The organism is Mesorhizobium sp. B2-5-13 (assembly GCF_006440535.1).
Lineage (GTDB): Bacteria > Pseudomonadota > Alphaproteobacteria > Rhizobiales > Rhizobiaceae > Mesorhizobium > Mesorhizobium salmacidum.
The window spans coordinates 1-49,122 of sequence record NZ_VFUI01000026.1; the positions used below are offsets into that span (position 1 = coordinate 1).

At 64.2% G+C, this 49,122-nt stretch carries 54 protein-coding genes; 16 read left to right on the forward strand and 38 right to left on the reverse strand.

Translation table 11 applies throughout. The annotated features are described in order from the left end of the window. Positions 1-205 precede the first annotated feature (205 nt). The 7 genes from FJ434_RS26450 to FJ434_RS26480 all read right to left on the reverse strand — a co-directional run bounded on the left by FJ434_RS26450 (position 206) and on the right by FJ434_RS26480 (position 5,447). Complete coding sequence (locus FJ434_RS26450) at positions 206-835, reverse strand: DUF480 domain-containing protein (protein ID WP_140752485.1); 630 nt, start codon at positions 833-835, stop codon at positions 206-208. 62 nt (positions 836-897) lie between these two features. Then, entirely contained in the window at positions 898-1,677 is a 780-nt protein-coding gene (locus FJ434_RS26455) for a succinate dehydrogenase iron-sulfur subunit (RefSeq protein WP_140752487.1), read from the reverse strand. Beyond that, positions 1,677-2,111, reverse strand: coding sequence for a DUF3052 domain-containing protein (locus tag FJ434_RS26460; RefSeq protein ID WP_140752489.1), 435 nt, complete (start codon positions 2,109-2,111; stop codon positions 1,677-1,679). The genes FJ434_RS26455 and FJ434_RS26460 overlap by 1 nt, the downstream gene beginning before the upstream one ends. Positions 2,112-2,113: 2 nt before the next feature. Next, entirely contained in the window at positions 2,114-3,949 is a 1,836-nt protein-coding gene (gene sdhA / locus FJ434_RS26465; RefSeq protein WP_140718267.1) for a succinate dehydrogenase flavoprotein subunit, read from the reverse strand. 4 nt (positions 3,950-3,953) lie between these two features. Continuing rightward, positions 3,954-4,349, reverse strand: coding sequence for a succinate dehydrogenase, hydrophobic membrane anchor protein (sdhD, locus tag FJ434_RS26470; RefSeq protein ID WP_140752491.1), 396 nt, complete (start codon positions 4,347-4,349; stop codon positions 3,954-3,956). Further along, positions 4,349-4,765: a succinate dehydrogenase, cytochrome b556 subunit gene (sdhC, locus tag FJ434_RS26475; protein WP_027145532.1), complete on the reverse strand. Its 417-nt coding sequence runs from the start codon at positions 4,763-4,765 to the stop codon at positions 4,349-4,351. The genes sdhD and sdhC overlap by 1 nt, the downstream gene beginning before the upstream one ends. 256 nt (positions 4,766-5,021) lie before the next feature. Continuing rightward, the gene (locus FJ434_RS26480) at positions 5,022-5,447 is read right to left on the reverse strand and encodes a hypothetical protein (RefSeq protein WP_140718271.1); all 426 of its coding nucleotides are present in this window, start codon (positions 5,445-5,447) and stop codon (positions 5,022-5,024) included. Between the two features lie 253 nt (positions 5,448-5,700). On the opposite strand from FJ434_RS26480, the gene FJ434_RS26485 reads away from it, so the two are divergent. Next, the gene (locus FJ434_RS26485) at positions 5,701-6,075 is read left to right on the forward strand and encodes a hypothetical protein (protein ID WP_140752533.1); all 375 of its coding nucleotides are present in this window, start codon (positions 5,701-5,703) and stop codon (positions 6,073-6,075) included. Here the strand turns inward: FJ434_RS26485 and FJ434_RS26490 are convergent. Beyond that, complete coding sequence (locus tag FJ434_RS26490; protein WP_140752493.1) at positions 6,059-7,276, reverse strand: GGDEF domain-containing protein; 1,218 nt, start codon at positions 7,274-7,276, stop codon at positions 6,059-6,061. The genes FJ434_RS26485 and FJ434_RS26490 overlap by 17 nt on opposite strands. 75 nt (positions 7,277-7,351) lie before the next feature. Next, complete coding sequence (locus FJ434_RS26495) at positions 7,352-8,548, reverse strand: GGDEF domain-containing protein (protein WP_140752495.1); 1,197 nt, start codon at positions 8,546-8,548, stop codon at positions 7,352-7,354. A 148-nt stretch (positions 8,549-8,696) separates the two neighbouring features. Between FJ434_RS26495 and FJ434_RS26500 the strand changes: the two genes are divergently transcribed. Continuing rightward, entirely contained in the window at positions 8,697-9,014 is a 318-nt protein-coding gene (locus tag FJ434_RS26500; protein WP_027145537.1) for a hypothetical protein, read from the forward strand. Positions 9,015-9,053: 39 nt separating this feature from the next. On the opposite strand, the gene leuC is transcribed toward FJ434_RS26500, so the two are convergent. From leuC to rplS, 8 genes are all read right to left on the reverse strand, one after another. Next, positions 9,054-10,463, reverse strand: a complete 1,410-nt coding sequence (gene leuC, locus FJ434_RS26505; protein WP_140510293.1) for a 3-isopropylmalate dehydratase large subunit — start codon at positions 10,461-10,463, stop codon at positions 9,054-9,056. A 69-nt stretch (positions 10,464-10,532) separates the two neighbouring features. Beyond that, on the reverse strand, positions 10,533-10,685 hold the full coding sequence (locus FJ434_RS26510; protein WP_181166128.1) for a hypothetical protein: 153 nt from the start codon (positions 10,683-10,685) through the stop codon (positions 10,533-10,535). A gap of 20 nt (positions 10,686-10,705) precedes the next feature. Then, a complete protein-coding gene (locus FJ434_RS26515) occupies positions 10,706-11,341 on the reverse strand; it encodes a class I SAM-dependent methyltransferase (RefSeq protein WP_140752497.1) in 636 nt (211 codons plus the stop codon). A 56-nt stretch (positions 11,342-11,397) separates the two neighbouring features. Continuing rightward, positions 11,398-12,207 (reverse strand): amino acid ABC transporter permease, encoded by an 810-nt coding sequence (locus tag FJ434_RS26520; RefSeq protein WP_140752499.1) that lies wholly within the window; start codon positions 12,205-12,207, stop codon positions 11,398-11,400. Between the two features lie 87 nt (positions 12,208-12,294). Continuing rightward, positions 12,295-13,092, reverse strand: a complete 798-nt coding sequence (locus FJ434_RS26525; RefSeq protein WP_140752501.1) for a transporter substrate-binding domain-containing protein — start codon at positions 13,090-13,092, stop codon at positions 12,295-12,297. Positions 13,093-13,288: 196 nt separating this feature from the next. Next, positions 13,289-13,825 (reverse strand): MarR family winged helix-turn-helix transcriptional regulator, encoded by a 537-nt coding sequence (locus FJ434_RS26530; RefSeq protein WP_140752503.1) that lies wholly within the window; start codon positions 13,823-13,825, stop codon positions 13,289-13,291. Next, positions 13,822-14,235 (reverse strand): organic hydroperoxide resistance protein, encoded by a 414-nt coding sequence (locus FJ434_RS26535; RefSeq protein WP_140752505.1) that lies wholly within the window; start codon positions 14,233-14,235, stop codon positions 13,822-13,824. The genes FJ434_RS26530 and FJ434_RS26535 overlap by 4 nt, the downstream gene beginning before the upstream one ends. Before the next feature lie 155 nt (positions 14,236-14,390). Next, positions 14,391-14,936 carry a 50S ribosomal protein L19 gene (gene rplS, locus FJ434_RS26540; RefSeq protein WP_027055127.1) on the reverse strand — a complete coding sequence of 182 codons (546 nt, stop codon included), beginning with the start codon at positions 14,934-14,936 and terminating at the stop codon, positions 14,391-14,393. Positions 14,937-15,275: 339 nt separating this feature from the next. On the opposite strand from rplS, the gene FJ434_RS26550 reads away from it, so the two are divergent. Further along, complete coding sequence (locus FJ434_RS26550) at positions 15,276-16,028, forward strand: sulfite exporter TauE/SafE family protein (protein ID WP_140718287.1); 753 nt, start codon at positions 15,276-15,278, stop codon at positions 16,026-16,028. On the opposite strand, the gene trmD is transcribed toward FJ434_RS26550, so the two are convergent. Further along, a complete protein-coding gene (trmD, locus tag FJ434_RS26555; RefSeq protein WP_140510306.1) occupies positions 16,010-16,708 on the reverse strand; it encodes a tRNA (guanosine(37)-N1)-methyltransferase TrmD in 699 nt (232 codons plus the stop codon). The genes FJ434_RS26550 and trmD overlap by 19 nt on opposite strands. Then, positions 16,705-17,304 (reverse strand): ribosome maturation factor RimM, encoded by a 600-nt coding sequence (gene rimM / locus FJ434_RS26560; RefSeq protein ID WP_140510308.1) that lies wholly within the window; start codon positions 17,302-17,304, stop codon positions 16,705-16,707. Before rimM ends, trmD begins: the two co-directional genes overlap by 4 nt. Positions 17,305-17,403: 99 nt before the next feature. Here rimM and FJ434_RS26565 point away from each other — a divergent pair, with 99 nt between their 5' ends. Both FJ434_RS26565 and FJ434_RS26570 read left to right on the forward strand, forming a co-directional pair. Continuing rightward, the gene (locus tag FJ434_RS26565; RefSeq protein ID WP_140718289.1) at positions 17,404-18,342 is read left to right on the forward strand and encodes a tyrosine recombinase XerC; all 939 of its coding nucleotides are present in this window, start codon (positions 17,404-17,406) and stop codon (positions 18,340-18,342) included. A gap of 62 nt (positions 18,343-18,404) precedes the next feature. Beyond that, a complete protein-coding gene (locus FJ434_RS26570; protein WP_140752507.1) occupies positions 18,405-19,472 on the forward strand; it encodes a TraB/GumN family protein in 1,068 nt (355 codons plus the stop codon). A 751-nt stretch (positions 19,473-20,223) separates the two neighbouring features. Here the strand turns inward: FJ434_RS26570 and lpdA are convergent. The 10 genes from lpdA to mdh all read right to left on the reverse strand — a co-directional run bounded on the left by lpdA (position 20,224) and on the right by mdh (position 31,387). After that, on the reverse strand, positions 20,224-21,630 hold the full coding sequence (gene lpdA / locus FJ434_RS26580) for a dihydrolipoyl dehydrogenase (RefSeq protein WP_140752509.1): 1,407 nt from the start codon (positions 21,628-21,630) through the stop codon (positions 20,224-20,226). A 24-nt stretch (positions 21,631-21,654) separates the two neighbouring features. Further along, the gene (locus FJ434_RS26585) at positions 21,655-22,410 is read right to left on the reverse strand and encodes an SDR family oxidoreductase (RefSeq protein ID WP_140752511.1); all 756 of its coding nucleotides are present in this window, start codon (positions 22,408-22,410) and stop codon (positions 21,655-21,657) included. Further along, the gene (locus FJ434_RS26590; RefSeq protein ID WP_140752512.1) at positions 22,407-22,916 is read right to left on the reverse strand and encodes a hypothetical protein; all 510 of its coding nucleotides are present in this window, start codon (positions 22,914-22,916) and stop codon (positions 22,407-22,409) included. Before FJ434_RS26590 ends, FJ434_RS26585 begins: the two co-directional genes overlap by 4 nt. 35 nt (positions 22,917-22,951) lie before the next feature. After that, the gene (gene odhB, locus FJ434_RS26595; protein WP_140752514.1) at positions 22,952-24,229 is read right to left on the reverse strand and encodes a 2-oxoglutarate dehydrogenase complex dihydrolipoyllysine-residue succinyltransferase; all 1,278 of its coding nucleotides are present in this window, start codon (positions 24,227-24,229) and stop codon (positions 22,952-22,954) included. Between the two features lie 46 nt (positions 24,230-24,275). After that, entirely contained in the window at positions 24,276-27,260 is a 2,985-nt protein-coding gene (locus tag FJ434_RS26600) for a 2-oxoglutarate dehydrogenase E1 component (RefSeq protein ID WP_140510324.1), read from the reverse strand. A 126-nt stretch (positions 27,261-27,386) separates the two neighbouring features. Continuing rightward, positions 27,387-28,289 carry a succinate--CoA ligase subunit alpha gene (gene sucD, locus FJ434_RS26605; RefSeq protein ID WP_027145554.1) on the reverse strand — a complete coding sequence of 301 codons (903 nt, stop codon included), beginning with the start codon at positions 28,287-28,289 and terminating at the stop codon, positions 27,387-27,389. A gap of 12 nt (positions 28,290-28,301) precedes the next feature. Continuing rightward, positions 28,302-28,799, reverse strand: a complete 498-nt coding sequence (locus tag FJ434_RS26610; protein ID WP_140752516.1) for a DUF1579 family protein — start codon at positions 28,797-28,799, stop codon at positions 28,302-28,304. 3 nt (positions 28,800-28,802) lie between these two features. Then, positions 28,803-29,174 (reverse strand): cupin domain-containing protein, encoded by a 372-nt coding sequence (locus FJ434_RS26615; RefSeq protein WP_140510328.1) that lies wholly within the window; start codon positions 29,172-29,174, stop codon positions 28,803-28,805. A gap of 4 nt (positions 29,175-29,178) precedes the next feature. Continuing rightward, entirely contained in the window at positions 29,179-30,372 is a 1,194-nt protein-coding gene (gene sucC / locus FJ434_RS26620; RefSeq protein WP_140510330.1) for an ADP-forming succinate--CoA ligase subunit beta, read from the reverse strand. Between the two features lie 46 nt (positions 30,373-30,418). After that, positions 30,419-31,387, reverse strand: coding sequence for a malate dehydrogenase (gene mdh, locus FJ434_RS26625; protein WP_140510332.1), 969 nt, complete (start codon positions 31,385-31,387; stop codon positions 30,419-30,421). A gap of 213 nt (positions 31,388-31,600) precedes the next feature. Between mdh and FJ434_RS26630 the strand changes: the two genes are divergently transcribed. Next, positions 31,601-32,029 carry a GNAT family N-acetyltransferase gene (locus tag FJ434_RS26630; RefSeq protein ID WP_140510334.1) on the forward strand — a complete coding sequence of 143 codons (429 nt, stop codon included), beginning with the start codon at positions 31,601-31,603 and terminating at the stop codon, positions 32,027-32,029. A 41-nt stretch (positions 32,030-32,070) separates the two neighbouring features. Here FJ434_RS26630 and zapE read toward each other — a convergent pair whose 3' ends face one another. The 3 genes from zapE to FJ434_RS26645 form a co-directional block, all read right to left on the reverse strand. After that, the gene (gene zapE, locus FJ434_RS26635; protein WP_140752518.1) at positions 32,071-33,270 is read right to left on the reverse strand and encodes a cell division protein ZapE; all 1,200 of its coding nucleotides are present in this window, start codon (positions 33,268-33,270) and stop codon (positions 32,071-32,073) included. Positions 33,271-33,392: 122 nt separating this feature from the next. Continuing rightward, the gene (locus FJ434_RS26640; RefSeq protein WP_140510339.1) at positions 33,393-33,932 is read right to left on the reverse strand and encodes a protease inhibitor Inh/omp19 family protein; all 540 of its coding nucleotides are present in this window, start codon (positions 33,930-33,932) and stop codon (positions 33,393-33,395) included. A gap of 138 nt (positions 33,933-34,070) precedes the next feature. Next, positions 34,071-34,502, reverse strand: coding sequence for a hypothetical protein (locus tag FJ434_RS26645; protein ID WP_140752520.1), 432 nt, complete (start codon positions 34,500-34,502; stop codon positions 34,071-34,073). 206 nt (positions 34,503-34,708) lie between these two features. On the opposite strand from FJ434_RS26645, the gene FJ434_RS26650 reads away from it, so the two are divergent. The 8 genes from FJ434_RS26650 (at position 34,709) to FJ434_RS26685 (ending at position 42,104) form a co-directional block, all read left to right on the forward strand. Beyond that, the gene (locus FJ434_RS26650) at positions 34,709-35,719 is read left to right on the forward strand and encodes an MBL fold metallo-hydrolase (RefSeq protein ID WP_140752522.1); all 1,011 of its coding nucleotides are present in this window, start codon (positions 34,709-34,711) and stop codon (positions 35,717-35,719) included. A 74-nt stretch (positions 35,720-35,793) separates the two neighbouring features. Continuing rightward, a complete protein-coding gene (locus FJ434_RS26655) occupies positions 35,794-35,955 on the forward strand; it encodes a DUF1328 family protein (RefSeq protein WP_013892243.1) in 162 nt (53 codons plus the stop codon). A 134-nt stretch (positions 35,956-36,089) separates the two neighbouring features. After that, positions 36,090-36,974 (forward strand): diaminopimelate epimerase, encoded by an 885-nt coding sequence (gene dapF, locus FJ434_RS26660; protein WP_140510345.1) that lies wholly within the window; start codon positions 36,090-36,092, stop codon positions 36,972-36,974. Continuing rightward, the gene (gene mtaB / locus FJ434_RS26665; protein WP_140510347.1) at positions 36,974-38,299 is read left to right on the forward strand and encodes a tRNA (N(6)-L-threonylcarbamoyladenosine(37)-C(2))-methylthiotransferase MtaB; all 1,326 of its coding nucleotides are present in this window, start codon (positions 36,974-36,976) and stop codon (positions 38,297-38,299) included. The genes dapF and mtaB overlap by 1 nt, the downstream gene beginning before the upstream one ends. A gap of 12 nt (positions 38,300-38,311) precedes the next feature. Further along, the gene (gene ftsY, locus FJ434_RS26670; protein ID WP_140752523.1) at positions 38,312-40,162 is read left to right on the forward strand and encodes a signal recognition particle-docking protein FtsY; all 1,851 of its coding nucleotides are present in this window, start codon (positions 38,312-38,314) and stop codon (positions 40,160-40,162) included. Between the two features lie 57 nt (positions 40,163-40,219). Further along, positions 40,220-40,894 (forward strand): septation protein A, encoded by a 675-nt coding sequence (locus tag FJ434_RS26675; protein ID WP_140510351.1) that lies wholly within the window; start codon positions 40,220-40,222, stop codon positions 40,892-40,894. A 23-nt stretch (positions 40,895-40,917) separates the two neighbouring features. After that, a complete protein-coding gene (locus tag FJ434_RS26680) occupies positions 40,918-41,538 on the forward strand; it encodes a pyridoxamine 5'-phosphate oxidase family protein (protein ID WP_140752525.1) in 621 nt (206 codons plus the stop codon). Positions 41,539-41,573: 35 nt separating this feature from the next. Further along, a complete protein-coding gene (locus FJ434_RS26685; protein ID WP_140752527.1) occupies positions 41,574-42,104 on the forward strand; it encodes an NADPH-dependent FMN reductase in 531 nt (176 codons plus the stop codon). Positions 42,105-42,127: 23 nt separating this feature from the next. Here FJ434_RS26685 and FJ434_RS26690 read toward each other — a convergent pair whose 3' ends face one another. Both FJ434_RS26690 and FJ434_RS26695 read right to left on the reverse strand, forming a co-directional pair. Continuing rightward, the gene (locus tag FJ434_RS26690; RefSeq protein WP_140510357.1) at positions 42,128-42,337 is read right to left on the reverse strand and encodes a 4-oxalocrotonate tautomerase family protein; all 210 of its coding nucleotides are present in this window, start codon (positions 42,335-42,337) and stop codon (positions 42,128-42,130) included. Between the two features lie 23 nt (positions 42,338-42,360). Further along, positions 42,361-43,281 carry an SMP-30/gluconolactonase/LRE family protein gene (locus FJ434_RS26695; protein WP_140752529.1) on the reverse strand — a complete coding sequence of 307 codons (921 nt, stop codon included), beginning with the start codon at positions 43,279-43,281 and terminating at the stop codon, positions 42,361-42,363. Between the two features lie 251 nt (positions 43,282-43,532). On the opposite strand from FJ434_RS26695, the gene FJ434_RS26700 reads away from it, so the two are divergent. Beyond that, positions 43,533-43,700 carry a hypothetical protein gene (locus FJ434_RS26700; RefSeq protein ID WP_023774506.1) on the forward strand — a complete coding sequence of 56 codons (168 nt, stop codon included), beginning with the start codon at positions 43,533-43,535 and terminating at the stop codon, positions 43,698-43,700. A gap of 144 nt (positions 43,701-43,844) precedes the next feature. On the opposite strand, the gene FJ434_RS26705 is transcribed toward FJ434_RS26700, so the two are convergent. The 4 genes from FJ434_RS26705 to ccmA all read right to left on the reverse strand — a co-directional run bounded on the left by FJ434_RS26705 (position 43,845) and on the right by ccmA (position 46,070). Then, a complete protein-coding gene (locus FJ434_RS26705) occupies positions 43,845-44,432 on the reverse strand; it encodes a DsbE family thiol:disulfide interchange protein (RefSeq protein ID WP_140752531.1) in 588 nt (195 codons plus the stop codon). Beyond that, the gene (ccmD, locus tag FJ434_RS26710) at positions 44,429-44,602 is read right to left on the reverse strand and encodes a heme exporter protein CcmD (RefSeq protein ID WP_140510363.1); all 174 of its coding nucleotides are present in this window, start codon (positions 44,600-44,602) and stop codon (positions 44,429-44,431) included. The genes FJ434_RS26705 and ccmD overlap by 4 nt, the downstream gene beginning before the upstream one ends. A gap of 132 nt (positions 44,603-44,734) precedes the next feature. Beyond that, on the reverse strand, positions 44,735-45,400 hold the full coding sequence (gene ccmB / locus FJ434_RS26715; protein WP_140510365.1) for a heme exporter protein CcmB: 666 nt from the start codon (positions 45,398-45,400) through the stop codon (positions 44,735-44,737). A 61-nt stretch (positions 45,401-45,461) separates the two neighbouring features. Continuing rightward, the gene (ccmA, locus tag FJ434_RS26720) at positions 45,462-46,070 is read right to left on the reverse strand and encodes a heme ABC exporter ATP-binding protein CcmA (RefSeq protein WP_140510367.1); all 609 of its coding nucleotides are present in this window, start codon (positions 46,068-46,070) and stop codon (positions 45,462-45,464) included. Positions 46,071-46,355: 285 nt separating this feature from the next. On the opposite strand from ccmA, the gene acnA reads away from it, so the two are divergent. Then, entirely contained in the window at positions 46,356-49,046 is a 2,691-nt protein-coding gene (gene acnA / locus FJ434_RS26725; RefSeq protein ID WP_140510369.1) for an aconitate hydratase AcnA, read from the forward strand. Positions 49,047-49,122: the final 76 nt, after the last annotated feature.

A 49,122-nucleotide genomic window follows, 5' to 3' on the forward strand; every position in this document is an offset into this window, starting at 1 on the left:
GTATCCCCGACGAGCCAACCGCCTTGTTCCCAAGGAACGCCTCGACAAAGCTCATCTGTCCCGTCCGCTTCACCGCCTCGCAAATCCCTCCGAGCAATAATCGAAGTGAATCACAATGCCAGAATTGCGCAACAGGCCCTCGTGGGGGAGATGTCCGGCAGGACAAAGAGGGGCGCTGTCCCGCCGACGTTTCGGATTGGCGGCCTCAACCGCCCAGCGCGTCAAGCCGCGCACGAAGGGCTGCGACTTCCTGCTCCAGCCCTTCCACCCTCGCCTCCAGGTCGGAGACGGGGATAGTCGGCGCACTCCGGTGCGCCGATAGAGCGGCAACATCGACGGGGCCAGCGAGGAGATGCACGTAGCGGTCCTCGCGCTGGCCCGGCCCGCGCGGGATTTCCTGGACCAGCGGTGGCCTGCGGCCGATCAGCATGTCGAGTTCACTGCGCAGGTCTTCGATCGACGAAAACCGCGCCATGCGCTCAGCGCGCGCCAGCAGCTCATGCGCCGTCTGTGGTCCGCGCAGCAGGAGCAGGCCGAGCAGCGCCGTTTGCGGCGTGGTCAGCGAGAAGCGCTGCGCCATCTGATGCTCATAACGCTCCACGCGCGAGCCGAACATCTGCCGCACGAGTCCTTTCTGCTCAAGCAGCTTCAGGGCCCGGTGCACCTCTGTCTGTTCCAGGGCCATGACAGGCTCGCGTGCCGTCTTCTGGTTGGCTGCGGCAAGTGCCGCGTTGAGCGTCAGCGGATAGACGTCCGGCGTCAGCTCCTTCTTCTCGATCAGGCAGCCGAGCACGCGCACTTCGACGGGAGAGAGAACAGGAAGGTCGTCGCTCATTGAGATCGCTATCCTTTCGAAAGCCGGAGGGACAACGCGAAGGATCGCGGCCTACCGCCGGACTAAACCCTTCTCTCCACCATCATCTTCTTGATCTCGGCGATCGCCTTCGCGGGATTCAGCCCCTTCGGACAGGTCTGCGCGCAGTTCATGATGGTGTGGCAGCGATAGAGCCGGAACGGGTCTTCGAGATTGTCGAGCCGTTCGCCCTTGGCCTCGTCACGGCTGTCGATCAGCCAGCGATAGGCCTGCAGCAGCGTCGCCGGGCCGAGATAGCGGTCGCCGTTCCACCAGTAGCTCGGGCACGAGGTGGAGCAGCATGCGCACAGGATGCACTCGTAAAGCCCGTCGAGCTTTTCGCGGTCCCCATGGCTCTGCAGCCATTCCTTGGCCGGCGTTGGCGACACCGTCTTCAGCCATGGCTCGATCGAGGCGTGCTGGGCGTAGAAATTGGTAAGGTCGGGCACCAGGTCCTTGATCACGGGCATATGCGGCAGCGGATAGACCTTGATCGCGCCTGAAACGTCGTCGCAGCCCTTGGTACAGGCAAGCGTGTTCGAACCGTCGATGTTCATGGCGCAAGAGCCGCAAATGCCCTCGCGGCAGGAGCGGCGCAGCGTCAGCGTCGGGTCGATCTTGTTCTTGATCCACAGCAGCGCGTCGAGCACCATCGGCCCGCAATCGTCCATATCGACGAAATAGGTGTCCATGCGCGGGTTCTCGTCATCGTCCGGCGACCAGCGATAGATGCGATATTCGCGCAGATTGGTGGCACCCTCCGGCTTCGGCCAGGTCTTGCCCTGTTGTATCTTCGAGTTCTTCGGGAGGGTGAGTTCGACCATTACCTCAGGTCCTTTCGGATGACGAGCTTCAGCCCGGACCAGATTTCATTCACGGCGGCGACCTTGACGTCGACAAGGTCGAGCTTCAGCGCTTCAGCGCGGACAACGCCTTCGGTGACATCGGTGTCCACTTTCGACGCCTTCTTCGGCCAGGAGACCCAGATCATGCCGTCGCGTTTGATCGCCGCTTCGACATAGCCGAGGCGACCCTCGATCTCGGCGCGCTGCCGGGTGAAGGCGTGGACGGCGTCGTATTTCAGGGTTGCGCCCGAAATGCCGGACCATTCGGCCAGCCGGTCGACCTCGGCAAAATCGACGGCCTCAGTGAGGCTCTCGAGTTCGGTTGGCAGCGCGATAAAGGCGGCAATCATGCCGTCCTTCAGGCCGAGCTTGGCCGGAAGGGGCGTGCCGGAATATCCCGCCGCCGTCGCCACTGTCAGTACACCCTGGCCTTCGGCGCGATCTTGGCGAGACTGATGCCGCCGTCTTTCTCCGCCACCAGTGGCTCGGTGTGCACCGGCCGGTAGGTCAGCGTCACCGCACCGTCCTCGCCGAGACGGGCGAGCGTGTGCTTGCGCCAGTTGGCGTCGTCGCGGGCGGAAAAATCTTCCCGCGCGTGCGCGCCACGGCTCTCCTTGCGCGCCTCGGCGCCATGGACGGTGGTGATGGCGTTGGCCATCAGGTTTTCCAGCTCCAGCGTCTCGACCAGGTCCGAATTCCAGATCATCGAGCGGTCGAACACCTTTATGTCCTTGAGCTCGGTCCAGATTTGCGAAATGCGCCTGCAGCCGTTTTCGAGCGATTCCTGCGTACGGAACACGGCTGCGTCCTCCTGCATCGCCTTCTGCATCTTTTCGCGCAGAACCGCCGTCGGCGTCGAACCGTTGGCATGGCGCAGCCGGTCGAAGCGGTCCATGATCTTGTCGACCGAAGCCTGGTTGGGCGACGGAATCGCCGCCTTGCGGTCGATGACTTGGCCGGCGCGGATCGCCGCGGCGCGGCCGAACACCACCAGATCGATCAGCGAGTTCGAGCCCAGCCGGTTGGCGCCGTGCACGGAAGCGCAGCCCGCCTCGCCCACCGCCATCAGGCCGGGCGAGACCCGGTCGGGGTTTTCGGCGGTCGGGTTGAGCACCTCGCCCCAGTAATTGGTCGGCACGCCGCCCATATTGTAATGCACCGTCGGCAGCACCGGGATCGGCTCCTTGGTCAGGTCGACACCGGCGAAGATTTTTGCCGACTCCGAAATGCCCGGAAGCCGTTCGTGCAGAACCGCCGGATCGAGATGATCGAGGTGCAGGAAGATGTGGTCCTTGTTCTTGCCGACGCCGCGGCCCTCGCGGATTTCCAGCGTCATGCATCGCGAGACGACGTCGCGCGAGGCGAGGTCCTTGGCCGACGGTGCGTAGCGCTCCATGAAGCGCTCGCCCTCGGAGTTGACGAGGTAGCCGCCCTCGCCGCGCGCGCCCTCGGTGATCAGGCATCCGGCGCCGTAAATGCCGGTCGGATGGAACTGCACGAACTCCATGTCCTGCAGGGGAAGCCCGGCCCGTGCGGCCATGCCGCCGCCGTCCCCGGTGCAGGTGTGCGCCGAGGTGGCGGAGAAATAAGCGCGCCCATAACCGCCGGTCGCCAGCACCACCATCTTGGCCGAGAAGCGGTGAATGGTGCCGTCATCGAGATTCCACGCCACGACGCCGGTGCAGGTGCCGTCCGGCTCCATGATCAGGTCGAGCGCGAAATACTCGATGAAGAACTGCGCGTTGTTCTTCAGCGACTGGCCGTAGAGCGTATGCAGGATGGCGTGGCCGGTGCGGTCGGCCGCGGCGCAGGTGCGCTGCACGGGCGGGCCGTCGCCATAGTTCATCATGTGGCCGCCGAACGGTCGCTGGTAGATCTTGCCTTCTTCGGTGCGCGAGAAAGGCACGCCGTAATGTTCGAGCTCGTAGACCGCGGCCGGCGCCTCGCGCACCATGTATTCCATGGCATCGACATCGCCCAGCCAGTCCGACCCCTTGACGGTGTCGTACATGTGCCACTGCCAGGAATCCGGCCCCATATTGGAGAGCGAGGCGGCGATGCCGCCTTGCGCGGCGACCGTATGCGAGCGCGTCGGGAACACTTTGGTGATGCAGGCGGTGCGCAGGCCCTGTTCGGCCATGCCGAGCGTGGCGCGCAGGCCAGCGCCCCCGGCGCCGACGATCACCACGTCGAACTTGTGGTCGACAAAGGTATAGCCTGCCGCGTTGGCTGATTTCGTGTCCTGGGCCAAGACTTCAGCCTCCGAATGCCAGTTTCAGCAGGGCGAAGAGCGAAGCGACGCCGACCGCTATGGTGAAGAATGTGTTGAGGGCGATCAGCGCCAGCTTCATGCCTTCGCCATGCACATAGTCCTCGATGATCACCTGCATGCCGATCCGCATATGGTAGAGCGGCGAGATGAGCACCAGGGCCATGACCAACGCCACGAACGGGTTGGCGAGCGCTGCCCGCACCTGCGCATAACCGGCACCGTTGAGCGCGATCAGGAACCCGGTGAAAAACAGGATCAGCGGGATGTTGGCGATCGCCGTCAGCCGCTGGCGCCAGAAATGCCCGGTGCCTTCGCGGGCCGAGCCCAAGCCGCGCACCTTGGCGAGCGGAGTGCGCATGTCGATTTTTTTCGCACTCATCACAAAGCTCCCCGCGCCATATAGCCGGCGATCCAGATCAAGAGTGTGAGCAGGACCGAGCCGGCAAGCGTCGCCCAGGCGATCTTCGAGGCCGTGTGTTTTTCAAGTCCGGCGCCGGTATCCCAGATCAGATGGCGGACACCGCCCAGCATGTGATGCATGAGAGCCCAGGTGTAGCCGAACAGGATGAGCCGGCCGAGCCACGTGCCGAACGCCCAGTTCACCCAGTCGAAAGCACCCTGCGAACTTGCCGCCGCCATCAGCCAGACGGCGACCAGCAGCGTGCCGAAATAGAGCGCCCCCCCGGTGATGCGATGGATGATCGACATCGTCATGGTGATCGGCGGCCGGTAGACCGTCAGGTGCGGCGAAAGCGGCCTTTCGCGTCTGGCTTGGGTGGCTGGTGATTTGCTCATGGCTGCCCCAGTTCGGCGTCTCCCGCCTCAGGTGGAAATGCGGCATTGCCGCTTCCGGTTGCGACTTCGGACAGCCGGTTTCTAATGCTCTTTTTGCACCGCGTCAAAGCCAGAAAACCGTTTCGAAAACGTAATTTAGTCTGACTAAAAGGCCGGATACGGCTTCAATCGATTAGCGGCTGAGCACCCGAAGCCAGCTCGATATCGTTGCAGTGCAGCATGTCTGGCCCGAGGCGCTGCCGTGCCGGGATTTGCATCAGCGGGTGCAGGTCTGCGGCGTCGACCCCCTCTTCATCACCAGCGCCTCGCGCCCGTCGATCACGATTGCGTCATGCGTCACCGCCTGGTAGCGGCTGCTCTGGTTTGCCGGCGATGCCGCGAACTCCTCGGTGGCGCCTTCCTGCCCGACCACGCGCAGCGACGTGCCGAGATTTTGGATGGTGATCATGCCGCCATTGCCGCACCTATAGGTGGCCATGCCCGTGGTGAGGCGTGGCGCGGTGAGGTCCGTGGTGATCTTGGTTGCCGGTGGCGCGGGCTGTTGCTGGGCGGGAGCGGCAGGCGGCACCACGGGTGTAACCCTGCTCGCGGCCTTGGGCGCGCCGTCTTCCGGCACACAGGCACCGGCCGCGAAAAGCAGCGGAATAATGAAAGACACCCGAACCGTTCGGCCAAACATCATGTGCTGCCCCCTCATGCCCCGAGGCACGCTAGCCACGCGGCGCGGCAAGATCAAGTTCGCCCGGCCGGTCATGTCGACCGGTTGGGGACATCGGCGGCGAACTGCAAAAATTAACCATGTTCATTAAGAAACGGCCATTGAGCCGCTCCTCCCCTTAACAAAGGTTAAGAAAGAGTTAATTTCCGATTCGGATCAGATCGGGGCGCGATCTCTCTCGCGCCGACAAAGGGAGAGCGACATGCATTCCAACTCAGTGCGGGCCAAATCGGTGCGGGCCAAACTGGTCCGGACAAGCCTCGCGGTCACGCTGGCCGCACTTGCCGTTGCGGTGGCCGCGCCGGCGGAGGCCGGCTTGCGCCATCACGACCGCGTCTACGCCGATTCGTTCGGCAATCTCGTCATCGACAGCGCCGCCGGCTACAAGCGCATCATCGTCGGCGAAGGCAAGCTGGCCAAACAACTGTCCGACTACACCAGCGCCGGCCAGCCCAAGATAATCTACCAGAATGAATCCGACGACATATCGGGCGACGGCGACTGCTATCGCCCGCCGGTGTTCGTCAAGGGCCGCTCCTATATGTACGGCCTTTCCGACGGCGAGATGCCGGAGCTCAGCCCCTGCCGCTGATACGGGCCTGGCCGATTCTTACCACGGCCAGCCCATCGGCTGGCCCGGTGGAGACACGCACGCAGTCGCGCCCGGCATTCTTTGCCAGGTAGAGCGCTTCATCCGCACGCCGCATCAGGTCTGAGAAACCCTCGCCCATGTGAAGCTCGGCAATGCCGAAGCTCGACGTGCAGCGCGTGTCGGGCGGCAACCCGTTGACGGGCGAAGCGCCGAATGCATGGCGGATGCCTTCCGCGAACAGCCGGGCGGCTGCAAGGTTGGCTCCTGTCAGGATAATAGCGAACTCCTCGCCACCGATGCGGCCAACCACGTGATGACCCTCGGCCGCCTCTCGCAGCAGGCCGGCGAAGGTCTCGATCACCCGATCGCCGGAGGCATGGCCGAAACTGTCGTTGACGCTCTTGAAATGATCGAGATCGGCAATGACCATTGCCACCGGCGCGCCCAGGCGCGTGGCGTCGTGCACGGCCAGCTCCGCGTGACGCGTGAAACCGCCACGGTTGAGCAGGCCCGACAGCGTGTCCACCTCCGACTTCGACGTCACTTCGGCAAGCACATCGTGAACGAGAATGGCCAGCATCAGCAGAGCCAGCGCCAGCGCAAAGACAGTGCCCAGCGACTGCGACACCAGCGCGTAACTGCTTTGCAGATAAGCCTGCGGATTGGCGCCCCAGCCGCCGAGCGCATGCGCGAGGAACGGCTTTGAGGCAAACTGCAGGCCGCTGGCGGCAAGCAACGCCATCAAGATCAGATCGAGCCGACCGCGGCCTTGCCTCGACTGCCAGACGATGCCGAGGCCGGTGAACTGCATGGCTGCGTAGGGAAGCTGGTAGACCATCATGCGGGTGAGCGACTGGCGCGGCAGATCCTGCACGAAATAGACCGCGATGGTGGTGACGGCCAGAAAGAACAGCATCGGCGTCCATGGCGGCGCCACGCCATATTTGCGGGCAAGTCCGCCATTAAAGGCAATGGTGGCGCCAAGGAAAACGGCAAAGGCGGTAACCACCGGAAGCCGCGCGTCGCTGAAGACGGGAATGCTGAATTCGATCGCCGAATAGGCCATGCCCAGGACATAACCTGACGCCAGCCAGCGCGCCGGCGCGCGGCCGGCATCGTGGAACGAGACAGCCATGAAGGATGCCGCCAGCAGGCCGGCGACCGCCAGGTTGATCAACAGGATGAAGTTGGCGCCGCTCATGGATTCTCAAACCCCTGCCGACAGCTAAACATCGCCGGGCGAAAAAGACGTTAACGCCGAGCGCGGATGCGGCGGTCAGCTGGCCCTGAGCGGCTCCGGCACGAACACCGTCTCCGGCCGCTCGTAGGAGACGCGCACGCCGTCGCGGCCATTTTTCTTGGCCTTGTAAAGCGCCTCGTCGGCCCGGCGCAACAAGGGCTCCAGCGTCTCGTCGCCGCTGCGGGCCGCCACGCCGAAGCTGGCGGTGACCTTCGTGCCGGCGGGAAGCCCGTCGACGCCGCCGGCCGAATAGAGTGTGCGCACCGCCTCGGCGAACAGCCGGGCGGCGGCGAGATCGGTCAGCGGCAGGAGCACGGCGAATTCCTCGCCGCCGATGCGCCCCGCGGCACCTCGTGCTCCCGTGGCCGAGAGCAGCTTGGCGGCAAAGTCCGCAATCGCGCGGTCACCGGCGGCATGCCCGTGCACGTCGTTGAGGGCCTTGAAATGGTCGAGGTCGGCCAGCACCAGCGCCACCGGGAATTTGGCCATGGCGCAATGCTGCAGCAGCATGGCGGCGCGCTCCTCGAAACCTCGGCGGTTGAGCAGCCCCGAAAGCGGGTCGGTATGGGTTTCCGTCTTCAGCGCCTTCATCACGTCGAGCGCGGCCGCGGTGAAGAGGCAAAGCGCGATCAGCAGCGACAGCAGTGCGTGCGACAACAACGCCGTCGTCCAGTAGGACGAGCCGTAGAAGCCGTCATAGCTGGCGAAGGGCCCGTGCGCGATGACCACCACCAGGGTGCGCACGAAGAAATTGACGCTGGACAGCAGCGACAGCACGAACAGGATCTTTTCTGTCGGGCCATTGTTGCGCACCGGGCGCAATTCGGCGGCGACGAGCAGGCTGAGGCCGCCGAAACCGAAATTCATCGCCAGGATGCGCCAGGTGAGATCCGGGGTGACGAAGAGAAACCACGCGAACGCCGCAAGGCCGCCGCCCGCCAGCACGGCGATTCCCACGCCGGGCACCTTCCTGCCGTAGCGGGCGATGATGGCGCCCGACAGGCAGCAGGCGGCGATGGTGAAGCAGATGTTCGACACCAGCTTGGTCAGCACCACGCCGATCGGCAAGGTGAAATACTGGAACAGGAAGCCGGGCGCCGAGGCGCAGTAGCTGAGCGCCAGCACCGCCAGATAGGGACGATGGCGCTGGTAGAACCACAGCACGAGAAACGCCGCGCCGAGCGCCAGCGCGATCGTCGGATTGAGCAACGCTATGAACAGGCCAGTGTCCAAAGGACCGTGACTTCTCTCGCTTGACGTCACGGAAGACCTTAGGGGGCAAGCCCAAACAAGCCGTTAAGCCAGGGTGTTGGCGCGATATGTCGGCGGGGAACCCGCTGCTGTCGGCAGCGTTCCTCAATTCACAATCCAGGAGCAGGCCATGGCCGACACGATCACATTGACCGACCACGATGCAATCCGTTCATGGGCTGCCGGGCGCGCCGGCTTTCCGGCAATCGTCGACATATCGCCCGAGGCTGGGACGCAGCCCATGCTGAGGCTGGTCTTCGGCCAGAACGCCTATCAGGACCAGGACCAGCCGGAACGGCCCGTCAATGCCGGCGGCTATGAGCTTGTCGAATGGGACGAATGGTTCAAGCTCTTCGAAGAGCAGCAGCTGGCGCTCGTGGTCGCGGCGGACGAACCTGGTCGCCGCGAGGAATTCCACGAGCTCATACGGCGTGACGGCAAGGCCTGACCCGGGCCGCGCCAGGCTCGGGTCAATGCCGAGCCTGGCTTATTTCCAGTCGCGGATGTCGACGAAGTGGCCGGCGATCGCCGCCGCCGCCGCCATCGCCGGCGACACCAGATGGGTGCGGCCCTTGAAGCCTTGCCGGCCCTCGAAATTGCGGTTCGAGGTCGAGGCGCAGCGTTCATGCGGCTTCAGCCGGTCGTCGTTCATGGCCAGGCACATCGAGCAGCCCGGCTCGCGCCAGTCGAAACCGGCGGCGAGAAAGATCTTGTCCAGCCCCTCGGCTTCCGCTTGCTCCTTCACCAGGCCGGAGCCCGGCACGATCATGGCATCGACATGCGGGCTGACCGTCTTGCCTTCGACCACCTTGGCGACGGCGCGCAGATCCTCGATGCGGCCATTGGTGCAGGAGCCGATGAAGACGCGGTCGAGCGTGATGTCGGTGATCTTGGTCCCCGGCGTCAGGCCCATATAGTCGAGCGCGCGCAGCTTGGAGGTGCGCTTGTTCTCGTCGGTGATGTCATCCGGGTTAGGCACGATGCCTTGCACTGAGACGACGTCCTCGGGCGAAGAGCCCCAGGAGACGATCGGCGGCAGTTTCGCCGCGTCGAGCACGATCACCTTGTCGAAATGCGCGCCTTCGTCGGTCCGCAGCGTCTTCCAGTATTCGAGCGCCGCGTCCCAGGCAGCGCCCTTGGGCGCGCGCGGCTTGTCCTTGACATAGGCGAAGGTGGTCTCGTCCGCCGCGATCAGGCCGGCGCGCGCGCCGCCTTCGATCGACATGTTGCAGATCGTCATGCGGCCTTCCATCGACAGCGCACGGATCGCCTCGCCGGCATATTCGATGACATAGCCGGTGCCGCCGGCGGTGCCGATCTCGCCGATGATGGCGAGGATGATGTCCTTGGCGGTGACGCCTTCCGGCAGCACGCCATCGACGCGGACCAGCATGTTCTTGGCCTTGCGCTGGATCAGCGTCTGCGTCGCCAGCACATGCTCGACTTCCGACGTGCCGATGCCATGCGCCAGCGCGCCGAAAGCACCATGGGTGGAGGTGTGGCTGTCGCCGCAGACGATGGTCATGCCCGGCAGCGTAAAGCCCTGCTCAGGTCCGATGATGTGGACGATGCCCTGGCGGATATCGTTCTCGGAATAATACTCGACGCCGAAATCCCTGGCGTTCTTGGCCAGCGCCTCGACCTGGATGCGGCTTTCCTCGTTCTTGATGCCGAACTTGCGCTCGGGCGAGGTCGAGACATTGTGATCGACAACGGCCAGCGTCTTTTCCGGGTGACGGACTTTTCTGCCGCTCATGCGCAGGCCCTCAAAGGCCTGCGGGCTGGTCACTTCATGAACGAGGTGGCGGTCGATATAGAGCAGGCAGGTGCCGTCGTCCTGGCGGTCGACGACATGGTCGTCGAAAATCTTGTCGTAGAGGGTGCGCGGTGCGCTCATGTGCGTAAATCCGTCGATATGAGAATGGGAAAGAACTGATGCCGCAAGCCTGCAGCTGGCCGTCAGGGATCAGCGAAGTCGGCTGGTCAGGGCGCCGGACATGCGCGCGGAGAAGCGCGACGGCAGGCGTTTTCTGTCCTGCAGCACGAATCCCTTGTAGGCCGGATCGCCAAAAAGCTCTTCCATGGCCGGGTAGATAGCAATGTTTTGGGTTTTCGGCAATTGCGGCGTGTCGCCAGCGCTCAGATCACCTCGAACACAAAGGTCCTCACCAGCGCGTCCGGCTCGGCGATCGCATAGCAGCGAAACCACGGGCTTGCCTCAACCGTCCGCCACTTTCCTCCCTGCTCCAATTCATCGAACACCACCTGGAACCCGCCGCTCTCGAAAACCTGGTCGCGCACGGTGAAGATGGCGTGGCCGCCCTTCTTCGTGATGCGCACCAGCTCGTGCAGGCCAGACGCCGGCGCGTGGCTGATGGTGAACACACCGGCGGAGAAGAAGGCGCGAAAATGGCCGTCCGGCCACGGCAGCGGGCCGCCAAGCATCGCCTGCTTCAGCTCGCTGTAGGCATTGCGACTGCCGGCGATCTTGAGCATGTCGTCCGAGAGATCCAGCCCGGCAATGTCACTGTAACCGAGCGCTTTCAAGGAAGGTCCCGACAGGCCGGTGCCGCAGCCGGCGTCGAGCAGCGGCCCCTCGCCCGCCGGCACGTGGCGCGCCACCCAGGCGGTGATCAGGAACGGCAGGAGATAACCGAGCGAGGCGGTCTCGCTGTCATAGGTCGCGGCCCATGCGGCATAGGCCTGCGCCAGCGTTTCGGGCGTATCGGCCGTGTAGACCGAATCCAGCGCCGCGTTGGCCTTGTCTATGTTCATGGGGCATGCTCCTCCTCCGGTAAGCGCCCGAGCCTAACGCTGTCCTGGCCGAAAAACTATTCCTCGTGCTGGCGGCGCAAACGCCGCTCCAGCGCCCTGAGCGACAGCGACAGGCCGACGGTGAGGATGAGATAGATATAGGCTGTTATCGAATAGGTCTCGAAGAAGCGGAACGAGCCGGCCGCATACACCTTGCCCATCTGCGTGATGTCGGCGACGCCGAGCACCGAGACCAGCGAGGAATCCTTGACCAGGGCGACGAAATCATTGCCGAGCGGCGGCAGGATGGTGCGGATCGCCTGCGGGAACACGACCAGCCGGAAGCGCTGCGCGCGGCTCAGCCCCAAGGCCTTGGCCGCCTCGATCTGGCCTTTCTCGACCGACTGGATGCCGGCCCGGAAAACCTCCGAGATGAAGGCCGAATAGCCGATTGTCAGCGCCATGATGGCGCGCCACAGCAACGACACGTCGCGCACCAGCAGCTCGCCGAGAATGCCGGCGCTCTGCAACGGCGCGGTCAGCGCGTTCCAGGCCGCGACGAAGGCCGGCGCGCCGGCAAACGCAATCCAGAACAGCAGCACTAGGATCGGCACGCCACGGATGATCTCGACATAGAAGCGCGCGATCTGCCGCAGCCAGGTCGAACCCGACAGGCCCATGAGCGCAATGCCGAGGCCGATGATCGACGCCATGGCGAAAGCAACCACGGTGACGAAGACGGTGATGCCGATGCCCTTTGCGACAGTGGCGAAGACCTGCGCGTAGAGATCGCTGGCCGCGATGGCGAGTGCGGCCGCCAACGCAAGGACGCCGGCAACGGCGAGCCACCAGGGAAAGTCGGGTTTGGAGATGGAGGGGGCTGCCATCAGGTGGCGTAAGAACTGAGAGAGGGACGCGGGCGCAGCCTCAGCGCAACTCCCTGCCCCTCAGACGACTCCTTCAACAAGATTGGCTCACTGCCCCATCTTGTAATCAAGGAACCATTTCTTGTTGAGCGCATCGAGCGTGCCATCCGCCTTGAGCGCCGCGATCGCCGCGTTGACCGGCTTCACCAGGTCCGAGCCCTTGGGGAAGATGAAGCCGAAATCTTCGGTGCCGAGCGGGCCGCCGATCAGCTTCAGCTTGCCCTCCGAGGCATCGACATAGCCCTTGCCCGCGGTGCCGTCGGTCAGCACGACATCGACATCGCCGGATTTCAGCGCCTGCACCGTGGCGCCAAATGTTTCGAACAGTTTGATGCGCGGGTTCTGCTCATTGCCGTCCAGCACGCTGTAGACGGCGGTATAGAATGGCGTGGTGCCCGCCTGCGCGCCGACCAGCCCGTCCTTGAAGGCGCCGAAGGTCTTGGCATCGGTGAAGCGGCTTTCATCGCCGCGCACCAGCATGAACTGTTCCGAGCGCATATAGGGGTCGGAGAAATCCACCTTCTGCTTGCGGTCGTCCTTGATGGTGATTCCGGTCATGCCGATGTTGTACTGGTTATCCGAAACCGCCTGGATCATCGCGTCCCAGGAGGTGTTCTGGTACTCGACCTTGAAATTGAGCCGCTTGGCGATCTCGTTCATCGCGTCATATTCCCAGCCGATCTGTTTGCCGGTCTTGGCATCGATGAATTGCAGCGGCGGATAGGCATTCTCCGTCACCACCACCACCTTTTTGCCGCCGAGATCGGGCAGCGCCTGCGCGAAGGCGGCAATGGGCGCCAGGACGAGAGCCAGCAGGCCGGCCAGCAGCAATTTTGATTTGGTCATGACAACACTCCCGGAAATTGAAAGCGCCCGGATATCGACCGGGCTTGCAAGAAAATCCGGCGCCGACTTTAGCTTTCCGCAAGCGCCATGCAAGACGGCACGCTGCGTTGGGATAGCCCAAAACGGATTTGAATGCCTTCAATCCGGAGATTTCCGGAACGATCCGTGCCACGGCAATGGACGGCTGCGTTGGCGGCTAGGATTTTCCCGTGTCGGGGACCGACGCGTCCGTCGACCGGTCGTCGGCCACAGCGCTACGCAGGCCCGCGACAAGATGGGTGAGTGTGCCGTGCAGGGCCTTCGCTTCGCCTGGTCCGAGCGGGACGCTGCAGGCAAGTGCGGCCGAGACATCCTTCATGCGGGCGCGCAGGGCCTGGCCCTTGGCTGTCGGCTCGACCAGCACCCGGCGCTCGTCCGCGGCATCGCGCCGGCGGGTGACCAGGCCGCCCGCCTCCATCCGCTTGAGCAGCGGCGTCAGCGTCGCTGAATCCAGGCCCAGCGCTTCGCCAAGGTCACCCACCGTGCTCGGCGCACGTTCCCACAGCGCCAGCATCGCCAGGTATTGCGGATAGGTCAGGCCGAGCGGATCGAGCAATGGCCGGTAAAGCTTGGTCATCAGCCCGCTCGCCGAATAGAGCGCGAAGCAGAGCTGCTGATCGAGCCGTGGCACCGGGATCGCCCCGGCGGCCTCCGCCGGGGCCTCGCTGTCTTTCGTTTCGACCTTTGTCGTCATGCCGCCTTTACCGAAAGCGCCACCTCGACATTGCCCCTGATGGCGTTCGAATAGGGGCAAACCTGATGCGCCGCCGATACAAGCGCTTCCGCCGCCGTCTGATCAAGGCCTTTTGTCTCCGCCGCGAGCGCAACGCCGAGCCTGAAGCCCTCGCCGTTGGGAAGCAGGCTGACAGTGGCGGTTACCGCGGCATCTTCGAGCGGCAGTTTCTGCTTGCGCGCGACGAAGCGGATGGCGCTTTCGAAGCAGGCGGCATAGCCGATGGCGAAAAGCTGTTCGGGATTGGTGGCGCCGCCCGGCCCGCCGAGCTCCTTGGGCATCGCCAGGTCGACCTTGAGCAGGCCGTCTCTGGTCTCGCCATGGCCGGCGCGACCGCCGGTCACGTGGGCCTGTGTGGTGTAGAGTGCCATGTCGTAGTCTCCAATCATATTGTGCACGATTATCTAGTACACTATGTAATTGGAGGTCAACCACCGTTCCCATTCCCGGAACTGAAAGCGTTCACAGTCTGGTGAAACGAAAAAAGGCGGCCAAAGCCGCCTTTTTCAAAATCCTTCGTCGAACCTTATTCGGCGGGGGTCGCTTCAGCGGCCTTGGCTGCTTCGGCCTCGGCGGCCGCCTTCTTCTCTGCGGCTTCCTTGGCGGCCGTCTCGGCGGCCAGCGCCTGGGCGGCGGCGACCTTCTCGGCCTCGATGCGGGCCTTCTCGGCGTTCAGCGCATCACGCTCCTCATCGTTGAGCTTGCGGGCGCGCACGCCGGTGTTTTCCGAGATACGAGCCGACTTGCCGCGACGATCGCGCAGGTAATAGAGCTTGGCGCGGCGCACCTTGCCGCGGCGCACGATCTCGACGCCTTCGACCATCGGCGAGTAGACCGGGAACACGCGCTCGACGCCTTCGCCGTAGGAGATCTTGCGGACGGTGAAATTTTCCTGGAAGCCGGAACCGGCGCGGGCGATGACGACGCCCTCATAGGCCTGGACGCGGGTGCGGGTGCCTTCGGTCACGCGGACCTGGACGCGCACGGTGTCGCCGGGCTGGAATTCGGGAAGCTTGCGCTTGGCTTCGATCTTGGCGGCCTGTTCGGCCTCGAGCTGACGGATGAGATCCATCTAGAAATCCACTTCTTGTTCTTCCGACAGTCAGAGCGCCCTACGCTCGCCTTGCAGTTCCATTCGACCGCTCGGCTATGTCCTTTGTCTCCAAGACATTTGTCTTCAAAACATCGGGCAGGGGCGACTTCACCGTCATTGTTGACGGGTCCGGCAGATTGTTCTTGCCGGTACGGGCGGGCACATACAGCTATTTCGGTGCTTTGTCACGCCTTGCCCATGCATTTTTTGCCGGCATGGCTCCCGGCATGGCACCATCTTAATCCTGCCGTGCCGGGTTGCGCAGGTCCGGCAAGCTCCCTAAGGCAGAAATAGCACACATCCTTACGGCGGCCCTCCATGTCTGTCTTCCACGCCATCCTGCTCTTCCTGGCGGGCTTTCTGTCAGGCGCCGCCAACGCGGTCGCCGGCGGCGGCACCTTCATCACCTTCGGCGCCATGACATTGGTCGGCGTGCCGCCGATCCTCGCCAACGCCACCTCCTCGGTGACGCAATTTCCCGGCTACATCACCTCGACGCTCGCCTACTGGGACGATATCAGGCACTTCTGGCGCGGCGCGCTGCTGCTCTGCCTGATCTCGGCCGGCGGCGCGCTGGCCGGCGCGCTGATCCTGCTGGCGCTCGACAATTCATCCTTTCGCGCCTTGGTGCCGTGGCTGCTTTTGGGCGCGACGGCGCTGTTTGCCGCCGGACCCTGGCTGAAGCCGGCGCCGAAACCTGGACATGAAGCGGCCGTGGGTTCTCTCGCCGGTTCGCTGGCCCAATTCGTCACCGCCATCTATGGCGGCTTCTTCGGCGCCGGCATGGGCGTGATGATGCTGGCCACCCTCGGCCTGACCCAAGCCGGCGATTACCACCGGCTGAATGCCTTGAAGAACATGCTCGCGGTGGTCATCGCCGCTGTCGCCATCGTCGTCTTCGTCTCGGGCGGCGTCGTCGCCTGGCCGCAGGCGATCATCATGATCCCGGCCGGCGCGCTGGGCGGCTATGCCGGCGTCTGGATCGCCAAGCGCGTGCCGCAGAAAATGGTGCGCGGCTTCGTGGTCGCCGTCGGCCTGTTTCTCGCCTTCTACTATTTCACCAAAGGCTGAGCGCCCAGAAGATCGGGCCGCCTCTCCTTCGTCAGCCGCTCTGACTGCTCACGCCGCCAGGCGGCGATCTTCTTGTGATTACCCGAGATCAGCACTTCGGGAATCTCCCTGCCCTCGAATTCCTGCGGCCGCGTGTAATGCGGATGTTCGAGCAGGCCGTTCTCGAAACTCTCTTCCTCACCGGACACGGCATTGCCCATCACGCCGGGCAACAGCCGCACCACGGCGTCGAGCAGCACGAGTGCCGCCGGCTCGCCGCCCGACAGGATGAAATCGCCGATCGAGACTTCCTCCAGGCCGCGCGCGTCGATCACCCGCTGGTCGACACCTTCGAAGCGGCCACACAGGATGACGGCGCCCGGCCCGGCGGCGAGCTCGCGCACGCGCGCCTGCGTCAGCGGTTTGCCGCGCGGGCTCATCAAGAGCCGCGGCCGCAAATCACCGGGAGGCGAAGCATGGTCGACCGCCTTGGCCAGCACATCGGCGCGCATCACCATGCCGGCGCCGCCGCCGGCCGGCGTGTCGTCGACGGTGCGATGCTTGTCGATGGCGAAATCGCGGATCTGGATCGCATCAAGCGACCATGTGCCGGCCTCCAGCGCCCGTCCGGCCAGCGACACGCCGAGCGCGCCGGGAAACATCTCGGGATAGAGCGTCAGCACCGACGCGGCAAAACTCACCGGTTGCCCCCGGCGTCGCGCGGTCCGCGCGGCCTGCCCTTGGGGTCGAAATCGTCCTCGCGCGGCGCCTCACCATCCTCGTCCTCGACCAGACCGGCCGCCACCGGGTCGACGCGGACAAAACCCTCGGCGATCGACACGGCAGGCACGGCGACCTGCGTGAACGGGATAAGCACACCCTTGCGCCCGGCGAGCGTCACATCGAGAATGTCGCCGCCGCCGAAATTGTGCACCGCGACGACCTTCCCGATGGCGGCACCGGTATCATCCCGGATTTCCAGCCCGATCAGGTCGGCATGGTAGAATTCGTCCTCCTCGCCATCATCGGGCAACATCGAGCGGTCGACGAACAGCTCCGTACCGGCAAGCGCTTCGGCCGCGTTGCGGTCGTTGACGCCCTTGAACCGCACCACGACAACGGTGTTGGCAGGCCTTATGTCGGTGATCTGGAAGGCACGGCCGTCCCTGGCGTAGAGCGGCCCGTAGTCGGCCAGCGCCATTGGATCGCCGGTGAAGGTTTTCACCCTGAGCTCGCCCTTGATGCCGTGCGCGGCTCCGATCACGGCCATTTGGACGGGGTTTTGGGGTTTGCTCATGGGCGAAAAATCCTTTGCCCCTGCTCTAGCGCCGCCTCGCCGTCATTTCAATGACGGCCTCTTCACCGCTTCCTAACCCGAATACCCGAAAATGCCGCCATGCAGGAATTCCTCATACCGGCAAAACCCGATCTCCAGGCGGCGCGTGAAAGCTGGCTGAAGATGCTGGCGCGCGAACGCCGGCTGTCGCCGCAAACCGTCGAGGCGTATGAGCGCGATTCACGCCAGTTCCTGCACTTCCTTACCGGCCATATCGGCGGACCGCCCGGCATTTCTGATATCTCGGACCTGCGCCCGGCCGATCTGCGCGGCTTCCTCGCCGCTCGCCGCAATGCCGGTGCCGGCGCACGCACGCTTGGCCGCGGATTGGCCGGCATCCGTTCGCTGCTGCGGTTCCTCGAACGACGAGGCCTGGCCAATGCGGCGGGTGCGGCTGCCTTGCGCGCGCCGCGCCAGCCCAAATCGCTGCCCAAGCCGCTGACGGCGAGCGATGCCAGGCACGTGGTCTCCGTCGAGGGTCAGCTGGCCGAAGAGCCCTGGATCGCTGCCCGCAACGCCGCCGTGCTGACGCTGCTCTACGGCTCGGGCCTGCGCATTTCGGAAGCGCTTGGGCTGGCCGGGGCCGATCTGGCATCGGAGGCCGACACCGTGCTGCGCGTCACCGGCAAAGGCGGCAAGACGCGGCTGGTGCCGGTGCTGCCGGTGGCGCTCAGGGCAATCGCCGAATACCGCAGGCTCTGTCCCTATCATCTCGATCCCAAGGGCTTGCTGTTTCGCGGCGCGCGCGGCGGCCCGCTCAACCCGGCCATCATCCAGCGCGACATGGCGAAACTGCGCGCGGCGCTCAACCTGCCTGACACCGCGACGCCGCATGCCTTGCGCCATTCCTTCGCCACCCATTTGCTCGGCCGTGGCGGCGATCTGCGCACCATCCAGGAACTCTTGGGCCACGCCAGCCTGTCGACGACGCAGATCTACACCGGTGTCGACACCGCAAGACTGCTGGAAATCTACGAATCGGCCCACCCCAGGGCCTGAACCCTTCAATTTTGCCGTCCCGATTAACGGTTTTGCCGCTTTTCGGTCCTAGGAATGGGATCATGAAACGCGTCATCGCCATCGCCGACCGTGCAGCTTCCGTCTCGCTGAAACTGCTTGTCGCGCTCAACGTGCTGTTTTTCCTGTCCTTCCTTGCCGTGCTGCTGTTCGCCGCCGGCAGGGCGCACGCGGAAGTCCCGACCTGTACCGGCGCCGACATGCTGTCGGCCTTGCAGAAGGGTAGCCCTGCCACCTACGACAAGATCGAGGCGGAGGCAGCGGCCACGCTCAATGGCAAGGGCCTGCTGTGGAAGCTGGAAAAATCAGGCGAACAGCCATCCTACCTGTTCGGCACCATGCACATGACCGATCCGCGCGTGACCACGCTGCCGGCCTATGCGCAGAAGGCCTTTGACGCCGCCGGCACCCTCATCATCGAGACCACCGACGTGCTCGACAAGCAGAAGATGATGGCGGCGATGCTGAAGGAGCCGGACCTGATGATGTTCACCGACTCCACGACGCTGTCGTCATTGCTGTCGCCGGACGAAGCGGCGGCCATGAACGCCGCGCTCGACGCGCGCGGCATCCCGCCGGCAACGGTCGCCAAGATGAAGCCATGGATGCTGTCGGCCATGATGGCGCTTCCAGCCTGCGAACTCGCCCGCCAGGCCGGCGGAGCGCCGGTGCTCGACGTCAAGCTGGCGGAGAGCGCCAAGGCGGCCGGCAAGCCGGTGGAAGGATTGGAAACGGCCGAGAGCCAGCTCCGCGCCATGGCCTCGCTGCCGCTCGCCTTCCACATGAAGGGCTTGGTCGACACGCTGAAGCTGGGCGACAAGGTCAACGACATCAACGAGACCATGATCGTGCTCTACCAGCGTGGCGACACCGGCATGTTCTGGCCGCTGTTCCGCGCCGCCATGCCCGACGAGCAGGACGATCCCGCGGGTTATGCCGCCTTCGAGGAGACCATGATCACCAGCCGCAACAAGGTGATGGTCGACCATGCCGGGCCGATCCTGGCCAAGGGCAACGCCTTCATGGCGGTCGGCGCGCTGCATCTTCCCGGTCCAGAGGGACTGGTCGAGGATTTCCGCAAAGCCGGCTATACTGTCACCGCCGTCAATTGAGTCGGATGGCAGCGGAGGCCCGCAAACGCCGCGTTTCCGGCGTTTTCCTCCGCTAGCGTGAAACCCAATCAACGGTTGCGCGTTGATGGATGTTGATTGACCATTTTCATTTTCCCGGAGGACACGTTTATGGCGAACACACCAAATCCAAACGATCCGTACAATTCGTCCACCAATGCCCCTCGGCCGAGCGGCGGTGGCGGCAGCCCTTGGCTGATTGCGCTGGTCGTCGTTATTCTGGCGATAGTCGCGTATTACGTTTTCGGAAGAAGTGGCCAGCACCCGGCACCCGCCGAGCCGCCAGCGGCCAGCACACCGGCCCCGGCGCCCGCGCCGGCTGAACCGATGAAGCCCGCCGAACCGGCCAAGCCAGCCGAACCGGCTCCCGCCCCTGCACCAGCCCCGGCTCCCGCGCCTGCACCAGCGCCTGCCCCAGCGCCTGCGCCTGCGCCGGCCCAGTAAGCGGCCCGATATCAAAGACGAACGGCCCGCTGAAAGGCGGGCCGTTTTTGTTTGGTGATGACCGTTGGGAGCCTTGGCGCCAAGCCACCCGCGCGTCGTCATCCTCGGGCTTGACCCGAGGATCCATGCCGCAACCTCGGCCGAGGAATGCAGCGGAGCAGAATTCCGCACCGCGGGAGCGCTCTAAAATCATGGCATGGATCCCTTGGGCTGCGGAGCAGCTCCAGGGGTCCACGCCGCGTCGCTTCGCTCCTTGCTCCGCCATAGGACGACGAAGCGTTGGGCACCCTCAGATATGGATCGGCTTGAAGAAGGTGGCCAGCGCCGCTTCCTTCACCGCTTCCGACATCGTCGGATGCGCGTGGCAGGTGCGCGCCAGGTCTTCCGACGAGCCGCCGAACTCCATCAGCACCGCCGCCTCGTGGATCATCTCGCCGGCGCCGAAGCCGACGATATGGACGCCGAGCACGCGGTCGCTCTGCTTGTCGGCCAGGATCTTCACGAAACCCTCGGTGTGCAGCATGGCGCGCGCGCGGCCATTGGCGGTGAAGGGGAATTTGCCGACCTTGTAGTCGATGCCGGCCTTCTTCAGCTCTTCCTCGGTCTTGCCGACCGACGCGATCTCCGGACTGGTGTAGACGACGCTCGGAATGACGTCATAGTTCACATGGCCGGCCTGGCCGGAGATGGTCTCGGCCACCGCCACGCCCTCGTCCTCGGCCTTGTGCGCCAGCATCGGCCCGGCGATGACGTCGCCGATGGCGTAGATGCCGGGAACATTGGTCCTGAGATGCCCGTCGGTCTTGACCCGGCCGCGCTCGTCGACCTCGACGCCGGCTTCCTTCAGTCCGAGACTGTCCGAAAAGGCGCGGCGTCCGGTCGAGATCAGCACGGCATCGGCCTCAATGGTTTCGGCGGCACCCCCCTTGACCGGCTCGAAGGTGACGGCCGCGCCTTTCTTGGCCTTGGCGATGCCGGTGACCTTGGCGCCGAGCTTGAACTCGAAGCCTTGCTTGGAGAGCAGCCTCTGGAACTGTTTGGACACCTCGCCATCCATGCCGCCCAAAATGGTGTCGAGGAACTCGACCACGGTGACCTTGGCGCCGAGCCGCGCCCACACCGAGCCGAGCTCGAGCCCGATGACACCGCCGCCGACCACCACCAGATGGCCAGGCACCTTCTCCAGCGACAGCGCGCCGGTCGACGACACGATCACCTTCTCGTCGAAATCGACCTTAACGCCGGGAATGCCGGCGACATCGGAGCCGGAGGCGATGACGATGTTCTTGGTCTCGATCTCCTCGACCTTGCCGTCCTCGCCGGTCACCGAGACCTTGCCGGCGGCGACCACCTTGCCGGTGCCGCGGAAGGCATCGATCTTGTTCTTCTTGAACAGGAAGGCGACGCCGTTGACGTTGGACGACACCGTCGCGTCTTTGTGCGCCATCATTTTCTTCAGGTTCAGCTTGGGTGCCGGAATCTCGACACCGAGCGTGTCGAAGGAATGGCCGGCCTCGGCGAACATCTCGGAGGCATGAAGCAGCGCCTTGGACGGGATGCAGCCGATGTTGAGGCAGGTACCGCCGAAGGTCGCGTTCTTCTCGACCACCGCGACCTTCAGCCCAAGCTGTGCCGCCTTGATGGCGCAGACATAGCCGCCCGGTCCCGAGCCGATGATAACCACGTCATAAGCCATGTTTGTTTCCCTTTTGCTTGGGGCTCAGCGGCCGCCGCTGACATTCAGGATCGCGCCCGTCGTATAGGACGCGGCATCGGATAAAAGATAGAGGACCGCACCGGCGACTTCGTCCGCCGTTCCTGCCCTTTTCATCGGCAGCAGATCGCGGAACCGTTCTATCCGGTCCGGCTGGCCGCCGGAGGCGTGGATGTCGGTGTCGATGATGCCCGGCCGCACCGCATTGACGCGAATGCCCTCCAGCGCCACCTCGCGGGCAAGCCCGATGGTGAAGGTGTCGATGGCGCCCTTGGAGGCGGCATAGTCGACATATTCGCCCGGCGAGCCCAGCGTCGCCGCCGCCGACGAGATGTTGACGATCGCGCCGCCCGACCCGCCATGCCGCGTCGACATGCGCTTGACGGCCTCGCGGGCGCACAGGAACGAGCCCACCACATTGATGCGCATCATGCGTTCCAGCCGCGACACATCCATCTCGTCGACGCGCGCCTTGACATCGACAATTCCGGCATTGTTGACGAAGGCGTCGAGCCGGCCAAAGGCGTGGTCGACAGCGCCGAACATGGCCACGATATCGGTTTCCTTGCCGACATCGCCCCTGACGGCAACAGCTTCGCCGCCGCCGGCCTTGATCTCGGCAACCAGCGCATCTGCCGCAGCTTTGCTGGAGGCGTAATTGACCGCGACGCGATAGCCAGCCTTGGCTCCCAGCCGGCAGATGGCGGCGCCGATGCCACGGCTGCCGCCGGTGACCAGCAGCACTCTTTGCGCAGCGCTCATTCCTGGCATCCCTTCATCGCGAACACATCCGACGGCACTTTCGAAAAACCGCTGCCGCCATAGGCCCGGGATTGCCGCAACGCCGGCCCGAGATCGGGCAGGATCAGCGTCTTCGGCGCCTCGACGCCCTCGGCCGGCAAAAGCCCGACAGTGCCGTTGCCGTCGGACATGTAGATGACGCCGTTCCACAGCGTGCAGGCGGCAAGCTCCTCGCCGGTGACATCGCCTTCCGGACATTTGTACATCAGCGCGCCGTTAGGCCGCGATACGTCCTGGGTCCACATGACGATGCCGTTCAGCACGACATTGTTGTCGAGGACCAAGCGAAACCTGTTGGTGACGGTGGCCGACGTGCGTGTTGGGGTGAAGTCGATCTCCGCGCCGCTCTGGCTGTCGCCGTAAACGGCAAGCTCGGTTGGACAGGCGGCATGGGCATTTGCAACAGCCGCGAGAATGCCGGCCACCAGCACGACCGGTCTGGCGAGCCCAGGCAAAAGGGCCATCATTGGCCAGCCCTGCCGCAACCCGCCATCCGACCGCCTCAGAGATCGAGCACCAGCCGCTCGGGATCCTCCAGGCTTTCCTTGACGCGCACCAGGAAGGTTACGGCTTCCTTGCCGTCGACGATGCGGTGATCGTAGCTGAGCGCCAGGTACATCATCGGTCGGATCACGATCTGGCCGCCGACCACGACCGGGCGCTCCTGGATCTTGTGCATGCCGAGAATGCCCGACTGCGGCGCGTTGAGGATCGGCGTCGACATCAGCGATCCGTAGACACCGCCATTGGAGATGGTGAAGGTGCCGCCCTGCATATCCGCCACCGACAGCTTGCCATCACGTGCGGCAATGCCCAGCCGGCCGATATCCTTCTCGATCTCGGCGATGGACATCTGGTCGGCATCGCGCACGACCGGAACCACGAGACCCTTTTCGGTGCCGACCGCGACACCGATATGGGCATAGTTCTTGAAGATGATGTCGGTGCCGTCGATCTCGGCATTGACCGAGGGGATTTCCTTCAGCGCGTGGGTGACGGCCTTGGTGAAGAAGCCCATGAAGCCGAGCTTCACGCCGTGCTTCTTCTCGAAAACGTCCTTGTACTTGGTCCTGAGCGCCATCACCGCCGACATGTCGACTTCGTTGAAGGTGGTCAGCATGGCTGCGGTCGACTGCGCTTCCTTCAGGCGGCGCGCGATGGTCTGGCGCAGCTTGGTCATGCGCACGCGCTCTTCACGCGAAGCATCGTCGCCCGACGACGGCGCCCGGACCGCAACCGGGGCCGGCGCCGCTTTTGGCGTTTCGGCCGGCTGCGACGGCGCGCCCTTGGAGATGGCGTCGAGCACATCGCCCTTCAGCACCTGACCGCGCTTGCCCGAGCCGGAAAGCTGGTCGACCGACAGATTGTTCTCGGCGATCAGCTTTGCCGCCGCCGGCGCCGGCGGCATGGTGCGCGGCTCGACCGGTCCGGCATCGCCGGCAACCTTGGCGGTCTCGGCCGCCGCCTGCTTGGTGGTGGATGCCGCGTCGGGGCTGGACGCCTGCGCGACGGCTTGCGGCTTGGTCGCGGGAGCAGCCGCGCCACCGGCCGAAATCGACCCGAGCAGGGCGCCGACGCCGACCGTCTCACCCTCTTTTACAGAGATTTCGCCGAGCGTGCCGGCGGCGGCGGCGGGCACCTCCACAGTCACCTTGTCGGTCTCGAGCTCGACCAGCGGCTCGTCGGCGGCAATGGCATCGCCGACCTTCTTGAACCATTTGCCGACGGTCGCTTCGGTGACGGATTCGCCAAGGGTGGGAACGCGGATTTCGGTAGCCATTGTGCCTGTCCGTTCTTTCGCTTCAGTTCTATTCGCCCAATTCTGCTTATTCGCCGAGCGCGTCTTCGAGTAACGCGGCGAGCTGGGCAAGGTGCTTCGACATCAGGCCGGTCGCCGGCGACGCGGCCGCCGGACGGCCGGTGTAGCGCACCCGCTGATGCTTGGCGTCGATATGTGCCAGCACCCATTCCAGATACGGGTCGATGAATGACCAGGCGCCCATGTTCTTGGGTTCCTCCTGGCACCACACCATCTCCGCATTGCGGAAGCGTGACAGCTCCGTGATCAGCGCCTTGGCCGGGAACGGGTAGAGCTGTTCGACGCGCAGCAGGTAGATGTCGTTGATGCCGCGCTTCTCGCGCTCCTCATAGAGGTCGTAGTAGACCTTGCCCGAGCACAGCACGACGCGGCGGATCTTGGAATCCTTGGTCAGCTTGATCGCCTGGTTGGGCAACAGCTGGGCATCGTCCCACAACAGCCGGTGAAACGAGCTTTCGCCCGAGATTTCCGGCAGCGTCGACACCGCCCGCTTGTGGCGCAGCAGCGACTTCGGCGTCATCAGGATCAGCGGCTTGCGGAAGTCGCGCTTCAGCTGCCGGCGCAAGATGTGGAAATAGTTAGCCGGCGTCGTGCAGTTGGCGACCTGCATATTGTCTTCGGCGCAAAGCTGCAGGAAGCGCTCCAGCCGGGCCGAAGAATGTTCCGGGCCCTGGCCCTCATAGCCATGCGGCAACAGGCACACGAGGCCCGACATTCTGAGCCATTTGCGCTCGCCCGACGAGATGAACTGGTCGAACACCACCTGGGCGCCGTTGGCGAAGTCGCCGAACTGCGCTTCCCACAGGGTCAGCGCCTTCGGCTCGGCCAGGCTGTAGCCATATTCGAAGCCCAGCACCGCTTCTTCCGACAGCATCGAGTTGATGACTTCGTACCCGGCCTGCGCCGCCGACAGATTGTTGAGCGGGATGTAGCGGGTCTCGTCGCGCTGATCGTAAAGCACGGAATGGCGCTGCGAGAAGGTGCCGCGTTCCGAATCCTGCCCCGACAGCCGGATCGGATTGCCGTCGAGCAGGATCGCGCCGAAGGCCAGCGCCTCCGCCGTCGACCAGTCGATGCCTTCGCCGGACTCGATCGCCTGGCGCCGATTCTCGAGGAAGCGGATGATCGTCTTGTGCGCTTCGAAATCCTTCGGCACCTCGGTCAGCTTCTTGCCGATTTCCTTCAGCGTCTTGACCGGCACGGCGGTCTTGCCGCGCCTTGTCTCGTCCTGATTGTCGGCCGTGCGCAGGCCCGACCAGGCGCCGTCGAGCCAGTCGGCCTTGTTGGGCTTGTAATGCTGGCCGACTTCCCATTCGGCTTCCAGATGCGTGCGCCAGTCGGCCTTGAGCTGGTCGAGCTCGGCCTGGGTGATGTGGCCTTCCGCGATCAGGCGCTCGCCATAGATCTGCACCGTCGTCTTATGGGTGCGGATGTTGCGGTACATGAGCGGCTGGGTGAAGGCCGGCTCGTCGCCCTCATTGTGGCCGAACCGGCGGTAGCAGAACATGTCCACGACCACCGGCTTGTGGAACTTCATGCGGAACTCGATCGCCACCTTGGTGGCGTGCACCACGGCTTCCGGGTCGTCGCCATTGACGTGGAAGATCGGCGCCTCGATCATCTTGGCGACGTCGGACGGATAGGGCGACGAGCGCGAGAAGCGCGGATTGGTGGTGAAGCCGATCTGGTTGTTGATGATGAAATGCAGCGTGCCGGCGACGCGGTGGCCGCGCAGGCCCGAGAGGCCGAGGATTTCAGCGATCACGCCCTGGCCGGCGAAGGCGGCGTCGCCGTGCAGCAAGAGCGGCAACACCTTGGCTCGCTCTTCCAGTGGCACGATTTCCTCGCGGCCACGGCCGAACAGGGAATCCTGCTTGGCGCGCGCCTTGCCCATCACCACGGGATCGACGATCTCCAGATGCGAGGGGTTGGCGGTCAGCGACAGGTGCACCTTGTTGCCGTCGAACTCGCGGTCCGACGAGGCGCCGAGATGGTACTTCACGTCGCCCGAGCCTTCGACCTCGTCGGGGGCTGCGGAGCCGCCCTTGAACTCGTGGAAGATGGCGCGGTGCGGCTTGGCCATCACTTGGGAAAGCACGTTGAGGCGGCCGCGATGGGCCATGCCGAGCACGATTTCCTTTAAGCCTAACTGGCCGCCGCGCTTGACAATCTGCTCCAGCGCCGGGATCAACGATTCACTGCCGTCGAGACCGAAGCGCTTGGTGCCCTTGTACTTGACGTCGATGAACTGCTCGAAGCCTTCCGCCTCGACCAGCTTCTGCAGGATCGCCTTTTTGCCGGTGGCGGTGAACGAAATCTCCTTGTCGGCGCCCTCGATACGCGCCTGGATCCAGGCCTTTTCCTCGGGATCGGAAATATGCATGAACTCGACGCCGAGCGTCGAGCAATAGGTGCGGTTGAGGATTTCCAGCATCTGCCGGATGCTGCCGAATTCGAGCCCGAGCACATTGTCGAGGAAAATGGGCCGGTCGTAGTCGGCTTCGGTGAAGCCGTAATTCTCCGGCGACAGCTCGTTATAGTCTTCGAGCTTTGCAATGCCGAGCGGGTCGAGATTGGCGTGCAGATGGCCGCGCATGCGGAAGGCGCGGATCATCATGATGGCGCGCACCGAATCGCGCGTCGCCTGGTGCACATCGGCGTCGGACAGCACGACACCGTTGGTGACCGCCTTGTCCTTGACCTTCTTTTCCAGGTGCTTTTCGACGATGCCCCAATTGCCGTCGAGCGCCGACACCAATTCGCCATTGGCCTGCAGCGGCCAGGAGGGTTTGGCCCATGAGGCGCCCTTGGCGTTCCTGCGCACATCGCCGGCATCGTCCTTCAGTCCGGCGAAGAACTCCTGCCACTCGGGATTGACCGAGGCGGGATCGTCCTCATACGCCGCGTAGAGCGCGTCGATGTAATCGGCATTGCCGCCATAGAGGAAAGAGGTAAGCGAGAATTGGTCGTTGGCCTGATCTTGTCGTGCCATTTTGTCCGCGGAGCCTGGCTCCGTCTCCTTTTTTTGGGGAGTGAGTAGTCAGTAGTCAGTAGAGAAATGGATGTCTCTCATTTGTTCACCGCTCAGTTTTTTCACTACTCACTATTCACTACTCACTTAACCCTTGATCGCCTCGACCAGCGTCGTGCCAAGCCGCGCCGGCGAGGGCGAAACCTTGATGCCGGCCGATTCCATCGCCGCGATCTTGTCTTCGGCGCCGCCCTTGCCGCCGGAGATGACCGCGCCCGCATGACCCATGGTGCGGCCGGCCGGCGCGGTGCGCCCGGCGATGAAGCCCGCCATCGGTTTCCTGCGGCCGCGCTTGGCCTCGTCCTTGAGGAACTGCGCGGCGTCTTCTTCGGCCGAACCGCCGATCTCGCCGATCATGATGATCGACTTGGTCTCATCGTCGGCGAGGAACATCTCGAGCATGTCGATGAACTCGGTGCCCTTGACAGGATCGCCGCCGATACCGACGGCGGTGGTCTGGCCGAGGCCGACATTTGTGGTCTGGAACACGGCCTCATAGGTAAGTGTTCCCGAGCGCGAAACAACGCCGACCGAACCCTTGCGGAAGATGTTTCCGGGCATGATGCCGATCTTGCATTCGTCGGGGGTGAGCACACCCGGACAGTTCGGTCCGATCAGCCGCGAAGTCGAGCGGTCGAGCCGCGCCTTGACCTTGACCATGTCCATCACCGGAATGCCTTCGGTGATGCAGACGATCAGCGGGATCTCCGCCTCGATCGCCTCGATGATGGCTTCGCCCGCGCCCGCCGGCGGCACGTAGATGACGGAGGCGTTGGCGCCTGTCCTTTCCTTGCCTTCGGCGACCGTGGCAAAGATCGGCAGGCTCTCGCCCTTCGCGCCGGTCCAGGTCTCGCCGCCCTTCTTCGGGTGGATGCCGCCGACCATCTTTGTCCCGTGATAGGCCAGCGCCTGCTCTGTGTGGAACGTGCCGGTCTTGCCGGTCAGGCCCTGCACCAGCACCTTGGTGTTCTTGTCGACGAGAATGGACATCGGAGCCCTTTTCTAAAAACCGTTGATCGAGGAAGGTGAGACGCGCCGGTAGACGCCACTCACCATGTCTTGCCAGTCATCGTTGCCGGCAGGTTTGAAATGCAATCGCATGCGGTAGGTGTCGGCATCGTCGAAAATATAGGTCACGCGCGAAAAGCCGCGCGGCGACGACCGCTCCAGCACCAGTTCGTTGCCGTTCCACATACCCGTGGCAGGCGACAACGGCACGAAGCCCATCGAATCGAACTGGTGCATGGTCACGACGCCGTTCTGGTGGTCGACGCCGAATACGGTGTGCGAACCGAACGAAATCGTGCCGTCGCGACGCTGACGATAACGCTGCACCACGAACTGGCCGCCGAACTCCGCTTCCGCCAAAACTTCGCTGGTCGCCGTGCCGCCATCGGCCCATTGCGTCTCCGCCACCTCTTCCTCGCCGCGCCACGCGCCGACCAGCGCCTGCAGGCGCTGGTGGTCGGCCGAGAGCGAAGAGAAGGACGCCGCGTTCATGGATCAGAGCCGCTTCAGATCGGTGACGGTGAGATCGCTCTTGGCATTGCCGGTGTTGAGCGTCGTCGCCGGCTCGAACATCAGCACCACGGGCTCTGCGGTGAGCGAGCGCGGCCGGTGCTCGACACCGCGCGGCACGACGATGAAATCGCCCTCGCCGAGCTCAACCTGACCATCGCGGAAATCGATGGCGATCCTGCCGCGCAGCACGAGGAAGGCTTCGTCCTCATTGTCATGCGCGTGCCAGTCGAAGGCCTCGCCGAACTTGGCGACCTTGGCCTGGCTATCATTGACGTCGCCGGCGATATGCGGATCGAACACCTCAGTGATCGTTTGATCCGCCGCCTCGACCAGATTTATCTTGCGCGGAGGCACCGTCTCAGCCCTGCACCGCCGCAACGATCTTCTTGGCCGCGTCATCAAGATCATCGGCGGACACGACGTTCAAACCGCTGTCGTTGATGATCTTCTTGCCGAGCTCGGCATTGGTGCCTTCCAGGCGCACGACCAGCGGCACTTTCAACCCGACTTCCTTGACCGCTGCAATCACGCCCTCGGCGATGATGTCGCACTTCATGATGCCGCCGAAGATATTGATCAGGATGCCTTTGACGGCCGGGTCCCTGGTGATGATCTTGAACGCCGCCGTCACCTTCTCCTTCGAAGCGCCGCCGCCGACATCGAGGAAGTTGGCGGGCTCGGCGCCATAGAGCTTGATGATGTCCATCGTCGCCATGGCAAGGCCGGCGCCGTTGACCATGCAGCCGATATTGCCGTCGAGCGCGACATAGGCGAGATCGTATTTCGACGCCTCGATCTCCTTCTCGTCCTCTTCGGTGGTGTCGCGCAGTTCCATCAGATCGGGGTGGCGGAACAGCGCGTTGTTGTCGAACGACACTTTCGCATCGAGCACGCGCAGGCGGCCGCTCTTCATCACGATCAGCGGGTTGACCTCGAGCAGGCTCATGTCCTTCTCGACAAAGGCCTTGTAGAGGATCGGGAACAGCGTGCCGCCATCCCTGGCCGCGTCGCCGTCGAGCTTCAGCGCGCCATTGAGCGCCTTCACGTCGTCCGCCGTAACGCCCTTCTCCGGGTCGATGGCGACGGTGATGATCTTTTCCGGCGTGTCGTGCGCGACCGCCTCGATGTCCATGCCGCCCTCGGTCGAGACGACGAAGGCGATGCGGCCGACCGAGCGGTCGACCAGGATCGAGAGATAGAGCTCGCGCTCGATGTCGGCACCGTCCTCGATATAGAGGCGATTGACCTGCTTGCCGGCCGGGCCGGTCTGCTTGGTGACCAGTGTGTGGCCGAGCATCTCGTTGGCGTTGGCCACCACCTCGGCGACCGACTTCGCCAGCCGCACGCCGCCCTTGGCGTCGGGGCCGAGCTCCTTGAATTTGCCCTTGCCGCGGCCGCCGGCATGGATCTGGCTCTTCACCACGTAGAGCGGGCCTGGCAGCGCTTGTGCCGCGGCTTCCGCCTCGCTTGCCTTGAACACCGGCACGCCTTCGGCCACCGGCGCGCCAAAGCTCTTCAGCAGCGCCTTGCCTTGATATTCATGGATGTTCATCGGGAACTATCTCCAGGTCGTTTGCCGGGGGTGATGTTTTGGCGGGTTACTTCGAGGCGAGCTGCGGCGCGATCTTGACACAGGCCTCGGTCAGGCCCTGCACGGTCGCCACCGAAGCCTCGAACATCTTCTGCTCGGCCTTGTTGAGGTCGATCTCGATGACGCGCTCGACACCGCCGGCGCCGATGACCACGGGCACGCCGACATAGGTGCCCTTGACGCCATATTGGCCCGAGAGGTGCGCCGCGCAAGGCAGCACGCGCTTCTTGTCCTTTATGTAGGATTCGGCCATCTGGATCGCCGAAGCCGCCGGCGCGTAGTAGGCCGAGCCGGTCTTCAAGAGGCCGACGATCTCGGCGCCGCCATCGCGGGTGCGCTGCACGATCTGGTCGAGCTTTTCCTTCGAAGTCCAGCCCATCTTGATCAGGTCGGGAAGCGGAATGCCCGACACCGTCGAATAACGGATCATCGGCACCATGGAATCGCCGTGGCCGCCAAGCACGAAAGCGGTGACGTCCTCGACGGAGACCTTGAATTCCTCGGCCAGGAAATAGCGGAAACGCGCGCTATCGAGCACGCCGGCCATGCCCACCACATGAGTCTTGGGCAGGCCCGAAAACTTCTGCAGCGCCCACACCATGGCGTCGAGCGGGTTGGTGATGCAGATGACGAACGCCTTCGGCGCGTACTTCTTCAGCCCGGCGCCGACCTGCTCCATGACCTTCAAATTGATGCCCAGCAGGTCGTCGCGGCTCATACCCGGCTTGCGCGGCACGCCGGCGGTGACGATGCACACGTCCGCACCCTCGATGCCGGCATAGTCATTGACGCCGGTCAGCCGGGAATCGAAGCCATCGACCGGCGACGACTGCGCTATATCGAGCCCCTTGCCTTGCGGGATACCCTCGGCGATATCGAACAGGATCACGTCGCCGAGATCCTTGAGGCCGATCATGTGGGCGAGCGTGCCGCCGATCATGCCAGAGCCGATAAGCGCTATCTTGTTGCGTGCCATGTGAGGATGATTTCCCTTTGTCTGTGACGCGCCAACACGGCGTCGAGGAAGAGGCCGGAATGCTGCGGGGACCGCGAATTTCGCCGCACCCAATAGCTCCGGTGCGGAATAAATTCAAACGATTATTTAGACCCCTGCATTTTCAATCGGTTAGAGTGTTTGGGACTTACGTAAACGTCAAAATTTGCAAGCCAACTTGGGAGAATTTACACGATGACGGTCGAGATCAGAAGGCTCAATCCCGGCGATGACACCCTTGTGATGCGGGTTGCCGACGAAGTGTTCGACGAGCCGGTGCGGCTCGATCGCCTTGCCAGCTATCTCGCGCAATCAGGCCATTTCATGATCGTCGCCCTGGCCGGGGACGTTGTCGTCGGCCAATGCGCGGCGGTCATCCACCGCCACCCGGACAAGCCGACCGAACTTTATATCGACGAAGTCGGGGTCTCGCCGGCCTTTCAGCGCCGGGGCATTGCGCGCAAAATGCTGGACGCCATGTTCGCGCTCGGCCGCGAGCATGGCTGCGAGGAGGCCTGGGTCGGCACCGAGCCGGACAATCTGCCAGCCCGGGCGCTTTATGAAGCGCGCAAGGAACCGCATGACGAGGCGAAGAGCTTTGTGATGTATGTTTACGGGCTGTAGATTTTCTAAGCTGGCGCGAAGGAACGCGGCTTCCGGATATTTCAGGCCCGCGCCCGCGCTTCCGCTGGGGCCGCCTTCGCCTTCCACCGCTCCGCCCAATCCTCCAGCCAGTCGCGGCTCTGCATTTCGATCAGTCGTGAGGCCGTGCGCTCGAATTCGAACACCTCGACGCCGCGCTTGGCCACATAAAGCTCGTGCGGCGGCGCCTCGGCGCTCACCACAAGGCGCGTATGATGGTCGTAGAGCGTGTCGATCAACAGGATGAAACGCTTTGCCTCGTTGCGCTTGCCTTCACCCAGCACCGGCACATGGTCGATGAAGACGGTCGAAAACCGGCCGGCGATGGCCAAATAATCGCGCGCGCCGAGTGGCTTTTCGCAGAGATCGGCGAAAGCGAAACGCGCGGCATCGCCGGCGGCCGCCGGCACCGCGACCTTGCGGCCCTTCAGCGTCAGCGAGGTCTCGGCCGTCGCCGCCCCGCGCGTCATCGCCTGCCAAGCCTCGTCGAGCGCCTGGTCGGCCGCCGCATCCGCAGGCGTGACATAGACTGGCGTGCGGGCGAGCTTTTCCAGCCGGTAGTCCTTATCGCTGTCCAGCGACAGCACCTGCGTGTGGCGTTCCAATATGGCGATGAACGGCAGGAAAAGCTGGCGGTTCAACCCGTCACGGTAAAGGTTTTGCGGCGCCACGTTCGAGGTAGCGACCAGCACGACCCCATTGGCGAACAGCGCCGAGAACAGTCTGGACAGGATCATGGCGTCGGCGATGTCGGTGACCGAGAACTCGTCGAAGCACAGCACCCAGGCCTGCTCGGCGAGCGCCTTGGCCACCGGCGGGATCGGATCGTCTTCCCTGGCCGTGCCCTCCTTGCGCGCCTGCCGGTGCTTCTGAATGCGGTCCTGAACGTCGGCCATGAAGTCGTTGAAATGGACGCGGCGCTTGCGCCTGACCGGCAAGAGCTCGAAGAACATGTCCATCAGCATGGTCTTGCCGCGGCCGACGCCGCCATGGATGTAGAAGCCCTTGACCGCCTCATGCGTCTCGCGCTTGCGGGCAAACAGCCAGCCCAGCGCACTGGACTTGTGCGCCAGCCGCTTGGCCGAGATCTCCACGGTCAGCCGGTCGAGCGCAGCGGCGATCGCTTCCTGCGCGGCATCGCGTCCGATCGCGCCGGTTTCCACCAGATGATCGTAGCGTTGCCTGACGGTCGCATGGGTCTGGAGGCCGTCACGCAGATGCATCGGTCACGTCGTTGTTCAAAGCAGGACGCCCAAGAGAGAGCGAGAGGGCGCATGTTGGGATTCGGGTCAGGCCGAGCCGCCATTCGCAGGCCGGCATCACCTGAATATCAGCATACCCTAGCCTATCTTGTAAGCGAGATCGGCTGCCCGTTGGAAGTCTGGCCGTCGAATTTCGAGCCGCCCGACGAATAGAGCCGCGCCAGCGAGCCGCCGTTCTCGTCATAAAGCGTCAGCTGCTTGCCGGCGACGTTCCACGACTTGATGCCATCGATCGGCGCCGGGCAATGCAGCGGTCCGGCGCGGAAGCCGGCGCCGAACTTGGTCTGCGGCGTCGCCACCTTGCAGCTCTGGCCGGAGACGCTGACGTTCCAGACACCGGCGACGCTTGCCGCGTTGAGATCCGCGGCGCCTGCCGGCGCCGCACCATCCGGCGGCAGCGAGGCAACCTGCGTGTTCGCCGGCGCGGTCGGGAATTGCGACGGGTCGGTGGTGCCGGGCGAGGCCGGCGGCGGCAGCTGATTCGAGCTCACCTGGCCGGCAGGCGCCGGCTGCAACGGTGCTGGTTGCTGGTCGTCCATCGACGAGAAGCGTGAGGTTGAGCAGCCGCTCGCAACGAGTGCCGCCAGGGATACGGCCACCAGGCCGCCTTTCGAAAAATTCATTACAACCTCCGTCGGATTCGGCTGGGGGGACGCCGTCCGCGCAATCTCACCTCCACCAAGATGGAGAAGGTGGCGAAATTTCAACCCGATATGGTTAAAATAGGGTTTGCGGAACGAATTGTTGCAAATTTACCGCACTCATCCGGCGAGCGGCGCGCTCGGCACGAACACATATCCGTCCGGTCCAACGATATAGCACTCGCGCAGACCATGCGGTTTGTCGATCGCGCCGGCCAGCACGATGTGGCCATGGTCCAGCGCCGCCGCCTCGACCGCGTCGGGATCGGCGCCATAAAGGCGCAGTTCGATGCCGGCGCCGCGCGTCTCGGCGCCCGTCATCGGATTGTCGAGATAGGAATGGTCGGCATGCAGCATGAACACCGACCCCAGAAGCTCGATCGCGGCGAAATCCTCGTCAGCATAGACGATGCGGGCGCCAAGCACGTCGCGGCAGAAGGCTTCCATCGCCGCCATGTCCGATACCAGCAGATTGACGCCGATGCCGCGCGGCAGCGAACGGCCGAAATCCTCGGCTTTCATCCAGGGCGTCTTGGTCCGCTTGATCGCCATGGCGTCTTCCTCCTGATCTGATCCTAGCCGAGACCGCTTCGCCGCCCTTGGCCTTCGGCCGGCAAACGCTTGCGCCAGCCGCGGCGGGGCTTATGTCTAGATGTGAGCAGTTCCAGGAAAAGCGGTTTTCCCGGGAAAAATGCGTAGCGCTTTCCCCAGGGAGTGCGTGAAAAAAGAGTTCACCGAAACCCGCTGGAGCGCAGACCTTGGCCGCGAGACAGAAAGCCGCCAACCGCTACTACAGCGGCCCGCCCAGCGATCATTTCGACGGCACCCTGTTCTTCAATCCCGGCGGCCGGATGCCCGGCCCCTTCACGGACCTGTTGAAATGGCAGTTCAGCGGCCAACGCGCGAAATGGCCGGCTGCCAGCTCGAGCCCCTTTGCGCAGGCAAAGCCGGTCGCGACGGTTCTAGGCGCCGATCTGACCGTGACCATGGTCGGCCATGCCACCTTGCTGATCCAGACCGCCGGGCTGAACATCCTCACCGATCCGGTCTGGTCGCGACGGACCTCGCCGTTCTCCTTTGTGGGACCCAGACGCGTCAATCCGCCGGGTATCGCTTTTGGCGATCTGCCGGCGATCGACCTCGTGCTGGTCAGCCACAACCATTACGACCATCTCGACCTTGCCACGCTGGGGAAGTTGAAGAAGACGCACGATCCGCTGGTGGTGACGCCGCTCGGTAACGATGCCATCATCGCCGCCGCCGTGCCCGGCATGCGGCTTTCCGCGCATGACTGGGGCGACAGGGTCGATGCCGGCGAAGGCACCGCCATCCACGTCGAGCCCGCGCATCACTGGTCGGCGCGCGGGGCGCGCGACCGGCGCATGGCATTGTGGGCCGGCTTCGTCATCGAGACGCCGGGCGGAAAGATCTATTTTGCCGGCGATACCGGCTTCCACGATGGCATCAACTACCGGCTGATGGCGGAAAAACATGGCGGGTTCCGTTTCGCCATCCTGCCGATCGGTGCCTACGAGCCACGCTGGTTCATGGCGCCGCAGCACCAGAACCCCGAGGAAGCGGTCCAGGGCATGTTGTTGTGCAACGCCGCCTTCGCCGCCGGCTGCCATTGGGGCACCTTCCAGCTCACCGACGAGCCATTCGACGAGCCGGTCCGGAAACTGGTCGAAGCACTGGACGCCGAAGGCCTGCCGCGAGAGCATTTCCGTGCCTTGCGGCCCGGCGAAGTCTGGGAAGTGCCCCGGATTTGATAGCCTCGGGAACCCAAGCTCGACAGCCGCGTTCTTCAACCGGTTTCAATGTGTTCGGCTTGCGAGGCGTTCCCATGCTTAGATGGATCATCATTCTCCTGATCATCGCCGCCGCGGCGAGCCTGCTCGGCATGCCGGCGCTGGCCGGCGCCGCCGCCACCGGCGCGCGTATTCTCATCGGCATCGTGCTCATCATCTTCCTGTTGATCTTGTTCGGGGTCTTCGCGGTGACGTAACACCGGCTTCCCCGTGATCCGGCGCCTTCGCCGTGATGTCGGTCCGGCGCCTTCGCCGTGAACGCGGCTGCGCACTGGTAATTCCTGCCCGTTTCCGCCATATAGCGCCGAACGGACATGGAATTTTCGGAGCAATGGCAGGCACGGCCCCTTTCGCCAAGATGAACGGCATCGGCAACGAGATCATCGTTGCCGACATGCGCGGCCGTGCGGATCGGGTGACGGCCGCGGCTGCCATCGCGCTCAATGGCGACGCGGCGACGCGGTTCGACCAAATCATGGCGATCCACGACGCCAGGACGGCGGGCACCGCCTATTTCGTCGATATCCTGAATTCAGACGGGTCCGGCGCGCAGGCTTGCGGCAACGGCATGCGCTGCGTCGTCCAGGCACTGGCCGCCGAGACCGGCGAGAAGACCTTCACCTTCGAGACAGTGGCCGGCGTCCTCAATGCCCGCGAACATGCCGACGGCTCGATTTCGGTCGACATGGGCACGCCGCGCTTCGGCTGGCGGGATATTCCGCTGGCCGAGGAGTTCCGCGACACCCGCATGATCGAATTGCAGGTCGGCCCGATCGACGCGCCGGTGCTGCATTCGCCCTCCGCCGTCTCGATGGGCAATCCGCACGCCATCTTCTGGGTCGACGCCGACGTTTGGACTTATGAACTCGACCGTTTCGGCCCGCTGCTCGAAAACCATCCGATCTTTCCCGAGCGCGCCAACATAACCATCGCGCAGGTGACCTCACCCGACAGCATGATCATCCGCACCTGGGAGCGCGGCGCCGGCCTGACCAAGGCTTGCGGCACCGCCTCCTGCGCGGCTGTCGTTGCAGCGGCCCGCACCAGGCGCACCGGCCGCAGCGTCAACCTTTTGACCCCCGGCGGCGGCACGCTGCATGTCGAGTGGCGCGATGACGACCACGTCATCCTGACCGGCGCGGCCGAATGGGAATTTTCCGGCAGCTTCGATCCGTCGACCGGACAATGGGCCCGCGATACCGAAAGCGCGGCCTGATGTCCGCTCTTGCCAAAGGCGTCGACGTGGCGAAGCAGCCCGGCCGCATCGACGTGGTGACCTTCGGCTGCCGCCTCAACACCTACGAGTCCGAAGTGATGCGGCGCGAGGCCGAAACTGCCGGCCTCGCTGCGCTGGCAGGTGGCGCCGTGATCTTCAACACCTGCGCCGTCACTGGCGAAGCGGTGCGCCAGGCCAGGCAGGCGATCCGCAAGGCGCGCCGCGACAACCCGGCCGCACGCATCATCGTCACCGGCTGCGCCGCCCAGACCGAGCCCGAAAAATTCGCCGCCATGGACGAGGTCGATCTCGTGCTTGGCAATGAGGAGAAGCTCAAGGCGAATTCCTATCGCGCGCTGCCCGATTTCGGCGTCAACGACACCGAGAAGGCGCGCGTCAACGACATCTTCTCGGTGCGCGAGACCGCCGGCCACATGGTCGACGCCATCGAGGGCCGGGCACGTGCCTTCGTGCAGGTGCAGAACGGCTGCGACCATCGCTGCACCTTCTGCATCATCCCCTATGGCCGCGGCAATTCGCGCTCGGTGCCGATGGGCGCCGTGGTCGAGCAGGTCAAGCGGCTGGCGGGCAACGGTTATGCCGAGATCGTGCTGACCGGCGTCGACATGACTTCTTTCGGAGCCGACTTGCCGGGTGCGCCGAAGCTCGGCAAGCTTGTGAAGACCATCCTCAGGCAGGTGCCCGACGTGAGGCGGCTCAGGCTGTCCTCCATCGATTCGATCGAGGCCGACGAGGACTTGCTCGACGCCATCGCCACCGAGCCGCGGCTGATGCCGCATCTGCATCTGTCGCTGCAGTCGGGTGACGACATGATCCTGAAGCGCATGAAGCGCCGGCATCTGCGCGATCAGTCGATCCGCTTTTGCGAGGATGTGCGCAAGCTGCGTCCGGGTATTGTTTTCGGCGCCGACATCATCGCGGGCTTCCCGACCGAGACCGACGCCATGTTCGAGAATTCGCTGGAGATCGTCGAGGAATGCGGCCTGACCCATCTCCACGTCTTTCCGTTTTCACCGCGCGAAGGCACACCCGCCGCGCGCATGCCGCAGGTTCGCCGCGAGCTGGTCAAGCAGCGCGCCGCCCGGCTGCGCGCCGCCGGCGAAGCGGCCTATGTCAGGCACCTGTCTTCGCTTGCCGGCAGCCGCCAGTCGATCCTGATCGAGCGCGACGGTCTTGGCCGCACCGAAGGGTTCACGCTTGCCGCACTCGGCACCGGCGCGCCGGGAGAGATCGTCGAAGCTGATATAACCGGCCACGATGGCGCTCGGCTGATGGCGACGCCGCTTGCCGCCCACGCTGCCTGAGAACGCAAAAGCATGGCTGGTTTTTTCAAGAAGATATTTTCGTTCGGCAAGAAGGAGGTCGTCGAGGAGCGGATCGACGAGACCGCCCCGCTGCCGCCGATCAATTGGGACCAGCTCGACGCGCTGAAGCCGGCGGCCGAGCAGGCCCTGCCGGAGTTTTTGAAGCGCGAGGAGCCTGCGGCGGAAGCCGCGCCGGCGGCCGCGCCCCGTCCTCTCGTTGAGGAGGAGGAGGTAAGGCCAGCGCCCGCCGAGGAGCCAACACCGGAGCCTGCCCCCACCATTCCGCCCGCGCCGGAGCCGATCGTTCCGTCTACCCCGGAGCCTTTGCCTGAACCCAAGCCCGCGGAAGTGCCAAAGCCTGCTCCGGAAACCCCTGCCGAGCCGCCTGCGCCCGAAGAAATTCCGGCGCGGCCCGCCGTTCCGGAGCCAACGCCCGAACCGCGGCCGCAAGAGGTGCCCCCGCCCGCGCCATCCGAGCCGGAGATCGTTCCCTCGCGTCCCGAGAGGCAACCGGAACCCGCGCCCGTCGAAGTGCCGACGCCACCCGTGGAAGTGCCGGCCGAGGTGCCCGCACCGGTCGAGGTGCCACCGGCGGCGCCGGTTGAAGTGCCTCCGTCGGCCGGCGTCGAGCAGGCGGCTTCAGAGGCCGGCGCCGCCCCTCATCCGCCTGCCGGCACCTTCTCCCCGTATTGGGACGGGGAGAAGGAAGAGGACCTTCCAACGCCAGCGGCCAAAACCGAGCCAGGCATTCCACCAGCGGAAATCGCGCCACCCATCCGCCAGCCGGCGCCGGTCGAAACACAACCGGTCATCGCCGAGATCGCGCCCGAGCCTCAATCGGTTCGGCAACTCGCCCCGGAGGCAAAACCCGCGCCCGGCAAGGTGACGGTTGCCAAGAAGGTCGAGCAGAAGGCCGAGCCGCAGAAGGCGCCCGAGCCGGCGCCGAGGCGATCCTGGTTCCAGCGCATGCGGGACGGGCTTGCCCGGTCCTCGCGCGAGCTGACCGGCAACATTGCCGGCGTCTTCACCAGGCGCAAACTGGACGAGGAGACGCTGCAGGACCTGGAGGACGTGCTGATCCGCGCCGATCTTGGCGTGGAAACGGCGCTGCGCGTGACTGATTCACTGGCCTCCAGCCGCTACGGCAAGGACGTCTCCGATACAGAGGTGCGCGCGGTCATGGCGACCGAGGTTGAGAAGGTGCTCGCCCCGGTCGCGAAATCGCTCGAGCTCGACCTCTCGCACAAGCCGCATGTCATCCTGGTGGTCGGCGTCAACGGCACCGGAAAGACCACGACGATCGGCAAGCTCGCCGCCAAGCTGACCGATGGCGGCCTGTCGGTGATGCTGGCCGCCGGCGACACCTTTCGCGCCGCCGCCATCGAACAGCTGAAGATCTGGGGCGAACGCACGAAATCGCCCGTCATTGCCTCCAAGCTCGGTGCCGATGCCGCCGGTCTCGCCTACGACGCCTTTGAGAGGGCTAAGGAGGCAGGCTCGGACGTGCTGATCATCGACACCGCCGGCCGGCTGCAGAACAAGACCGAACTGATGGCCGAGCTGGAAAAGATCGTCCGTGTGCTGGGCAAGCTCGATCCCGAAGCGCCGCACACGGTGCTGCAGACGGTCGACGCCACCACCGGCCAGAACGCGCTCAACCAGGTTGAGATCTTCCGCAACGTCGCCGGCGTCAACGGCCTGGTGATGACCAAGCTGGACGGCACGGCGCGCGGCGGTATTCTGGTGGCGATCGCGGCAAAGCACAGATTGCCGGTCTATTTCATCGGTGTCGGCGAACAGGTCGACGACCTCGAACCTTTCTCGGCAAGCGAATTCGCCAGGGCGATCGCTGGAGTGGCTTGAACAAGCACGATGCCGGAAGTGAGGCTTCCGGATTGGATCGTGCGTTAGAAGGATACCATGAACCCACCCATTCTCGAACGCGATCCGTCCGACCCGCAGAAAGAGAAGAAGGAAGGCGTCAATCCCGTGCTCAAGCTGGTGCTGGAGCTCGGGCCCTTGATGGTGTTCTTCTTCGCCAATGCGCGCGGCGAGTGGCTGACGCAGAAATTACCCGTTTTGGCTGAATTCGGCGGCCCGATCTTCGTCGCCACCGGCCTGTTCATGGCCGCGACCGCGATCGCGTTGATCGCCTCATGGCTGCTCACCCGCACCTTGCCGATCATGCCTATGGTGTCGGGCGTCGTCGTCTTCATCTTCGGCGCGCTGACGCTCTATCTGCAGGACGACATCTTCATCAAGATGAAGCCGACCATCGTCAACACGCTGTTCGGCGGCGTGCTGCTCGGCGGCCTGTACTTCGGCCGCTCGCTGCTCGGCTATGTCTTCGAGTCCGCCTTCAAACTCGATGCCGAAGGCTGGCGCAAGCTCACCTTCCGCTGGGGCCTGTTCTTCCTGTTTCTGGCCGTCGTCAACGAAGTCGTCTGGCGCAATTTTTCCACCGACGCCTGGGTTACCTTCAAGGTCTGGGGCATCATGCCGATCACGCTTCTGTTCACCTTCAGCCAGATGCCGCTGATCCTGCGCCATTCGCTCGACGACAAGGCCGGCGGGGAAGAGAAAGCCGGCAAATAAGGCAGGGACTAAAGGGGAGAGCCATGGAATTCGTCACCACCCGGGAAGAGCTGCGGACGATCTACAAGACCCCGCGCCCGGCCGATGGCTCGATCCGCAAGGAACTGAAGGCGCTCGACGGCCATTGCCGCTCCTTCATCGGCAAGAGCCCGTTCGTGCTGATCGGCTCGTCCGATGGCGAAGGCAATGCCGATGTGACCCCGAAAGGCGACAAGCCCGGCTTCACCGCCATTCTCGACGAGAAGACGATCGCCATCCCCGACCGGCCCGGCAACAACCGGCTGGATACGCTGGAGAACATCCTGCGCAATCCCTCGGTCGGGCTGCTCTTCCTCATCCCGGGCATGAACGAGACGCTGCGCGTCAACGGCGAAGCCCGCATCACCATGGATGCCACTTTGCGCGAGCGCCTCGCGGTCGACGGCAAGGCGCCGCAAAGCGTCATCGTGGTCGCCGTCAAGGCCGCCTACATGCATTGCGCCAAGGCCTTCATGCGCTCCGATTTGTGGAAGCCGGAGAGCTGGTACGACCGCGCGACGCTGCCGACGCTCGGCCAGATCCTGCGCGACCAACTGGCATTGGCCGATTCGGCCGAGGCGACCGACCGTTGGCTGGACGACGAGTACAAGCAGACGATGTGGTAGGGTTTTCGGCCACGATTCGCCCGGACCTGTCCATCTTGCTCAATCTTCTTGCCATCTCAGGCAGCCTGCGGGCGGCCTCCACCAATTCGGCCTTGGTCGCGGCGTTGGCGTTGAACGCGCCCGAGGGCTGTCGCGTCACCGTCTATGACGGACTTGGCCGCCTGCCGATCTTCAACCCCGACGATGAGGGTGAGCGGACGCCACGCGATGCTTCCGATCTGATCGACGCCGTCACCGGCGCCGACGGCATCATCGTCTCCTGCCCCGAATATGCCCATGGCGTGCCGGGCGGACTGAAGAACGCGCTCGACTGGCTGGTCTCGCGCGACGCCGCCGTTGCCAAGCCGGCCATGCTCGCGCACGCCTCGCCGCGTTCCCTCTATGCCCGCGCGGCTTTGGCCGAGATCATGCGCACCATGTCGTTCGCGCTTTATGATGGCGGACCGGAGATCGCCCTGCTCGGCAAGAAGCCGCCGGAGGTGGCGAGCATTCTGGGGGGGCCGGCGAACGTGCTGGCCATGCGCGACGCGCTGGCTGCCTTCGCGGATTTCATTCGCTCGCGTTGAGCGACGACCTCTCTTCCGCCGCCCTACTTCTTCGCCCGCAACGTCTCGACATCGGTCTTGCCGACATACCAGTCGCGGGCGTTGACTTCCTCGAAGACCACCCAGATATCGTCATTGCCAAGTCCGGTGGCGTCCATGATCGCCGCCGTGACTTTCCTGGCGATGTCAGCCTTCTTGCCTGCCGGATCGGCGGCGATCACTTCCTTGACGATGCGGATGTTGACGAATGGCATGACGTCCTCCCCTTCATTCCTGATCAGTACGTCTTGGCCCCATTCACCATCAGCCGCACCGAATAAAGCGAAGTGGTGCCGGCGATATAGAGGCAGTTCAGCTTGGCGCCGCCGAACACGCAATTGGCGGTCACCTCCGGCACCTTGACCTTGCCGATCAGAGTGCCGTCCGGATCGTAGCAATGGATGCCGTCGAAGGCGCTGGTCCAGATACGCCCGTCTGCATCGAGCCGAAAGCCGTCGAACAGGCCGGCGGTGCAGTCGGCGAACACCTTGCCGCCCGAAACCTTCTTGCCGTGCTTGCCGACATTGAACACCCGCATATGCGCCGGATTCTGCGCGCCATGCGTGCGGCCGGTGTCGACGACATAGAGCAGGCTTTCATCGAGCGAGAAGGCAAGCCCGTTCGGCCTGACCATATCGGTGATCACGGCTTCGACCTCACCACTGTCGGGATCGACGCGGTAGACATGGCAGGCGCCGATCTCGCTCTCGGCCTTGTCACCCTCATAGTCGGTGTCGATGCCATAGGTCGGGTCGGTGAACCAGATCGAGCCGTCGGACTTCACCACCGCGTCGTTGGGCGAGTTCAGCCTTTTGCCCTTCCATTTGGCGGCGACTGTGGTGACCGAGCCGTCATGCTCGGTGCGGCTGACGCGGCGGCCCGAATGCTCGCATGTGACCAGCCGGCCCTGCCGGTCGACGGTGTTGCCGTTGGAGTTGCCCGACGGCTGGCGGAACACGCTGACGCTGCCATCGGTTTCGTCAAAGCGCAGCATGCGGTTGTTCGGAATGTCGGACCACACGACATAGCGGCCGGCGGCGAACCAGGCCGGCCCTTCCGCCCAGCGGCAGCCGGTGAACAGTTTCTCCACTTGCGCGCTGCCGTTGAACAGGCGCGCGAAACGCGGATCGAGAATTTCGTAATGGTCTGCGGCCGCCATGCATTTCCTCCCGGCATCACGTGACGCCGGATCAAGCCAGCCCGCGACCGATCTGGCAAGACGGGCTATCAGCAATTTGTAAGACAAAACGGACAGGACATGCCTTAGGACGCCATTAACCGGCTATGCGCTGTGTGCAATGGTGCATTGCGACATCTTCTTTTTGCAATGCACCATTACTATGTCATGTTCCGTATCGATCAAGGGAGGAAGAACCAGCCGCCAGAATGCGGCACAGAAGGAACCTTGCTATGATCTTCAACGATCTCATGACCCGCGCTCGCAGCAGCATCGCCAAGCGCAAGCACTACAACCGCCTCGTCGCCGAAATCGATAGCTTCTCCAGCCGCGATCTGGCCGACATGCGGGCCGACCGCTCGGAAATGCTCTACCAGATCCACAAGCAGATCTACGGCTGAGTTTAAATCGATCGACGCGCCAGCCCGGCGCGTTGAGATTCCGGTCAGGCCGAGTCGAAAACGGTGGATTCCGGAACCGGGGCGGAGCGTACCTCAAGTACGTGAGTACCGGAAGCGCAGGAAGCCGCCGTTTGCAGGCCGGCATCACCTGAATATCTGTGCCGCCAGCGCCTTGTCGATCTGCGGCAGCAGAAGTTCCTTGGCGGACTCCGCCGTCAGGGGGCCGACATGCTTGTAGGCTATTTTGCCATCCTTGCCGATGACGAAGGTTTCCGGCACGCCATAGACGCCCCAGTCGATCGCCGTGCGGCCGGCTTCGTCGACGCCGATCGCCTGGAACGGATTGCCGAGGTCGCCGAGGAAGCGGCGGGCGTTTTCCGGCCGGTCCTTGTAATTCAGCGCCGCCATCACGAACCGCTTGTCCTGCGCCAACGCCAGAAGCACCGGGTGCTCTTCCCGGCATGGGGCGCACCACGATGCAAAGACGTTGACCAGCGTGACCTTTCCGGCGAAGGCCTTCGAATCGAGCCCCGGCAGATTGCTGCCCTCCAGGGGCGGCAGGTTGGTTTGCGGTGCTGGCAGGCCGATCAAGGCCGACGGCACTTCCGAGACATCGCGTCCAGACAACAGCTGCGCCAGGAACAGTCCGGCCAGGCCGAGGAAGACCAGCAGCGGCAAGAATACAAACAGGCGGCGACGGCCCGGCGGCGGCGTTTCGATTTCGCTGCTCACGGCTTTCCCGCCCCGGTCTTGTCGGAACGGCGGCGCACGCCAGCCGCCTCGAGTTCGGCAAGCTCGCGCTTGCGCGCCCGCTGGTCGATGAGGATCCAGCCGATCAGTCCGGCGAGCACCACTGCGGTGATGGCATAGGCGGCGGTGACGTAGAGGGCGTGCGGGCTCATGCCGGCCGCGTCCTTGGCATGCCGCCCGCCAACCCGATCCGTTCGCTGTGCTCGATCATGCCTTCCCTTAGCCTCGCGCCACGGCCCGCGCAATCGGCCGCCACGCCGCAGCCTGTGCCGCTCGTGGCCACCTCAATCCGTGCCATGACGCAATGCAAGCGCCGCGGCCACGGGGCCCAGCACCGCAAGAAACAAGGTCAGCGCGGCAAGAATGAGGAAGGGCTGCAGGAACGGATCCGGATTGGCCGTCGCGCCATAGCTCGCCGAAACGCCGAAGATCAGCACCGGGATGGTCAGCGGCAGCACCAGCACCGAGATCAGGAGCCCGCCACGCGGCAGCGCCACCGCCACCGCGGCGCCCACGGCGCCGATGAAGGTGATGGCCGGCGTGCCGACCAGAAGCGTCAGCGCCGTGGCGCCGATGGCCAACGGCTCCATGTTCATGAACAGGCCGAGCAGGGGCGCGGCGGCCACCAGCGGCAAGACGCTGCCCGCCCAGTGCGCCACACATTTCACCAGCACCGTCAGCGCCAGCATGTGCCGGTCGTTACCGAGCACCAGCAGATCGAGCGAGCCGTCCTCGCGGTCGGCCTGGAAAAGCCGGTCGAGCCCGAGCAGGCAGGCAAGCAGCGCGCCGATCCACAGGATCGCCGGACCGATGCGGGCCAAAAGCTTGAGGTCAGGACCAACGCCGAAGGGGATGGTGGCGATGACGGCCAGGAAGAAGATGACGCCGGTCAGCGCGCCGCCGCCGGCGCGGATCGAGAGGCGGATGTCGCGGAGGAGGAGGGCTAGCATGGGCGCGACGCCTCTGCGGCTTTGCGACACTTTCTCCAACGATGGTGCAACGCGGCCTGCATTATCCGGCCTCCCCCATCGCCAACGCCTTCGCCCCCTCCAATCCCAGCGGCAGATGCGTTGCCGCCACGATCATACCGCCATCTGCGCAATGCGCCGTCATCAGCCCCGCGAATCGCTCCTCCGAAGCCTTGTCCAGCCCAGCCGTCGGTTCATCCAGCAGCCACACCGGCCGTTGGCTGACCAGAAGCTTCGCGATCGCCGCGCGTCGTCGCTGTCCGGTCGAGAGATAGCCGAACGGCAGATGGCCGATGCCGCCCAGCCCGACCGTTTCCAGCGCCTCCTCGACATCGAGCCGGCCTTCGCCATGGAACTCCCGCCAGAAACGCAAGTTCTCCGTCACGCTCAGCGCCGTCTTCATCGCGTTCTGATGGCCGAGATAGTGGCAGGCGGAGGCGATAGAGGGGAATTCCTCGCCGCCGCCTTCGAGCAGCACACGCCCTTCGGCTTTCGGCAGCAGGCCGGCGACCACCCTGAGCAAGGTCGATTTGCCCGAACCGTTCGGCCCGGTGACGACCAGCGCCTGCCCGGCCTCCAGCGCAAACCCGATGCCGGAAAACACCGCCGCGCCGCTGCGCTCACCGCCCAGATTTTCGGCGATCAGCCGCATCCCGTACCTGTCTCTCGAACGAAGCGGCACGGTCGCTGCCGCATCGCACAAATTTGCTTTGCAACTGTCTAGAACTATTCCAGAAAATTCTCTATATGCGGGTCATCCGTGCCAGCGGTCGGCGCGGGAACAGAATTAGCGCCGAACCAGCGCACGCGCCGCCTTGAACGGCTCGGGTTGCTTGGGAACGGACAGCGGAAATGGCCGTACCCGCACCTTTGCGCGTGATTGCATGCCATCGGCGTCCGTTCCCTTTCAGGCTGAACAGACAAGGACGGATCGCACGTGTCAAAATCCCTCGACAGTTTCAATTGCCGCCGCACGCTGAAAGCTGGCGACGCCGAGTATGCCTATTTCGACCTCGTCGAGGCCGAGAAGAACGGCCTCACCGGCATTGCCCAGCTGCCCTATTCGATGAAGGTGCTGCTGGAAAACTTGCTTCGCAACGAGGACGGCCGCTCCGTTACCAAGGAGAGCATCCAGGCGGTCGCCGGCTGGCTGACCGACAAGGGCACCGCCGGTGTCGAGATCGCCTATCGCCCGGCCCGCGTGCTGATGCAGGATTTCACCGGCGTTCCGGCCGTGGTCGACCTCGCCGCCATGCGCGACGCCATGGCCTCGCTCGGCGGTGATCCGCAGAAGATCAACCCGCTGGTGCCGGTCGACCTCGTTATCGATCATTCCGTCATCGTCGACGAGTTCGGCACGCCGATGGCTTTCGCCCGCAACGTCGAGCTCGAGTATGAGCGCAACGAAGAGCGCTACAAGTTCCTGAAATGGGGCCAGCAGGCGTTCCGCAACTTCCGCGTCGTGCCGCCCGGCACCGGCATCTGCCACCAGGTCAACCTCGAATATCTCGGCCAGGTCGTGTGGACCAACACCGAGGACGGCGAAACGACAGCCTATCCCGACACCTGCGTCGGCACCGATTCGCACACAACCATGATCAACGGCCTTGGCGTGCTAGGCTGGGGCGTCGGCGGCATCGAGGCCGAGGCGGCCATGCTCGGCCAGCCGGTTTCCATGCTGCTACCCGAAGTTATCGGCTTCCGCCTCACCGGCAAGCTCAAGGAGGGCGTAACCGCCACCGATCTCGTGCTCACCGTCACCCAGATGCTGCGCAAGAAGGGTGTCGTCGGCAAGTTCGTCGAGTTCTTCGGCCCAGGTCTGTCCAACATGACGCTGGCCGACCGCGCCACCATCGGCAACATGGCGCCCGAATATGGCGCCACCTGCGGTTTCTTCCCGGTCGATTCCGAAACCATCCGCTATCTCACAATGTCCGGCCGCAGCGAGGACCGCATCGCCCTGGTCGAGGCCTATTCCAAGGCGCAGGGCATGTGGCGCGAGGCCGGCTCCGCCGACCCGGTCTTCACTGATCTGCTCGAACTGGAGTTGGACAGCGTCGTGCCGTCGATGGCTGGCCCCAAGCGGCCCGAAGGCCGCGTCGCGCTCGAAGGCATTCCGGCCGGCTTCGCCAAGGCGATGGAGACCGAGTACAAGAAATCGGCCGAAATCTCCAAGCGCTACGCCGTCGAAGGCACCGACCATGACCTTGGCCATGGCGACGTCGTCATCGCCGCCATCACCTCGTGCACCAACACCTCGAACCCGAGCGTGCTGATCGGCGCCGGCTTGCTTGCCCGCAACGCCAACCGCCTCGGCCTGAAGCAGAAGCCGTGGGTAAAAACCTCGCTGGCGCCTGGCAGCCAGGTGGTGGCGGAATATCTGGAAAAGTCGGGCCTGCAGAAGGAGCTCGACCAGATCGGCTTCAACTTGGTCGGCTTCGGCTGCACCACCTGCATCGGCAATTCCGGCCCGTTGCCGGCGCCGATCTCCAGGACCATCAACGACAAAGGTTTGATTGCTGCCGCGGTACTCTCCGGCAACCGCAACTTCGAGGGCCGCGTCTCGCCCGACGTGCAGGCCAATTACCTGGCGTCGCCGCCGCTGGTCGTGGCGCACGCGCTGGCCGGCACCGTCACCAAGGACCTGACCACGGAGCCGCTCGGCGACGACAGGAACGGCAATCCGGTCTATCTCAAGGACATCTGGCCGAGCTCGGCCGAGATCCAGGAGTTCATCGAGAAGAACGTCACCCGCGAGCTGTTCGCCCGCAAATATGCCGACGTCTTCAAGGGCGACGAGTACTGGCAGAACGTCAAGGCGCCGGAAGGCCAGACCTATGCCTGGGACAACGATTCGACCTATGTGCAGAACCCGCCCTACTTCGCCGGCATGACATCAGGTTTCGGCAAGATCGGCGACATCAAGGGCGCCCGCGTGCTCGGCCTCTTCGGCGACAAGATCACCACCGACCACATCTCGCCGGCGGGTTCGATCAAGGCTGCCTCGCCGGCCGGCAAATACCTCACCGACCATGGCGTCGGCGTCGCCGACTTCAACCAGTACGGCACGCGCCGCGGCAACCATGAGGTGATGATGCGCGGCACCTTCGCCAACATCCGCATCCGCAACCACATGCTGGGCGAGAACGGCCGCGAGGGCGGCTACACCATCCACTATCCCACGAAGGAAGAGGAATCGATCTACGACGCGGCGATGGAATACAAGAAGGAAGGCGTGCCGCTGGTCATCTTCGCCGGCGTCGAATACGGCAACGGCTCGTCGCGCGACTGGGCGGCCAAGGGCACCAACCTCTTGGGTGTCCGCGCCGTCATCGCTCAGTCCTTCGAACGTATCCATCGCTCGAACCTGGTCGGCATGGGCGTCATCCCCTTCGTCTTCGAGGACGGCACCTCATGGGCTTCCCTCAACCTCAAGGGCGACGAGATGGTCGAGATCGACGGATTGAGCGCCATCAAGCCGCGCCAGACGATGGTCGCCAAGATCACCTATGGCGACGGCACGGTGAAGAACGTGCCGATCATCTGCCGCATCGATACGCTGGATGAGCTCGACTACTTCAAGAATGGCGGCATCCTGCAATACGTGCTGCGCGATCTGGCAGCGTAGAAAGCAGGGACTAAGGGAGTAGGAGCAAGGAAGCTAGGCCCGGAACGGGTAACCTACTCCCCTACTCCCCTACTCC

What these genes read in the sequence shown, in the direction of transcription:
- FJ434_RS26455 (WP_140752487.1), bottom strand. Translation starts at nt 1,677, where the DNA reads ATGGTCGAACTCACCCTCCCGAAGAACTCGAAGATACAACAGGGCAAG.
- FJ434_RS26675 (WP_140510351.1), top strand. Translation starts at nt 40,220, where the DNA reads ATGAACCCACCCATTCTCGAACGCGATCCGTCCGACCCGCAGAAAGAG.
- FJ434_RS26535 (WP_140752505.1), bottom strand. Translation starts at nt 14,235, where the DNA reads ATGGCACTCTACACCACACAGGCCCACGTGACCGGCGGTCGCGCCGGC.
- ccmD (WP_140510363.1), bottom strand. Translation starts at nt 44,602, where the DNA reads ATGAGCCCGCACGCCCTCTACGTCACCGCCGCCTATGCCATCACCGCA.
- FJ434_RS26600 (WP_140510324.1), bottom strand. Translation starts at nt 27,260, where the DNA reads ATGGCACGACAAGATCAGGCCAACGACCAATTCTCGCTTACCTCTTTC.
- sdhC (WP_027145532.1), bottom strand. Translation starts at nt 4,765, where the DNA reads ATGAGCAAATCACCAGCCACCCAAGCCAGACGCGAAAGGCCGCTTTCG.
- FJ434_RS26450 (WP_140752485.1), bottom strand. Translation starts at nt 835, where the DNA reads ATGAGCGACGACCTTCCTGTTCTCTCTCCCGTCGAAGTGCGCGTGCTC.
- ccmB (WP_140510365.1), bottom strand. Translation starts at nt 45,400, where the DNA reads ATGCTAGCCCTCCTCCTCCGCGACATCCGCCTCTCGATCCGCGCCGGC.
- sucC (WP_140510330.1), bottom strand. Translation starts at nt 30,372, where the DNA reads ATGAACATCCATGAATATCAAGGCAAGGCGCTGCTGAAGAGCTTTGGC.
- FJ434_RS26490 (WP_140752493.1), bottom strand. Translation starts at nt 7,276, where the DNA reads ATGAGCGGCGCCAACTTCATCCTGTTGATCAACCTGGCGGTCGCCGGC.
- FJ434_RS26550 (WP_140718287.1), top strand. Translation starts at nt 15,276, where the DNA reads ATGTCTGTCTTCCACGCCATCCTGCTCTTCCTGGCGGGCTTTCTGTCA.
- FJ434_RS26690 (WP_140510357.1), bottom strand. Translation starts at nt 42,337, where the DNA reads ATGCCATTCGTCAACATCCGCATCGTCAAGGAAGTGATCGCCGCCGAT.
- FJ434_RS26700 (WP_023774506.1), top strand. Translation starts at nt 43,533, where the DNA reads ATGATCTTCAACGATCTCATGACCCGCGCTCGCAGCAGCATCGCCAAG.
- FJ434_RS26500 (WP_027145537.1), top strand. Translation starts at nt 8,697, where the DNA reads ATGGCCGACACGATCACATTGACCGACCACGATGCAATCCGTTCATGG.
- odhB (WP_140752514.1), bottom strand. Translation starts at nt 24,229, where the DNA reads ATGGCTACCGAAATCCGCGTTCCCACCCTTGGCGAATCCGTCACCGAA.
- mdh (WP_140510332.1), bottom strand. Translation starts at nt 31,387, where the DNA reads ATGGCACGCAACAAGATAGCGCTTATCGGCTCTGGCATGATCGGCGGC.
- ftsY (WP_140752523.1), top strand. Translation starts at nt 38,312, where the DNA reads ATGGCTGGTTTTTTCAAGAAGATATTTTCGTTCGGCAAGAAGGAGGTC.
- FJ434_RS26520 (WP_140752499.1), bottom strand. Translation starts at nt 12,207, where the DNA reads ATGGCAGCCCCCTCCATCTCCAAACCCGACTTTCCCTGGTGGCTCGCC.
- FJ434_RS26530 (WP_140752503.1), bottom strand. Translation starts at nt 13,825, where the DNA reads ATGACGACAAAGGTCGAAACGAAAGACAGCGAGGCCCCGGCGGAGGCC.
- FJ434_RS26570 (WP_140752507.1), top strand. Translation starts at nt 18,405, where the DNA reads ATGAAACGCGTCATCGCCATCGCCGACCGTGCAGCTTCCGTCTCGCTG.
- FJ434_RS26525 (WP_140752501.1), bottom strand. Translation starts at nt 13,092, where the DNA reads ATGACCAAATCAAAATTGCTGCTGGCCGGCCTGCTGGCTCTCGTCCTG.
- FJ434_RS26480 (WP_140718271.1), bottom strand. Translation starts at nt 5,447, where the DNA reads ATGATGTTTGGCCGAACGGTTCGGGTGTCTTTCATTATTCCGCTGCTT.
- lpdA (WP_140752509.1), bottom strand. Translation starts at nt 21,630, where the DNA reads ATGGCTTATGACGTGGTTATCATCGGCTCGGGACCGGGCGGCTATGTC.
- FJ434_RS26630 (WP_140510334.1), top strand. Translation starts at nt 31,601, where the DNA reads ATGACGGTCGAGATCAGAAGGCTCAATCCCGGCGATGACACCCTTGTG.
- zapE (WP_140752518.1), bottom strand. Translation starts at nt 33,270, where the DNA reads ATGCATCTGCGTGACGGCCTCCAGACCCATGCGACCGTCAGGCAACGC.
- FJ434_RS26585 (WP_140752511.1), bottom strand. Translation starts at nt 22,410, where the DNA reads ATGAGCGCTGCGCAAAGAGTGCTGCTGGTCACCGGCGGCAGCCGTGGC.
- mtaB (WP_140510347.1), top strand. Translation starts at nt 36,974, where the DNA reads ATGTCCGCTCTTGCCAAAGGCGTCGACGTGGCGAAGCAGCCCGGCCGC.
- FJ434_RS26655 (WP_013892243.1), top strand. Translation starts at nt 35,794, where the DNA reads ATGCTTAGATGGATCATCATTCTCCTGATCATCGCCGCCGCGGCGAGC.
- dapF (WP_140510345.1), top strand. Translation starts at nt 36,090, where the DNA reads ATGGCAGGCACGGCCCCTTTCGCCAAGATGAACGGCATCGGCAACGAG.
- FJ434_RS26515 (WP_140752497.1), bottom strand. Translation starts at nt 11,341, where the DNA reads ATGAACATAGACAAGGCCAACGCGGCGCTGGATTCGGTCTACACGGCC.
- FJ434_RS26610 (WP_140752516.1), bottom strand. Translation starts at nt 28,799, where the DNA reads ATGAACGCGGCGTCCTTCTCTTCGCTCTCGGCCGACCACCAGCGCCTG.
- ccmA (WP_140510367.1), bottom strand. Translation starts at nt 46,070, where the DNA reads ATGCGGCTGATCGCCGAAAATCTGGGCGGTGAGCGCAGCGGCGCGGCG.
- sucD (WP_027145554.1), bottom strand. Translation starts at nt 28,289, where the DNA reads ATGTCCATTCTCGTCGACAAGAACACCAAGGTGCTGGTGCAGGGCCTG.
- leuC (WP_140510293.1), bottom strand. Translation starts at nt 10,463, where the DNA reads ATGAGCGCACCGCGCACCCTCTACGACAAGATTTTCGACGACCATGTC.
- FJ434_RS26645 (WP_140752520.1), bottom strand. Translation starts at nt 34,502, where the DNA reads ATGGCGATCAAGCGGACCAAGACGCCCTGGATGAAAGCCGAGGATTTC.
- rplS (WP_027055127.1), bottom strand. Translation starts at nt 14,936, where the DNA reads ATGGATCTCATCCGTCAGCTCGAGGCCGAACAGGCCGCCAAGATCGAA.
- FJ434_RS26640 (WP_140510339.1), bottom strand. Translation starts at nt 33,932, where the DNA reads ATGAATTTTTCGAAAGGCGGCCTGGTGGCCGTATCCCTGGCGGCACTC.
- sdhD (WP_140752491.1), bottom strand. Translation starts at nt 4,349, where the DNA reads ATGAGTGCGAAAAAAATCGACATGCGCACTCCGCTCGCCAAGGTGCGC.
- FJ434_RS26695 (WP_140752529.1), bottom strand. Translation starts at nt 43,281, where the DNA reads ATGGCGGCCGCAGACCATTACGAAATTCTCGATCCGCGTTTCGCGCGC.
- rimM (WP_140510308.1), bottom strand. Translation starts at nt 17,304, where the DNA reads ATGAGCAAACCCCAAAACCCCGTCCAAATGGCCGTGATCGGAGCCGCG.
- FJ434_RS26590 (WP_140752512.1), bottom strand. Translation starts at nt 22,916, where the DNA reads ATGATGGCCCTTTTGCCTGGGCTCGCCAGACCGGTCGTGCTGGTGGCC.
- FJ434_RS26565 (WP_140718289.1), top strand. Translation starts at nt 17,404, where the DNA reads ATGCAGGAATTCCTCATACCGGCAAAACCCGATCTCCAGGCGGCGCGT.
- FJ434_RS26680 (WP_140752525.1), top strand. Translation starts at nt 40,918, where the DNA reads ATGGAATTCGTCACCACCCGGGAAGAGCTGCGGACGATCTACAAGACC.